The organism is Micromonospora reichwaldensis (assembly GCF_031845925.1).
In the GTDB taxonomy this organism is placed as follows: Bacteria; Actinomycetota; Actinomycetes; order Mycobacteriales; family Micromonosporaceae; genus Micromonospora; species Micromonospora reichwaldensis.
This window is the reverse complement of sequence record NZ_JAVRFL010000027.1, coordinates 1-57,238: the sequence shown is the minus strand read 5'-3', so window position 1 is coordinate 57,238 and position 57,238 is coordinate 1. Positions and strand designations below refer to the sequence as shown.

The 57,238-nt window shown below is 74.8% G+C and carries 51 protein-coding genes (1 of these 51 cut by a window edge); 31 read left to right on the top strand and 20 right to left on the bottom strand.

The features are described from left to right. Positions 1–845: the 5' portion of an RNA polymerase sigma factor gene (locus RM555_RS21630; protein WP_311413451.1), read on the bottom strand. It extends 763 nt beyond the left edge of the window; the window shows 845 of its 1,608 coding nt (coding positions 1–845); the start codon lies at positions 843–845; its stop codon lies off the left edge, out of view. Between the two features lie 540 nt (positions 846–1,385). Continuing rightward, positions 1,386–1,817, bottom strand: coding sequence for a hypothetical protein (locus RM555_RS21625; RefSeq protein WP_311413450.1), 432 nt, complete (start codon positions 1,815–1,817; stop codon positions 1,386–1,388). 315 nt (positions 1,818–2,132) lie between these two features. Here RM555_RS21625 and RM555_RS21620 point away from each other — a divergent pair, with 315 nt between their 5' ends. Further along, positions 2,133–2,951, top strand: coding sequence for an inositol monophosphatase family protein (locus tag RM555_RS21620; protein ID WP_311413449.1), 819 nt, complete (start codon positions 2,133–2,135; stop codon positions 2,949–2,951). Positions 2,952–3,063: 112 nt separating this feature from the next. Here RM555_RS21620 and RM555_RS21615 read toward each other — a convergent pair whose 3' ends face one another. After that, positions 3,064–3,576, bottom strand: coding sequence for a LytR C-terminal domain-containing protein (locus RM555_RS21615; protein ID WP_311413448.1), 513 nt, complete (start codon positions 3,574–3,576; stop codon positions 3,064–3,066). A gap of 434 nt (positions 3,577–4,010) precedes the next feature. Between RM555_RS21615 and RM555_RS21610 the strand changes: the two genes are divergently transcribed. Together RM555_RS21610 and RM555_RS21605 are read left to right on the top strand one after the other, a co-directional pair. Further along, on the top strand, positions 4,011–4,307 hold the full coding sequence (locus RM555_RS21610; protein ID WP_013284790.1) for a DUF4193 domain-containing protein: 297 nt from the start codon (positions 4,011–4,013) through the stop codon (positions 4,305–4,307). A 139-nt stretch (positions 4,308–4,446) separates the two neighbouring features. Next, complete coding sequence (locus RM555_RS21605) at positions 4,447–5,316, top strand: hypothetical protein (protein ID WP_311413447.1); 870 nt, start codon at positions 4,447–4,449, stop codon at positions 5,314–5,316. A 148-nt stretch (positions 5,317–5,464) separates the two neighbouring features. Here RM555_RS21605 and RM555_RS21600 read toward each other — a convergent pair whose 3' ends face one another. Then, on the bottom strand, positions 5,465–5,965 hold the full coding sequence (locus tag RM555_RS21600) for a DUF3093 domain-containing protein (RefSeq protein ID WP_311413478.1): 501 nt from the start codon (positions 5,963–5,965) through the stop codon (positions 5,465–5,467). 90 nt (positions 5,966–6,055) lie between these two features. Here RM555_RS21600 and dut point away from each other — a divergent pair, with 90 nt between their 5' ends. The 4 genes from dut to RM555_RS21580 all read left to right on the top strand — a co-directional run bounded on the left by dut (position 6,056) and on the right by RM555_RS21580 (position 8,551). Beyond that, the gene (gene dut, locus RM555_RS21595) at positions 6,056–6,634 is read left to right on the top strand and encodes a dUTP diphosphatase (RefSeq protein WP_311413446.1); all 579 of its coding nucleotides are present in this window, start codon (positions 6,056–6,058) and stop codon (positions 6,632–6,634) included. Positions 6,635–6,659: 25 nt separating this feature from the next. After that, positions 6,660–7,328 (top strand): DUF3710 domain-containing protein, encoded by a 669-nt coding sequence (locus RM555_RS21590; protein ID WP_311413445.1) that lies wholly within the window; start codon positions 6,660–6,662, stop codon positions 7,326–7,328. 127 nt (positions 7,329–7,455) lie between these two features. After that, on the top strand, positions 7,456–7,836 hold the full coding sequence (locus RM555_RS21585) for an OB-fold nucleic acid binding domain-containing protein (protein WP_311413444.1): 381 nt from the start codon (positions 7,456–7,458) through the stop codon (positions 7,834–7,836). 31 nt (positions 7,837–7,867) lie between these two features. Beyond that, positions 7,868–8,551 carry a DUF3159 domain-containing protein gene (locus RM555_RS21580; protein ID WP_311413443.1) on the top strand — a complete coding sequence of 228 codons (684 nt, stop codon included), beginning with the start codon at positions 7,868–7,870 and terminating at the stop codon, positions 8,549–8,551. 10 nt (positions 8,552–8,561) lie between these two features. Here RM555_RS21580 and RM555_RS21575 read toward each other — a convergent pair whose 3' ends face one another. Then, positions 8,562–9,251, bottom strand: coding sequence for a potassium channel family protein (locus tag RM555_RS21575; protein ID WP_311413477.1), 690 nt, complete (start codon positions 9,249–9,251; stop codon positions 8,562–8,564). 2 nt (positions 9,252–9,253) lie between these two features. Beyond that, positions 9,254–9,919 (bottom strand): potassium channel family protein, encoded by a 666-nt coding sequence (locus RM555_RS21570; protein ID WP_151452454.1) that lies wholly within the window; start codon positions 9,917–9,919, stop codon positions 9,254–9,256. 162 nt (positions 9,920–10,081) lie between these two features. On the opposite strand from RM555_RS21570, the gene RM555_RS21565 reads away from it, so the two are divergent. The 4 genes from RM555_RS21565 to dxs all read left to right on the top strand — a co-directional run bounded on the left by RM555_RS21565 (position 10,082) and on the right by dxs (position 16,735). Further along, entirely contained in the window at positions 10,082–12,193 is a 2,112-nt protein-coding gene (locus RM555_RS21565) for an APC family permease (RefSeq protein WP_311413442.1), read from the top strand. After that, positions 12,190–13,488, top strand: coding sequence for a class I SAM-dependent RNA methyltransferase (locus RM555_RS21560; protein ID WP_311413441.1), 1,299 nt, complete (start codon positions 12,190–12,192; stop codon positions 13,486–13,488). Before RM555_RS21565 ends, RM555_RS21560 begins: the two co-directional genes overlap by 4 nt. After that, positions 13,485–14,654, top strand: coding sequence for an anhydro-N-acetylmuramic acid kinase (locus tag RM555_RS21555; protein ID WP_311413440.1), 1,170 nt, complete (start codon positions 13,485–13,487; stop codon positions 14,652–14,654). The genes RM555_RS21560 and RM555_RS21555 overlap by 4 nt, the downstream gene beginning before the upstream one ends. A gap of 128 nt (positions 14,655–14,782) precedes the next feature. Next, positions 14,783–16,735 (top strand): 1-deoxy-D-xylulose-5-phosphate synthase, encoded by a 1,953-nt coding sequence (gene dxs / locus RM555_RS21550; protein ID WP_311413439.1) that lies wholly within the window; start codon positions 14,783–14,785, stop codon positions 16,733–16,735. An 88-nt stretch (positions 16,736–16,823) separates the two neighbouring features. Here dxs and RM555_RS21545 read toward each other — a convergent pair whose 3' ends face one another. Beyond that, on the bottom strand, positions 16,824–18,017 hold the full coding sequence (locus RM555_RS21545; protein WP_311413438.1) for a hypothetical protein: 1,194 nt from the start codon (positions 18,015–18,017) through the stop codon (positions 16,824–16,826). A gap of 189 nt (positions 18,018–18,206) precedes the next feature. Here RM555_RS21545 and RM555_RS21540 point away from each other — a divergent pair, with 189 nt between their 5' ends. Both RM555_RS21540 and RM555_RS21535 read left to right on the top strand, forming a co-directional pair. Further along, positions 18,207–20,174, top strand: coding sequence for a hypothetical protein (locus RM555_RS21540; protein WP_396888822.1), 1,968 nt, complete (start codon positions 18,207–18,209; stop codon positions 20,172–20,174). Beyond that, the gene (locus tag RM555_RS21535) at positions 20,174–22,006 is read left to right on the top strand and encodes a hypothetical protein (protein WP_311413436.1); all 1,833 of its coding nucleotides are present in this window, start codon (positions 20,174–20,176) and stop codon (positions 22,004–22,006) included. The genes RM555_RS21540 and RM555_RS21535 overlap by 1 nt, the downstream gene beginning before the upstream one ends. Before the next feature lie 124 nt (positions 22,007–22,130). On the opposite strand, the gene RM555_RS21530 is transcribed toward RM555_RS21535, so the two are convergent. Next, entirely contained in the window at positions 22,131–24,002 is a 1,872-nt protein-coding gene (locus tag RM555_RS21530; RefSeq protein WP_311413435.1) for a hypothetical protein, read from the bottom strand. A 106-nt stretch (positions 24,003–24,108) separates the two neighbouring features. Between RM555_RS21530 and RM555_RS21525 the strand changes: the two genes are divergently transcribed. Beyond that, complete coding sequence (locus tag RM555_RS21525) at positions 24,109–25,395, top strand: outer membrane protein assembly factor BamB family protein (protein ID WP_311413434.1); 1,287 nt, start codon at positions 24,109–24,111, stop codon at positions 25,393–25,395. Positions 25,396–25,431: 36 nt separating this feature from the next. Here the strand turns inward: RM555_RS21525 and RM555_RS21520 are convergent, their stop codons facing one another. Further along, entirely contained in the window at positions 25,432–26,727 is a 1,296-nt protein-coding gene (locus tag RM555_RS21520; protein WP_311413433.1) for a peptidase C39 family protein, read from the bottom strand. Positions 26,728–26,876: 149 nt separating this feature from the next. On the opposite strand from RM555_RS21520, the gene RM555_RS21515 reads away from it, so the two are divergent. From RM555_RS21515 to RM555_RS21500, 4 genes are all read left to right on the top strand, one after another. Then, positions 26,877–27,548: a response regulator transcription factor gene (locus tag RM555_RS21515; RefSeq protein ID WP_311413432.1), complete on the top strand. Its 672-nt coding sequence runs from the start codon at positions 26,877–26,879 to the stop codon at positions 27,546–27,548. A 133-nt stretch (positions 27,549–27,681) separates the two neighbouring features. Further along, complete coding sequence (locus RM555_RS21510) at positions 27,682–28,851, top strand: sensor histidine kinase (protein WP_311413476.1); 1,170 nt, start codon at positions 27,682–27,684, stop codon at positions 28,849–28,851. Positions 28,852–29,018: 167 nt separating this feature from the next. Next, entirely contained in the window at positions 29,019–29,333 is a 315-nt protein-coding gene (locus RM555_RS21505; RefSeq protein WP_311413431.1) for a VOC family protein, read from the top strand. Then, a complete protein-coding gene (locus tag RM555_RS21500) occupies positions 29,330–29,716 on the top strand; it encodes a VOC family protein (protein ID WP_311413430.1) in 387 nt (128 codons plus the stop codon). Before RM555_RS21505 ends, RM555_RS21500 begins: the two co-directional genes overlap by 4 nt. Before the next feature lie 53 nt (positions 29,717–29,769). Here the strand turns inward: RM555_RS21500 and RM555_RS21495 are convergent, their stop codons facing one another. The 5 genes from RM555_RS21495 to RM555_RS21475 all read right to left on the bottom strand — a co-directional run bounded on the left by RM555_RS21495 (position 29,770) and on the right by RM555_RS21475 (position 36,809). Beyond that, a complete protein-coding gene (locus RM555_RS21495; RefSeq protein WP_311413429.1) occupies positions 29,770–30,330 on the bottom strand; it encodes a hypothetical protein in 561 nt (186 codons plus the stop codon). 413 nt (positions 30,331–30,743) lie between these two features. After that, positions 30,744–31,847, bottom strand: a complete 1,104-nt coding sequence (locus RM555_RS21490) for a hypothetical protein (RefSeq protein WP_311413428.1) — start codon at positions 31,845–31,847, stop codon at positions 30,744–30,746. 215 nt (positions 31,848–32,062) lie between these two features. Then, entirely contained in the window at positions 32,063–34,132 is a 2,070-nt protein-coding gene (locus RM555_RS21485; protein ID WP_311413427.1) for a 3-hydroxyacyl-CoA dehydrogenase NAD-binding domain-containing protein, read from the bottom strand. Further along, entirely contained in the window at positions 34,129–35,325 is a 1,197-nt protein-coding gene (locus tag RM555_RS21480) for a thiolase family protein (protein WP_311413426.1), read from the bottom strand. The genes RM555_RS21485 and RM555_RS21480 overlap by 4 nt, the downstream gene beginning before the upstream one ends. 155 nt (positions 35,326–35,480) lie before the next feature. Continuing rightward, the gene (locus tag RM555_RS21475) at positions 35,481–36,809 is read right to left on the bottom strand and encodes a ribonuclease D (RefSeq protein WP_311413425.1); all 1,329 of its coding nucleotides are present in this window, start codon (positions 36,807–36,809) and stop codon (positions 35,481–35,483) included. A gap of 208 nt (positions 36,810–37,017) precedes the next feature. Between RM555_RS21475 and RM555_RS21470 the strand changes: the two genes are divergently transcribed. Both RM555_RS21470 and RM555_RS21465 read left to right on the top strand, forming a co-directional pair. After that, complete coding sequence (locus RM555_RS21470) at positions 37,018–38,232, top strand: S1C family serine protease (RefSeq protein ID WP_311413424.1); 1,215 nt, start codon at positions 37,018–37,020, stop codon at positions 38,230–38,232. A 74-nt stretch (positions 38,233–38,306) separates the two neighbouring features. Beyond that, on the top strand, positions 38,307–39,146 hold the full coding sequence (locus RM555_RS21465) for a hypothetical protein (RefSeq protein ID WP_311413423.1): 840 nt from the start codon (positions 38,307–38,309) through the stop codon (positions 39,144–39,146). A gap of 17 nt (positions 39,147–39,163) precedes the next feature. Here RM555_RS21465 and RM555_RS21460 read toward each other — a convergent pair whose 3' ends face one another. Further along, positions 39,164–39,736, bottom strand: a complete 573-nt coding sequence (locus RM555_RS21460; protein WP_311413422.1) for a DUF3000 domain-containing protein — start codon at positions 39,734–39,736, stop codon at positions 39,164–39,166. A 148-nt stretch (positions 39,737–39,884) separates the two neighbouring features. Between RM555_RS21460 and hemE the strand changes: the two genes are divergently transcribed. The 3 genes from hemE to hemQ are packed head-to-tail and all read left to right on the top strand — an operon-like array spanning position 39,885 to position 43,095. Then, a complete protein-coding gene (hemE, locus tag RM555_RS21455) occupies positions 39,885–40,982 on the top strand; it encodes a uroporphyrinogen decarboxylase (RefSeq protein ID WP_311413421.1) in 1,098 nt (365 codons plus the stop codon). A gap of 5 nt (positions 40,983–40,987) precedes the next feature. Further along, positions 40,988–42,397 carry a protoporphyrinogen oxidase gene (gene hemG, locus RM555_RS21450; protein ID WP_311413420.1) on the top strand — a complete coding sequence of 470 codons (1,410 nt, stop codon included), beginning with the start codon at positions 40,988–40,990 and terminating at the stop codon, positions 42,395–42,397. Next, on the top strand, positions 42,394–43,095 hold the full coding sequence (gene hemQ, locus RM555_RS21445; RefSeq protein WP_151457526.1) for a hydrogen peroxide-dependent heme synthase: 702 nt from the start codon (positions 42,394–42,396) through the stop codon (positions 43,093–43,095). Before hemG ends, hemQ begins: the two co-directional genes overlap by 4 nt. Positions 43,096–43,228: 133 nt before the next feature. Here hemQ and RM555_RS21440 read toward each other — a convergent pair whose 3' ends face one another. The 3 genes from RM555_RS21440 to RM555_RS21430 form a co-directional block, all read right to left on the bottom strand. Continuing rightward, complete coding sequence (locus RM555_RS21440; RefSeq protein WP_311413419.1) at positions 43,229–44,317, bottom strand: lytic polysaccharide monooxygenase auxiliary activity family 9 protein; 1,089 nt, start codon at positions 44,315–44,317, stop codon at positions 43,229–43,231. A gap of 112 nt (positions 44,318–44,429) precedes the next feature. Next, entirely contained in the window at positions 44,430–44,888 is a 459-nt protein-coding gene (locus RM555_RS21435) for a GNAT family N-acetyltransferase (RefSeq protein WP_311413418.1), read from the bottom strand. Positions 44,889–44,999: 111 nt separating this feature from the next. After that, on the bottom strand, positions 45,000–45,260 hold the full coding sequence (locus tag RM555_RS21430) for a Prokaryotic metallothionein (RefSeq protein WP_151457740.1): 261 nt from the start codon (positions 45,258–45,260) through the stop codon (positions 45,000–45,002). Between the two features lie 161 nt (positions 45,261–45,421). Here RM555_RS21430 and RM555_RS21425 point away from each other — a divergent pair, with 161 nt between their 5' ends. The 3 genes from RM555_RS21425 (at position 45,422) to RM555_RS21415 (ending at position 47,215) form a co-directional block, all read left to right on the top strand. Continuing rightward, on the top strand, positions 45,422–45,697 hold the full coding sequence (locus RM555_RS21425) for an isoamylase early set domain-containing protein (RefSeq protein WP_132233095.1): 276 nt from the start codon (positions 45,422–45,424) through the stop codon (positions 45,695–45,697). A 120-nt stretch (positions 45,698–45,817) separates the two neighbouring features. Further along, complete coding sequence (locus tag RM555_RS21420; protein ID WP_311413417.1) at positions 45,818–46,564, top strand: lytic polysaccharide monooxygenase; 747 nt, start codon at positions 45,818–45,820, stop codon at positions 46,562–46,564. A gap of 66 nt (positions 46,565–46,630) precedes the next feature. Beyond that, a complete protein-coding gene (locus tag RM555_RS21415; protein WP_311413416.1) occupies positions 46,631–47,215 on the top strand; it encodes a DUF305 domain-containing protein in 585 nt (194 codons plus the stop codon). Between the two features lie 15 nt (positions 47,216–47,230). On the opposite strand, the gene msrB is transcribed toward RM555_RS21415, so the two are convergent. Next, entirely contained in the window at positions 47,231–47,644 is a 414-nt protein-coding gene (gene msrB / locus RM555_RS21410) for a peptide-methionine (R)-S-oxide reductase MsrB (protein ID WP_311413415.1), read from the bottom strand. Between the two features lie 47 nt (positions 47,645–47,691). Here msrB and ligD point away from each other — a divergent pair, with 47 nt between their 5' ends. Continuing rightward, complete coding sequence (gene ligD, locus RM555_RS21405; RefSeq protein WP_311413414.1) at positions 47,692–48,717, top strand: non-homologous end-joining DNA ligase; 1,026 nt, start codon at positions 47,692–47,694, stop codon at positions 48,715–48,717. Between the two features lie 159 nt (positions 48,718–48,876). Here ligD and RM555_RS21400 read toward each other — a convergent pair whose 3' ends face one another. Continuing rightward, on the bottom strand, positions 48,877–49,170 hold the full coding sequence (locus tag RM555_RS21400; protein WP_132233105.1) for a hypothetical protein: 294 nt from the start codon (positions 49,168–49,170) through the stop codon (positions 48,877–48,879). A gap of 169 nt (positions 49,171–49,339) precedes the next feature. Between RM555_RS21400 and RM555_RS21395 the strand changes: the two genes are divergently transcribed. From RM555_RS21395 to RM555_RS21380, 4 genes are all read left to right on the top strand, one after another. Beyond that, entirely contained in the window at positions 49,340–52,531 is a 3,192-nt protein-coding gene (locus RM555_RS21395; RefSeq protein WP_311413413.1) for an FtsX-like permease family protein, read from the top strand. Between the two features lie 40 nt (positions 52,532–52,571). Continuing rightward, on the top strand, positions 52,572–55,277 hold the full coding sequence (locus RM555_RS21390; RefSeq protein ID WP_311413412.1) for an FtsX-like permease family protein: 2,706 nt from the start codon (positions 52,572–52,574) through the stop codon (positions 55,275–55,277). 2 nt (positions 55,278–55,279) lie between these two features. Continuing rightward, positions 55,280–56,278 (top strand): ABC transporter ATP-binding protein, encoded by a 999-nt coding sequence (locus tag RM555_RS21385; RefSeq protein WP_311413411.1) that lies wholly within the window; start codon positions 55,280–55,282, stop codon positions 56,276–56,278. A 190-nt stretch (positions 56,279–56,468) separates the two neighbouring features. After that, positions 56,469–57,209: an ABC transporter ATP-binding protein gene (locus tag RM555_RS21380; RefSeq protein WP_311413410.1), complete on the top strand. Its 741-nt coding sequence runs from the start codon at positions 56,469–56,471 to the stop codon at positions 57,207–57,209. Positions 57,210–57,238 lie beyond the last annotated feature (29 nt).

The following is a 57,238-nucleotide window of genomic DNA, read 5'->3' as shown; positions in this document are numbered from 1 at the left end:
CGGGTGAGCTTCTCCTCGCCCTCGTCGGCAGCGCGCAGCCGCTCGGCGGCGTAGAGCCCGGCCTCGATCCGCTTGGCCAGCTCCACCTCCTGCTCGGCGTTGAGCAGCGGGACCTTGCCGATCTGCTTGAGGTAGGCCCGGACCGAGTCTGCGGAGGCGGTCAGCTCCGCGTCGCGACGCGCCTGCTTGAGCGCCTCGGACTCCTCGTCGTCCCACTCGAAGTCGTTGTCGCTGGCCGAGTTGGCGGCGTCGGTCTCGGCGGCACGGGTCAGCTCCGCCGGCTCCTCGACGACCACGTCCTCGATCGTGGCGGCGAGCTCCTCCGGGTCGATGTCGCCCTCGCCCTCGCCCTTGGCCTTGCCGCCGGCCTTGGCCGGCTTGACGCCGGCCGCCGCGACCGTCGCCTTGGTGGCCCGGGTCGACTTGGTCGCCTTCGCGGGAGCGGCGGCCTTGGCGGCCACCTCGGCGGTGGTGCCGGTGGCCTTGCGCGGGGCGGCCTTGCGCGGGGCGGGCGCCGGGGCCTCGTCCGCGGCAGGCGCCTGCTTCGGGGCGGGCGCGACGGCCTTCTTGGTGGTCTTGGCGGTGGTGGCCCGGGACGCGGGGGTGGCCGATCGGGCGGCGGCGACGCGGCGGCGGGTGCTCGCCGAGCCGTCGACCACCACGGTCACTCCCGCCTCGGAGAGCGCCCGCAGGATCTTCTTGGCCTGGGCCGGAGTCACCTCGGCGGACTCGACGGTGCGCGCGAGCTGGGCCGACGTGAGCTGGCCGCCGGCGCTCTGCGCGTGGGCGATCAGAGTGTCGGTGAGCGAGCGAACGTCGGCGCCGGTCTGGCGGGGTTCTGTCACGAATGACCTTCCGGAGGCGAAGAGCGAGCACGGCCGGGTCGTCCGACGCAGAGCGGGGCACGTTGCCGGGCGATGTGGTTGAGGGACCCCCGTGTCCCGGGCCGGCCGGGTCGCTGGCGGTCCGTGGCGCGTGGGCAGGGTGAATTGTAACGCCGTCCGGCGCGATCATCCTGCGGCGCACGGCGTACCGGCGACGGGGACCGCCGATTTGGCACAGAGGTGGACTTTTTGGCGATCGTACCCTGCGCGCCGAGCACGGACCGTCGGGTCGCGGCAGTCGGCGGTGCACCCGCTGAGATCTGCTCTTCGCGGTCGCCCGGGGCTCCGCGAGCCGGTGGGGGCGGCCGCCGAGGTCCGGGTTCGCCCGGGGTTCGCAGTTCGGACGGTGGCACGTGACCTCACCTGCCGCCGGTCGAACGTTGCCGCGGCCGGGGCCGCGGCGCCGGTAGGAAATGCGGCGACGCGGTCGACGCTTTCACATGGAAAACGGCGACCGCGTCGACACATAAATGCGTTACAACGCTTTCGGAGCGGGGCGACTCAGTCGATGTAGTCGTTCATCAGGGGGTTGCACCATTCGACGCCACCACTTACCAGCGTGCAGACCTTCCAGTGGATAACGGCGCGCGATACGTTGCTGGTCTCGATGCTGAAGGTCCGTTCCTGTCCCGCCCCTTCCACCGGAAGGGTGTAGTTGCCGGTCCGGGCGCCGGACCAGTAGACCTTGATCCGGGTGCCGTCCGAGGAAGAGTCCTTGACCGTGAAGGCGTTGCGCTCCGGGATGCAGCAGGCGCCGCTGTTGAACCACGCCTCGCCGTAGATCTTGGTCTGGTTGCCGTAGCGCGCGTACTGGTGGGTGGTCGCGGCGTGCGCGGCCGTGCCCGTCGCCACGATTGCGGTAAGCGCCACCCCGGTGGTGACGATGGCCCTCTTTCCCCATCGGCGTGCGTCTTCGAGCAGCTTTTCAGCCACTGCGTCCCCCGTTCTTTCAGTTGTGTGTGGCCAGCTGGTTGGAATGAACCAACTGCATTGATCAGCACCTTATCGAGCCGATTGCGGCGATGTCAATACGGAGCGAATGCGCGCCGTCACGCACTGTCCGGCGATGGATGTCGGTGCCCGCCGTGACCTGTCTGCGGCACCCCATCGACCTCGCCGGACCGGCGTCCGGTCGCCCGGTACGGGTAGGCGATGATGAGGCGTGGGCACGGCGCTGCGGAGAGACGTCGACGACGCCGGTGAGGTCGTGCCGGTACCCACCCACCACCCGCACAGAGGGGGCGACCCATGACCAGTCCGGCGCCGACGCCACAGGAACTGCTCAAGATCGCGATCGAGGTGGCCCGGGACGCGGCGGGGACCGCCCACCGGATGCGCACCGAAGGGGTCTCGGTGGCCGCGACCAAGTCCACCGTCACCGATGTGGTCACCGCCGCCGACCGGGCGGTCGAGCGGCAGGTCCTCGACGCGCTGGCGACCCTCCGTCCCGACGACTCGGTGCTCGGCGAGGAGTACGGCGGGGCCGCGGCGGGCGGGCCCGGCAGCGGGGTCCGCTGGATCGTCGACCCGATCGACGGCACCGTGAACTACCTGTACGGCCTGCCGCACTCCGCGGTCTCGCTGGCCGCCGAGGTGGACGGCACCGTGGTCGCCGGGGTGGTGCGCAACATCAGCACGGGCGACGAGTGGACGGCCACCGCGGGCGGCGGCGCCTGGCGCGGCGGTACGCGGCTGCGCTGCTCCACCGAGACGGACCTCGGCCAGGCGCTGGTGGCCACCGGCTTCGGGTACGACCCGCGGCGTCGGGCGCACCAGGCCCGCGTGGTGGCCGACCTGATCCCGCACGTGCGGGACATCCGGCGGCTCGGTGCCGCCGCGATCGACCTCTGCTACGCCGCGGAGGGCCGGGTGGACGCGTACTACGAGAAGGGCCTCGCGGCCTGGGACCTCGCGGCGGGCGGCCTGGTGGCCCATGAGGCCGGCCTGCGGGTCGACGGGCTGCGCGGGGTGCCGGCCGGACCGGACATGGTGGTCGCCGCCCCACCGGCGCTGTTCGAGCCGCTGCACGCCCGCCTCGCCGACCTCGACGCGTCCGGCGGTCCCTGACCGGCCGGACGGCGGTCCGGTCCCGCCGGCGGCGACGCGGAGGCGCCCCCACGCGGCCTCGGGAGAGCTTCCCCACGAGGCGTCCGGTCCGGTCGGCGCGCCGCGGTGGCGGTCACTCCTTCGGTGCCGGGCAGGAGCCGGGTGGCGCTACCGGCGAGCCCAGGTCGCCGAGGGACTGGTTGACCTCGGTGGTGGTGGCGAGCTGCTGGAAGGACCCGCCCAGCACCACGTCGACCGTGTCGTCCGTGCGCTTCGCGTCGTACACCGTGTCGGCGTCGTCGAGGAAGTAGGCTCGCAGCACGTGCGCCGAGCCCACGCCCTTCGGGCCGTACCGCAACACCGCTATGTCGTCGATCTTCTTCTTCTCCTCGCCGATCTTCTTGACCTGGAACTGCCGGTTGCGGAACTCGTCGCCGATCTGGCGGGCGAGGCCCGGCTGCTCGCTGGCGTTGAGAACGTTGATCTTGACATCCTTGCGCTCAGGTAGTGCGGTGTTCGCCAGCGGCCACCCCTCCGGGCAGCCCGCGGCGACGCCCGCCCCGCTCTGTGTGTCGCGGACCAGGGCCACGACCACGAAGACCAGGGCCACCAGCGCCAGTAGTCCGACGACAACGAGTGCTCGCACTCGCGCAAAGCTCATCAGGGCGCTCCCCAGACAGACGTGGTGGTGGCGACCGTCGGCGGTCGGGCCGCCCCGCCGGCCGCCGGAGTACGCCGCTGAGGTTAACGGGTGTCCGGCGGTCGCGTGGAAACAGCCGGACATGCCGGCGCGCCATCCAGGAACCGGGTACTACTACCCCTATCTTCGTGTCGCCTGAGTCACATTGGGAACAACTTCGCGTGCGGGGGCGTACATCTCAGCCACGAGGGCGGTATACATGCCTCGCCTGTTGGGGGGTAAGGTTCCGCGCTCGCCAGGGGTGTTCGTCTGGATGCCTCCGTCCGTGCTGTCTTCGGGTCGGGTGACCGACACAAGTGGTGGCGGGCCAGCGGAACCGAAACAGCGTCGTCCGGCGTTACAACCGGAAGCGACAACATCGATATGGGAGAGTGAAACCGATGGCCACCGACTACGACGCCCCGCGTCGCGACGAGGTCGACCTCGGCGAGGACAGCCTGGAAGAGCTCAAGGCCCGACGCGTCGACTCACAGTCGGGCGCCGTGGACGTCGACGAGGCCGAGGTGGCCGAGAGCTTCGAGCTGCCCGGCGCCGACCTGGCGGACGAGGAACTCACGGTCAAGGTGCTGCCGATGCAGCAGGACGAGTTCCGGTGTGCCCGCTGCTTCCTGGTGCACCACCGCAGCCAGTTGGCGGTCGAGCGCAACGGCGACCTGATCTGCCGCGAGTGCGTCTGACACCGTGCGTCCGCACCAGCGGCGGCTCCCTCGTCGGGGCCGCCGCTGCCCGAGTCGCCGTGCGGCATTCCCGGGGACCTGCTTGACTCCTTGACGGGTGACCGTCATGACGACGTCGGTCCATTCGGGAGGTCGGACCATGAGCGAGCGGAGCGAGTCCGGCGGCACGCGTGGCGCGGACCAGGGCCGGGCCGACGGCGCGGACGCCCCCGTCGCGCGGGACGACCACGCCGACGCGGTGCCCGCGCGCGGTGCGGACGAGCTGGGTGCCACCGTCGCGGCCCTGACCGCCGACGACGTCGAGCCGGCGCGCCGGCGGCAACTGCTCGGCCGGCTCGTCGGGCAGGCGCGGGCGCGTGGGCTGACCGACCTGTTCAAGCCGAAGAGCGCGGTGCGCTGGATGGTCGACACGGTCGCCGAGGTCGCCCCGCACGTGCCCGTACGCGACCTGGCCACCCTGCGCCGGCACTTCGACGGCCTGGACGGCGAGGCGTTGGCCGAGCGGCTGGTCCGCAACGCCGCGCGGACGACGGCCGGCATCGGCGCCGCCGGCGGGGGAGTGGCGGCGGTCGAGTGGGCGGTCGCCCCGACCCTGCTTTCCGCGCCGGTCCTGCTGGCCGCCGAGACGGTCGCCGTGGTGGCGGTCGAACTCAAGCTGATCGGCGAACTGCACGAGGTCTACGGGGTTCCGGTGCCGAGCGGCGGCACCCAGCGGGCGGTCGCGCTGGTGCAGTCCTGGGCCGGCCAGCGGGGGATCAACCCGATGATGCCCGGTGTCGGGGTGAGCGCCGTGCTGGGCACCGCCGCGCGCAAGGAGCTGCGGGACACGCTGCTCAAGCGCTTCGGCCGCAACCTGACCACTCTCGGGCCCTTCCTCACCGGGGCGGCGGTGGCCAGCTACCTCAACCGCCGGGCCACCCGGACCATGGCGGACCAGCTCCGCAGCGACCTGCGTCGCCAGGCCAAGGCCCTGCCGGACGCCCCGCCGGCCCTCCCCGGCGCCCGCTGAGCGGGCAACCGGCAGCGACCACGGGCCGGGTCCCGAACGTCGCCGGACAGCGCCGGAGCGAACGGGCAGCGGCCGAACGGGCAGCCGGGGCCCGAGCGGAGGGACCGGCGTCGGGCAGGGGGACGGCGCGACCGGGCGCCGGACGAACTCAGGCCCGGGCGGCGTCGCGGGCGGCGAGGACCGCCTCGGCCAGCTCGACCGGGTGCCGGGTGCTGACCACCCAGAACGGGGTGGGGTCGGCCGGGTCGTCGAGGACCACCTGCACGGCGCCGGGGATCCACGGCCGCTGCACCACGAACGCCAGCGGGTCGGCGCCGACCCCGAGCACCTCACGCCGGCCGGCGGCGTCCAACGGGACGACGTCGGCGACGAACCGGACCGGCAGCCGGGCGTCGTCCACCCGCAGCTCGTCGTCGCGTACGGCGATCCGGATCCGGCCCAGCCAGGCCAGGCCGGCGACGGTCGCCGGGAGCAGCACGACGAAGGGCAGCCAGGCGCGGACGCCGGGGGCGCCCATCCAGACCTCGAGGGCCAGCAGCGTGGCCGCGGCCAGGCCACCCAACCACAGCCACCAGGGCAGACCGAGCCGCTCGGCGTGCTGCGGGGGCACCGCGGCGGGCGGCGCCGGGGACGGCGAGGATGGTGACAGGCTCACTCCTGCGAGGGTACGGCGCACGACGGGCGACGGAACCGGCAGGATGGCAGGGTCACCCCAGGAAACGGACGGAAGAGGAGAACCGTGACCGACGTCGTACCCGTGCCCGTACGGCAGCTCGACCCCGAGCTGCCGCTGCCGGCGTACGCCCATCCCGGCGATGCCGGCGCGGACCTGGTGGCCGCGGCGGACGTCGAGCTGCCACCCGGCGGCCGGGCCCTGGTCCCGACCGGCGTGGCGATCGCGTTGCCCGAGGGGTACGTGGGCCTGGTCCATCCCCGTTCGGGGCTCGCGGCCAGACTCGGCGTGACGGTGCTCAACGCGCCCGGTACGGTCGACGCCGGCTACCGGGGTGAGATCCTGGTCAACCTGATCAACCATGATCGGGAGACACCGGCGAAGATCTCCCGTGGTGACCGCATCGCGCAGCTCGTCGTGCAGCGGGTGGCGCGGGCGGACTTCCGGCCGGTGGCCGAGCTGCCCGCGTCCCGGCGCGGGACCGGCGGCCACGGCTCCACTGGCGGCCACGCCGGCCTGGTGCCGTCCCCGGCGGACGGCGGGCAGGACGCGGCCCCGGAGGCACCGGACGGACGGCGGGCGCCGGACGTGCGACGGGAAGAGCGGGACCGGGCAGGCGGCCGGACGGAAGAGGTGGCAGGGTGAGAACGAACAGCGGAGGGTTGGCGCAGTGATCTTCTCCCGGAAGCGGGACAGTGCCGGACGGCACGCCCGTGACGAGCGGACGACCGAGGTCCTCGACTCGCACGAGGAGTCGACCCCGGCCCGTGGCCCGTACGACATCTCCGAGGCCCCCGAGGGGGTGCAGCGGCTCGACCTGGGCAGCCTGCACATCCCGGCGGTGCGCGACGTCGAGGTGCGGGTGCAGGCCGACCCGGAGGGCGTGATCCAGCAGGTCGTGCTCGTGCACGGTCCGAACGCGCTCCAGCTCGGTGTCTTCGCCGCGCCGCGCTCCGAGGGCATCTGGGACGAGGTGCGCGAGGAGATCCGCCAGTCGCTGTTCAACGACGGCGCGGCGGCCCAGGAGGTCCAGGGCGAGTACGGCATCGAGTTGCACGCCCGCGTGCGTACCCAGGACGGGCTGACCGACCTGCGGTTCGTCGGCATCGACGGGCCGCGCTGGATGGTCCGCGGCGTCTACCAGGGCGAGGTGGCCACCGACCCGGCCGCCGCCGGCCCGCTGGCCGAGTGCCTCGACGGCCTGGTGGTCGACCGGGGCCAGGAGGCCAAGCCGGTGCGCGAGCCGCTGCCGCTGCGGCTGCCCCGTGAGGTGGCCGACCAGGCGGGCCAGGGGGCGCCGGCCGACGGCAACCCCGCGCCCGCGCCCCGCGAGGCCTGAGCGTCCGTCACGACGCGCCGGGACCGGCCCCGTCGGCGTACGCTGGCGGGACGGTTCCGGCGTTGCCGGGGTCGTCCCGGGTGCCGGCGACGCGTCGGCCCAGCGTGGAGAGGGTGACGCGGAGGTCATGACGACCGACGAGGGCCGGGGTCCGCTGCGCCGCATGCTGCGACGGCTCACGGCGAGCGAGGCGGAGATCGAGGCGCAGGAGCTGCGCCGGGAGAGCGCCGAGCACGGCGGTGTTCCGGCCGGGCAGTGCACGCGGGGCCAGGTGGTCTCGGTGGCCGGTCGGCTGCGTACGGTCGTCTACACCCCGCGGACCAACCTACCCACGCTGGAGGCGGACCTCTACGACGGCAGCGACGTGGTCACCCTGGTCTGGCTGGGCCGGCGGCACATCGCCGGGATCGAGCCCGGCCGGCACCTGACCGCGCGCGGCCGGGTGGCGGTGCGCGACGACCGCAAGGTGATCTACAACCCGTACTACGAGCTGGAACCGCCGAAGTGACCCGGTGGCCGCGGCGGACGGAAGGCGTGCGATGACGACGGGACAGCACCGGGCGGCACAGTCGGAGAGCGACCCGCAGGGCGAGGAGCCGCTGCCCACCCTCGCCGAGCAGATGGCCGACCAGCTCGGCGGCTGGCGGGGCCTGGTCGAGTCCAGCATCCCGGTGGTCGTCTTCGTGCTGGCCAACATCATCGGCGAGCTGCGACCCGCCGTGATCGCCTCCGTGGCGGTGGCCCTCGCGATCGCCGGGCTGCGGCTGGCGCAGCGCCGGCCGGTGCGGCACGCCGTCAACGGGCTCTTCGGCGTCGCGGTCGGCGCCGCGATCGCCTGGCGTACCGGCGACGAGCGGGACTTCTACCTCCCCGGCATCCTCTACGGCATCGGCTACGGACTGGCCCTGCTGCTCTCGGCGGCGCTCCGGCAGCCCCTCGTGGGGTGGATCTGGTCGGTGCTGGTGGCCAAGGGCCGCTCGGAGTGGCGCGACGACCCGCGCCTGGTCCGGACCTTCACCGGGCTCACCGTGCTGTGGGGCGTGGTGTGGCTGGCCAAGGTGGGCGTGCAGGCGGGGCTCTACCTCGCCCACCAGGACACGGCGCTCGGCGTGGCGCGGCTGGTGCTGGGTTACCCGCCGTACGTGCTGCTGCTGCTGATCACGGTCTGGACGGTCCGCCGGGTGACCCGGGAGTCGGAGTCCGAGGCGCTGCCCGGCGGCTGAGGCCGCCGCCTCAGCGCTGCTCGCGGGTGCGCTCGACGCTGTCCGCCCCGAGCACCACCGCGCGGACCGCGTCCTCGACCTCCGCGGTGCACACGAAGATCAGCTCGTCGCCGGCCTCCAACGGGTCGTCCGGCGTGGGCACCAGCACCCGCTTGCCGCGCAGGATCGCCACCAGCGCCGAGTCGCGGGGCAGCGGGACCGCGCGCAACGGCTCCCCGACGTACGGAGCCGTCGGCGGCAGGGTGATCTCCACCAGGTTCGCCTCGCCCTGCCGGAACGTCATCAGCCGGACCAGGTCGCCGACGGTGACCGCCTCCTCGACCAGGGCGGCCATCACCCGCGGCTTGCTCACCGCGACGTCGACGCCCCACTGCTCGGTGAAGAGCCACTCGTTCTCGGCCCGGTTGACCCGGGCTACCACCCGGGCCACCGCGAACTCGGTCTTGGCCAGCAGCGAGACCACCAGGTTGACCTTGTCGTCCCCGGTGGCCGCGACCACCACGTCGCAGCCGGCGATGTCGGCCTCCTCCAGGCTGGCCAGCTCGCAGGCGTCGGCCAGCACCCAGTCGGCGGCCGGCACCCGGTCGGGGCGGAGCATCCTGGGCTGGCGCTCGATGAGCATCACCTGGTGGCCGTTGTCGATCAGCTCCTGGGCGATCGAGCGGCCCACGTTGCCCGCGCCGGCGATGGCGATGCGCATGCTCACAGCCCTCCTTCCGGCGGCGCCGCCGCCACCGACGTGACCGTCTCCGCGATGTCGTCGGTGACCAGCATGAAGAGCTGGTCGCCCTCCTGGACGACGCTGGAGCGGGTCGGCAGCGTGCCGATGCCGAAGCGGATCAGGTACGCCACCCGGGCCCCGGTCGCCCCCTCCAGGGCGCGTACCGGGCGGCTGACCCAGTCCTTGTGCACCGGCACCTCGATGATCGACACCGTGCTCGTCGGGTCGCGGAAGATCTCCACGTTCCCCTCCGGCACCAGGTGCCGCAGCATCCGTTCGGCGGTCCACCGGACGGTGGCCACGGTGGGGATGCCGAGCCGCTCGTAGACCTGCGCGCGGCGCTGGTCGTAGATCCGCGCCGCCACCCGGGACACGCCGAACGTCTCCCGGGCGAGCCGGGCCGAGATGATGTTGGAGTTGTCGCCGCTGGAGACGGCCGCGAAGGCGTCCGCCCGCTCGATGCCGGCCTGCCGCAGCACCTCCCCGTCGAAGCCGGCGCCGGTGACGGTGATCCCGGCGAAGTCCGGGCCGAGCCGGCGGAAGGCGTCGGCGTCGTGGTCGATGACCGCGACCGAGTGCCCCCGGGACTCCAGGCTGTAGGCGAGGGTCGAGCCGACCCGGCCACAACCCATGATCACGACATGCACCGCGTCCCTCCTCAAGGTGCGCCACACCCGGCCGGTGAGCGTGCCGTCTGCGAGCCTGCCACGTTGCCGGCGCGAGTGCGGACCGACGGTACTCCGCCGCTCCGCCCCGCCGCGATCGACCACCCCGCGACGCCCGCCCGGCTGGTCGTAGGCTTGGCCGTTGTGGCCAGACCCACCTCGCTGCTGAAGCGGCTGCTCCTCGGTCGACCGTTCCGGTCCGACCGGCTCAAGCACACGCTTCTGCCCAAGCGCATCGCGCTGCCCGTGTTCGCGTCCGACGCGCTCTCCAGCGTCGCGTACGCGCCCGACGAGATCCTGCTGACCCTCTCCATCGCCGGCGCCTCGGCGTACTTCTTCTCGCCGTGGATCGCCCTGGCCGTCGTGGTGGTGATGCTCACCGTCGTCGCCAGCTACCGGCAGAACGTGCACGCCTACCCCTCCGGCGGCGGCGACTACGAGGTGGCCACGGTCAACCTCGGGCCCCGGGCGGGGGTCGCGGTGGCCAGCGCGCTGCTGGTGGACTACGTGCTCACGGTCGCGGTCTCGGTCTCCTCCGGGGTGGCCAACCTGGGCTCGGTGGTGCCGTTCGTGGCCACCCACAAGGTGCTGATCGCGGTCACCGCGGTGGTGCTGCTCACGGCGGTGAACCTGCGCGGCCTGCGGGAGTCCGGCACGGCCTTCGCCATCCCCACCTACGGCTTCATCATCGTGATGGTCGGGATGCTGCTCACCGGCCTGGTCCGGGTGTTCGTGCTCGGCCACGACCTGCGCGCGCCCAGCGCCGGCCTGGAGATCCAGGCCGAGCACAGCGTCACCGGCTTCGCCCTGGTCTTCCTGCTGCTGCGCACCTTCTCCTCGGGCTGCGCGGCGCTGACCGGCGTGGAGGCGATCTCCAACGGGGTGCCGGCGTTCAAGGCGCCGAAGAGCCGCAACGCGGCCACCACGCTGCTGCTGCTCGGCACGATCTCGGTGGCCATGCTGGTCGGCATCATCTGGCTGTCCCGCCTCACCGGCCTGCAGTTCGTCGAGGACCCGAGGCTCCAGATCATCTCCGGCCCCGAGGGGTACGTGCAGAAGACCGTCACCACCCAGCTCGGGGAGACGGTCTTCGGCTCCGGCTCCGTGCTGCTCTTCGTGGTCGCCGGGGTCACCGCGCTGATCCTCTTCCTGGCCGCGAACACCGCCTTCAACGGCTTCCCGGTGCTCGGCTCGATCCTCGCCCAGGACCGCTACCTGCCCCGGCAGTTGCACACCCGCGGCGACCGGCTGGCCTTCTCCAACGGCATCGTCTTCCTGGCCGTCGCCGCGATCGTGCTGATCGTCGGCTTCCAGGCCGAGGTGACCAAGCTCATCCAGCTCTACATCGTCGGCGTCTTCGTCTCCTTCACGCTCTCCCAGGCCGGCATGATCCGGCACTGGAACCGGCACCTGAGGACCGCGCGGGACCCGCAGGCGCGCCGGCGGATGCTCCGCTCCCGGGCGATCAACACCTTCGGCATGGCGATGACCGGCGCGGTGCTGGTCGTCGTGCTCGTCACCAAGTTCCTGCTCGGCGCGTGGATCGCCATCGCCGCGATGGCGATGATCTACGTGCTCATGCTGGGCATCCGCCGGCACTACGACCGGGTCGCGGCAGAGCTCACCCCGCCGGACGAGGGCCGCGCCGTGCTGCCCGCCCGCAACCACGCCGTCGTGCTGGTCAGCAAGCTGCACAAGCCGACGCTGCGGGCGATCGCGTACGCCCGGGCCACCCGGCCGGACACGCTGACCGCGGTGACCGTCAACGTCGACGAGAAGGACACCCGGGAGTTGCAGGCGGAGTGGGAGCGGCGGGACCTGCCCGTCCCGCTGACCGTGGTCGACTCGCCGTACCGGGAGATCACCCGCCCGATCCTGAACTACGTGGCCGGCGTCCGCCGGGAGTCGCCGCGCGACGTGGTCACGGTCTTCATCCCGGAGTACGTGGTGGGGCGCTGGTGGGAGCACCTGCTGCACAACCAGAGCGCGCTGCGCCTGAAGGGCCGGCTGCTCTTCGAACCGGGGGTGATGGTGACCAGCGTGCCGTGGCAGCTCGCCTCGACCGCCGGCAAGGACCTGGACCGGCTGGACGCCACACTGAGCCGGGGGCCGGCACGCGGCCCCCGGGTCGCGCCGCGCGGCACCCTGCCGCCGAGCGTCCCGCCCGTCGTGTCCGCGCCGCCGGGCGAGAGCGGCCCGCCCGTCGTGTCCGCGCCGCCCGGCGAGAGCGGCCCGAGTGGTGGAGGTGAACGGTGAGCGCGCACGGGAACGGCCGCGGGCTGGAGGAGGCCGAGCGGGTCGAGCTGACCGTGGGGGCGGTCGCGCCCGGCGGGCACTGCGTCGCGCGGGTGGACGGCCAGGTGGTCTTCGTCCGGCACGCGCTGCCCGGCGAGCGGGTGGTCGCCGAGGTCACCGAGGTGCACAAGGGGTTCGTCCGGGCCGACGCGGTGAGCGTGCTCGAGGCCGCCCCGGACCGGGTCGAGCAGCCCTGCCCGTACGCGAAGCCGGGCCGGTGCGGCGGGTGTGACCTGCAACACGTCGCCCCGGCCGCCCAGCTCGACTGGAAGGCGGCGGTGGTGCGCGAGCAGCTCACCCGCCTCGGCGGGCTCACCGACGCCGAGCTGGACGCCCTCGGCGTCCGGGTCGAGGCGCTGCCCGGCGGGCCGCTCGGCTGGCGCTCCCGGGTCCGCTACGCCGTCGACGGGGCGGGCCGGGCCGGCCTGCTCAAGCACCGCTCGCACGAGGTGGTCCCGATCGACCGCTGCCTGATCGCCCACCCGGCGATCCGCGAGCTGCCCGTGCTGGCCCCGACCGGGGCGCGCTGGCCGGACGCGGACGCGGTCGAGACGGTCGCCTCCACCGGCGGGGACGTGGCCATGACCGCCGTCGCCGACGGGGTGCCCCGCACGGTGCGCGGCCCGGACCTGGTCCGCGAGGTGGCCGCCGGCCGGGAGTGGACGCTGCCGCCGTCGTCGTTCTGGCAGGTTCACCCGGCCGCCGCCGACACCCTGGTCGACGCCGTGCTGGAGCTGCTCGACCCGCGCCCGGGGGAGCGGGCCTGGGACCTCTACGGCGGGGCGGGGCTCTTCGCCGCCGCACTCGCCGGCCGGGTCGGCGACGCGGGCCGCGTCACCCTGGTCGAGTCGGCGGCCCAGGGCGTCGCCGCCGCCCGGGAGAACCTGCGCGACCTGCCCCGGGTGGAGGTCGTGCCGGCCCGGGTGGAGACCGCGCTGGCCCGCCGCCGGATCACCGGGCCGGTCGACGTGGTGGTGCTCGACCCGCCGCGCTCCGGCGCGGGCGCCCGGGTGGTGCGCGACATCGTGGCCGCCGGTCCCCGCGCGGTGGCGTACGTGGCCTGCGACCCGGCCGCCTTCGCCCGCGACGTGCGCACCTTCGCCGGGCTGGGCTGGCGGCTGACCGCGCTGCGCGGCTTCGACCTGTTCCCGATGACCCAGCACGTCGAGCTGGTCGGTCTGCTCCTGCCCGCCGCGGGGTTAGGAGGGGACCCTTCCTCTACCGAATCCGTTAAGAAGGGGCCCTTCCTTACATGAGGATCGTTGGACTGATGTCGGGGACGTCGTACGACGGGGTGGACGTGGCCGCCGCCGAGTTCACCCTCGACGGGGACACGCTGCGGCTGCGCCCGCTGGGGCACCGCGCCGTCGACTACGACGACGGGCTGCGCGAAGCGATCGGCGCGCTGCTGCCGCCCGGGAGCACCACGATCGAGGCGGTCTGCCGGCTGGACAACCGCCTCGGCGAGGTCTTCGCCGAGGCGGCGGCGATCGGTGTCGAGCTGGCCGGCGGCACGGTCGACGCGGTGGTCTCGCCCGGGCAGACGGTCTTCCACTGGGTCGCCGACGGGCGCGCCCTGGGCACCCTGCAACTGGGCGCGGTGGCCCGGGTGGCCGCCCGGGTGGGCGTACCCGTGCTCAGCGACCTGCGCTCGGCGGACGTCGCGGCCGGCGGGCAGGGCGCGCCCCTGGTCCCGGCGTTCGACGCGCTGCTGCTCGACCCGGCCGACGGCGCGGCCCCGCGCGCCGCGCTCAACCTGGGCGGCATCGCCAACCTCACGGTGCTCACGCCGGGCGGGCCGGTGCTCGGATACGACGTGGGGCCCGCCAACGCGCTGCTCGACGCGGCGGCCCGCCGCCTCCTCGGGCGGCCCTGCGATCTCGACGGCGCCCGCGCGGCGGCCGGCCGGGTGCACCCCGGCCTGCTCGACGCGCTGCTCGCCGAGCCGTACTACGCGGCGCCGCCGCCCAAGTCGACAGGCAAGGAACTGTTCCACGCCGGCTACCTGGACGCCCGGCTGGCCGCCCTCGGCGAGGCGGTGCCGGCCGACGACGTGCTCGCCACCCTGACCGAGCTGACCGCCCGGGTGGTGGCCGCCGAGTGCGACCGGCACGGGGTGGCGGAGGTGGTGGCGGCCGGCGGCGGGGTGCGCAACCCCACCCTGACCGCCCGGCTGGCCGCCCTCGGGGCGGGGCGCTGGAGGCTGCGCACCACCGACGAGCTGGGGGTGCCCGCGCAGGCCAAGGAGGCGTACGCGTTCGCCCTGCTGGGCTGGCTCTCCTGGCACGGGCTGCCCGGTGCGCTGCCCTCGGTGACCGGTGCCGCCCGGGCCGCCGTGCTGGGCTCCTGGACCCCGTCCGGGCCGGCGTACCGGGGTGCCCCGGCCGGCCCGGCGCCCCGGCGGCTGCGGATCGCGGCCTGACCACCGGAGGCGGGACCCGGGCGTGCGCGATCCATCCGGGGGCTGACCAGGCGCTCAGCGCCCCCGGTCGGTGGGCGGGCGTCCGGGCCGGCCTGCGGAGTGTCGGACGGCCGATAGACTCTTGCGTCATGAGCGTTGAAGAGGGCACGGTCCACCACACCGGGCTGCTGGCCACCGTCCGGGGTCCGCAGGACGTCAAGCGGATGTCCGCCGAGGAGTTGGACGTCCTCGCCGCCGAGATCCGTGACTTCCTGATCGCCAAGGTCTCGCGCACCGGCGGGCACGTCGGCCCCAACCTGGGTGTGGTCGAGCTGACCCTGGCCATGCACCGGGTCTTCGACTCGCCCCGCGACCGGTTCCTGTTCGACACCGGCCACCAGGCGTACGTGCACAAGATCGTGACCGGGCGGCAGGCCGGCTTCGACAAGCTGCGCCAGCGCGGCGGCCTCTCCGGCTACCCGAGCCAGGCCGAGAGCGAGCACGACCTGATCGAGAACTCGCACGCCTCCACCGCCCTGTCCTACGCCGACGGCCTGGCCAAGGCGTACGCGCTGCGGGGCGAGCAGCGCAGCGTGGTCGCCGTGGTCGGCGACGGCGCGCTCACCGGCGGCATGTGCTGGGAGGCGTTGAACAACATCGCCACCGCCCGCAACCCGCTGGTGATCGTGGTCAACGACAACGGCCGGTCCTACGCGCCGACCATCGGCGGCCTCGCCGACCACCTCTCCTCGCTGCGGCTCAACCCCGGCTACGAGAAGGTGCTCGACACCGTCAAGGAGGCGCTCGGCTCGACGCCGCTGGTCGGCCGGCCGATGTACGAGGTGCTGCACGCGGTCAAGCGGGGCATCAAGGACGCCGTCGCCCCGCAGGCGATGTTCGAGGACCTCGGCATCAAGTACGTCGGCCCGGTCGACGGGCACGACGTGGCCGCGGTCGAGTCGGCGCTGCGCGCGGCGAAGAACTTCGGCGGCCCGGTGATCGTGCACGCCGTCACCCGCAAGGGCTACGGCTACCGCCCGGCCGAGGAGGACGAGGCCGACTGCCTGCACGGCCCCGGCAGCGCCTTCGACATCGAGACCGGCAAGCTGGTCGCCGCCCCGTCGGTGAAGTGGACGCACGTCTTCGCCGACGAGCTGGTCGCGATCGCCGACGAGCGGCCCGACGTGGTGGGCATCACCGCCGCGATGGCCGAGCCCACCGGCATCGCCAAGCTGGCCCGCAAGCACCCCGAGCGGGTCTACGACGTGGGCATCGCCGAGCAGCACGCGGCCACCTCCGCCGCCGGCCTGGCCCTCGGCGGGCTGCACCCCGTGGTGGCGGTCTACGCGACCTTCCTCAACCGCGCCTTCGACCAGGTCCTGCTGGACGTGGCGATGCACCGGCTGCCGGTGACCTTCGTGCTGGACCGGGCCGGCATCACCGGCCCCGACGGGCCCAGCCACTACGGCATGTGGGACATGTCCGTCTTCGGGGTCGTGCCGGGCCTGCGGATCGCCGCGCCCCGCGACGCCGCCACCCTGCGCGAGGAGCTGCGCGAGGCGGTTGCCGTCGACGACGGCCCCACCATCGTCCGCTTCCCGACCGGCACCGTCGCCGCCGACCTGCCGGCCGTGCGCCGGGTCGGCACCGTCGACGTGCTGGCCGAGGCGGCGCGCAAGGACGTGCTGCTGGTGGCGGTCGGCTCCTTCGGCCACCTGGGCATGGAGGTGGCCACCCGGGTCGCCGGGCAGGGCTTCGGGGTGACCGTGGTCGACCCGCGCTGGGTCCGCCCGGTCCCGGCCGAGCTGGTCGAACTGGCCGCCGGGCACCGGCTCGTGGTCACCGTCGAGGACGGCGTCCGGGTCGGTGGCGTCGGTGACGCCCTCGCCCAGGCGATGCGGGACGCCGACGTCCGGGTGCCGCTGAAGGACCTGGGCGTGCCGGCCGACTGGCACCCGCACGGCACCCGCGCGCAGATCCTCGCCGACCTCGGCCTGACCGCGCAGGACGTGGCCCGCGACGTCACCGGCTGGATCTCCCGGCTGGACGTCGAGCCGGTCGAGCCGGTGATCACCGCCGACGACGCGACCGCGCAGAGCTGAGTTCCCGACCGCCGACGGCGGGTGCCCCGGGAGACCGGGCCACCCGCCGTCGGCGTCTCGCGTGCCGGTCAGCGGCGCCGACGCCGGGTCAGCGACCGCCGAGGGAGCGGTAGTGCGTCTTCTCCGCCTCGGCGAGGCTGAACGTCTCCGACCGGGTCGGCGCCGGCACCACGACCAGCCCCGGCCGGTCCACCAGCCGGGGCGTGTCCGGCGGCGTCGACAGCGAACTGTCGGCGGTCGGCCGCCAGCTCAGCACGGCCAGCGGCTGCCCCGGCACCGGCAGCGTGTACGTCTGCAACGGGTTGGCGCGGTCGGCGGGGGAGACCACCGGGGTGCCCCCGTCGGCGGGGCGGTAGACCACGGCGGTCATCGTGCCGTCGGCCGTCTCCCAGCTCAGCTGCTCCAGCTCCGCCGGCTCGCCGCCGCCGAGGGCCACCTCGCCGAGGGTGCGTACGGTCAGCTTGGTCATCGGCCAGGACGACGGCACCGAGCGCGGCGCGTCCCGGTCGCCGATGCGCCGGGGGACGCTGCCGAACGGGCCCTCCTCGCCGGCGAGCGCGCAGGTGTCCAGGCCCGTGAGGGCCCGCTTGCCGGAGCCGCTCTCGTCGCGTACGAGGGGGTAGCGCGGGTCGGTGGTGCCGGTGCCGAGGTCCAGCAGCCGGTCGGCGGCCCGACCCCGGGGCAGCGCCTCGGTGGCCCTGAGCGTGGCGGTCACCGGCACCGCCCGGCAGGCCGGCACGGTCACCGGCTCGGTGAGGCCGTCGGTGTGCCGCAGGGCGCGGCCGTCCGGCCCGAGCAGCCGCTGCACCCGGCCCGACGTGAGGTAGCGCCGCCCGTCGGAGGTGTGCACGGGGAGCACGTCGGAGTAGACGAGGTAGCCGGGGTCGGTGTACTCGGCGGCGCGGGTGACCGCGTACCGGCCGTCCTCGGTGGTGACCTGGAGCAGCCAGGAGGCGCTCTCGCCGGGCACGTCCGCGGCGACCAGGGCCAGCGGCGCGCCGCCGACCTCGCCGGACCAGAGGATCCCGGACGTGGGCAGGTGCACCCGGTCGTCGGCCGGTGACCGCCAGTCGCGTACCGCCTCCGTCACCGCCGACCTGACGGCGGCGTCGCCCGCCAGGGTGCCGCGTGGCGGCCAGACCGTCAGGTCGCCGTCCAGGCTGTCGTAGCCGACCCGCAGGTCGCCCGGCTGCCGGTCGGCCACCGGCCCGCAGGCGGTCGCGGTGAGCAGCAGGGTCAGCAGTGCGGTGGCCGTGATGCCGCGCCGGCGGACTGGAGCCACCTGTACGCCCCCTCGATCGCCTCAGCCGTCGTTCAACGGAAAGCGCCATAGTACGAGATGTCGGATCACCGGGACGCGCCACCTCGCCCGCCGTCCGTGCCCAGGTGGCGGGTGGTGGCCGACGCCGACCACAGAGGACACTGCCGTGGTTTCAGGGTGAATGTCCCGCTCGGGTAGACTCCGCCGACTGTGACGCCTGCCGAGACCCGCGCCGAATCCTGGTCGGAATCCGAGGCCGCCGCGGCCCCCGCGTCCGAACCCGTGGCGCCGCCCGTGGGCGGCGGCGCCGGTGACCGTACGCCGGGCGGGGCCGCCCGCGCCGACGAGGCCGACGCCCCCGGCGCGGCCGTGGCCACCGCGGCGACCGAGGCCGCCCCCTCCGGCGAGCCCGGCGGGGCGGACGGCGCGGCCCGGCCCCGGCGGTGGACCCGGCGACGGCAGGACCTCACGGTCTTCGGCCTGTTCCTGCTCGCCGCAGTGTGGGTCACCAGCCAGATCTGGGTGGACCCGGCCGGCCGGGTGGCCTCGCTCTACAGCAGCGACCCGGCCCAGGTGCAGTTCTTCCTCGCCCACTCGGTACGCGTGGTGCTGCACGGCGAGTTCCCGTTCTTCACCGAGCAGTTCAACTACCCCGACGGGGTCAATTTGATGGCCAACACGGCCATCCTCGCGCTGGGCATCCCGATGGTGCCGGTGACGCTGCTCTTCGGGCCGGCCGTGACCTTCGTGGTGCTGGTCACGCTCGCGCTCGCCGGCACCGCCTCGGCCTGGTACTTCGTGCTCTCCCGGCACGTCGTGCGCAGCCCGCTGGCGGCGGCCGTCGGCGCCTGGTTCTGCGGGTTCTCGCCGGCGATGCTGTCGCACGCCAACTGGCACCCCAACATCATCTCGCAGTTCCTGCTGCCGTTCATCGTCTGGCGGGTGCTGGTCATCACCCGGTCCCGACGGCCGTGGCGCGACGGCGTGCTGCTCGCCCTGATGGTCACCGCCCAGGCGTTCATCAACGAGGAGATCCTGCTCTTCACGGCGCTCGCCTGCGGGGTGTTCCTGCTCGCCGTGCTCGCCCAGCGGCCCGCGCTCTGGTCGGCGGCGTGGCGACCGCTGGCCAAGGCCCTCGCGATCTGCACCGTGCTCGCCGGGTCGCTGCTGGCGTACCCGCTCTACGTCCAGTTCGCCGGGCCGATGGCGTACCACGGCCTGAGCGACGCGGTCCGCGACTACGGCAACGACATCGCGGCCTTCTTCGCGCCCGGCTCGCCGACGATCGGCGGCGACGAGCGCGCCAACGTCAACCTCGCGCCGAACTACTCGGAGGAGAACGCCTTCTTCGGTTGGAGCCTCGCCCTGATGGCCGTCGGCATCGTGGCCTGGCTGCGCCGGGAGATGCTGGTCCGGGCGCTCGCCGCGACCGGGGCGTTCTTCGCGGTGCTCTCCCTCGGTGAGCGGGTGTCCTGGTGGCACCGGGAGCTGTTCACCGGGCCCTGGGAGTGGCTGGTCCGGCTGCCGCTGCTCGACGCGGTGGTGCCCACCCGCTTCGGCCTGATCACCAGCGTGGTGGTGGGCATCCTGCTGGCGCTCGCCGTCGAGCGCTCCCGGACGCTGCCGGTCGAGCGGCGGACGCTGCGTACGCTCACCGTGGCCGGGCTCGTCCTCGCGCTGCTGCCGATCGCGCCGATGCCGCTGAAGGTGACCTCCCGCCCGCCGGTACCGGACTTCATCACCGCCGACCGGTGGCGCGGCTACGTCGGTGAGGACCAGACGCTGGTGCCGATCCCGGTGCCGAACATGGGGCACACCCACGGGATGCGCTGGGCCGCCTCCACCAACCTCGACTTCAAGATCCCCGGCGGCTACTTCCTGGCGCCGCGCAACGGCAACACCGGCGATCCCGGTCGCTTCGGCGGCCGGCCCAGCGGCGTCGGGCGGCTGCTGGAGGAGGTCGCCTCGACCGGCCGCATCCCGAAGCTGGACGACCGGCAGCGCCGCCGCTCGCTCGACGAGCTGCGGCACTGGCGGGCGGCCATCCTGGTGCTCCCGGTCGGCCAGCACCACTCCGAGCCGCTGCGGCGCACCGTCGAGCAGTTGGTCGGTCCCGGCCGCCGGGAGCTGGACGTCTGGGTCTGGGACGTCCGGGCGCTGACCGACCAGCCGACCTGATGACCGCCCCGGCGGTGACCGGCACCGCCGGGGCGGCACCCGCCCGGCGGTCCCGTCGGCTGCCGGTGCGCGCGCTGGACGCGCTGGTCGTCGCCGGCTACCTCGCCCTGGCGGTGCTGCTGACCCTCGGTCAGTGGGGTCGCCCGGGGCGACTGTTCCACCAGGCGGGGGACCAGGTCCTCTTCGAGTGGATGCTGGCCCGCGCGGCCCGGGCGGTGACGGGCCTGGAGAACCCGCTGTACAGCGGGGAGCTGAACGCCCCGGACGGGGTGAACCTGATGGCCAACACCTCGGTGCTGGGCCTGGGCGTGCCGCTGACACCGGTCACCCTGCTCTTCGGCTCGCAGGTCGCGTTCCTGGTGGCCGTGGTCTGCTGCCTCGCCGGCACCGCGACCGCCTGGTACGCGCTGCTGCGCCGCCGGCTCGTCGACTCCCGGGCGGCGGCGGCCGTCGGTGGGCTCTTCTGCGGCTTCGCCCCCGGCATGGTCGCGCAGGCCGGGGCGCACCTGCACATGGCGGCGCAGTTCCTGGTGCCGGTGATCCTGGCGCTCGTGTTCCACCCGGACCCGCGCCGGGTGTGGCGGCACGGGACGCTGCTCGGGCTGGTGGTGGCGTACCAGCTCTTCCTCGGCGAGGAGGTGCTGGCCTTCCTGGTCCTCGCCGCCGGGACGTTCGCGCTCGCGTACGCGGTGGCAGACCGGGAGAGCGCGCGTCGACGGGCACCCGCGCTGCTCGGCCGCCTCGCGGTCGGGGTGGTGGTGGCGCTGCCGCTGCTGGCGTACCCGCTGTGGTTCCAGTTCTTCGGCCCGGGCCACTACCGGGGGATGCCCTTCCACGCGTACGGCTACCAGCTCGACGCCGCGTCCTTCACCGCCTCGGCGCGGCAGACGGTGCTCGGCGACGACCACCTGCCCGGCCTGCTCGCGCCGAACCCCACCGAGGAGAACTCCTTCTTCGGCCCGGGGCTGCTGGTGCTCGCCGTGGTGATCGTGATCTGGCTGTGGCGCCGGCCGCTGGTCCGCGCGCTGGCCGCCTGCGGGCTGCTCTTCGCGCTGCTCTCGCTGGGCGAGCAGGTCCGCCTGGACGGCACGTCCACCGGCATCCCCGGGCCGTACCGGCTGGTGGCCGAGCTGCCGCTGCTCGACCACGCGGTGCCGGCGCGCTTCCCGCTGGTCTGCGTCCCGGTGCTGGGCATCCTGCTCGCCCTCTCCCTGGACCGGCTGCGCCCCGCCGCCGGGGCGGACCGGCTGCGCCCCGAGACCGGGGCCGACCGGCTGGGGGCCGGGGCCCGGGTGGGTGCCGTGCCGGTGCGGCTGCTCTGGGGCGGGGCGGTGGCCGCCGCGCTGCTGCCGCTGATCCCTACCCCGATCCGGACCGTGCCGGCCTGGCCCGTGCCGGCGTTCGTGGCCGAGGGCGGCTGGCGGGCCCACGTCCCGCCGGGCCGGACCCTGGTCCCGGTGCCGCCGGTGACCGGTGCGGGGCTCAGCCCGGCGATGCTCTGGTCGGCCCGCACCGGGCTGGCCTTCCCGGCCCCGGGTGGCTACTTCATCGGCCCCCGGGGCGCCGACGACCCGGCCGCCCGGTGGGGTGCCCCGGACCGCCCCACCGCCGAGCTGCTGCGCCGGGTGGCCGAGACCGGCGAGGTGCCGGTGGTCACCGACGAGCACCGGCGGCAGGCGGTCGAGGACCTGCGGCACTGGCGCGCCGCCCTGGTGGTGCAGGGCGGACTGCACCACGGCGACCCGGTGCGCCGTACGCTCGACGCGCTGCTCGGGCCCGGCCGGGAGGTGGCCGGCGCCCACGTCTGGGACGTCCGCCCGCTGGTGGGCTGACTGGGCTGACGGCGCGGACCGGCCCGGCCCTCACGTGGGGCGGCGGCCCGTCCGGCGGCGGACGGCGAGCCTTCTCCACCCGCGCTGTCGAGCTGCCCCGGCTGTGGGACCAGCCGGCGACGGCTCAGTCGACGAGCGGCCGGACGTCCCAGAGCCACACGTCGTCGACGCGCTGGGGCGGGCCGATCAGCGCGGTCATCAGCTCGCGCAGGACCGCCTCGCGGGGATGCGCGCCGAGGACGACCACGGACGCCCGCCAGAAGCGCAGGTCCTCGACGGCCTGTCGGCGGTTCTCCTCCGTCAGCGCGGGGACGGCGTTCTTGTCCATCGTGGAGTAGACCAGGGTGCTCGTCGGACGGTTGGGCGCGCCGAAGACGCCCTCACCAAGCTCGTTCGGCCCGATGAAGTAGCCGCCCGGGATCGGGAACGCGTGCTGCGTCAGCGCGCTCCAGCGCAGCGTGGGCAGGCCGTGCACGTTGCTCGGGATCGGCACCGGCACCAGGGTCCGGCCCTCCGGCACGTACGGGCGCCAGCCGCCGGCGGTGATGAAGCGCGGCGGCGGGTCGACGGGCTCCGCGGGCAGCGGACGCGGGAACAGCGGCAGCACGGCGAGCGCGACGGCCGCGTACCCGACCGGCCGGAGCCAGCGGCGGCGCGACCCGGCGGCGTCGGCGCCGGCCGCGCGGTCGTCGTCGTCGGAGCCGGCGCGGGGGGCCGGCACCGGCGGGCGGCCGCTGCCGGCGACGGTGTCCCAGGCCAGGGCGAGCAGCACGCCGAGCGCCGCCGCCACCACCAGGGCCAGCCGGGTCGGCATCATCATCTCGACCAGCGGCAGGTCGTCGGAGATGTAGGCCCACGGGCCGTCGGTCTCCGTCTCCACCCCGTTGAGCCGCACCTTCGGGCCGATCGAGGCCACCGTGAAGACCACCACCAGCACCGCGAGGATGCGGGCGGCGAGCGAGCGGCGGACCAGCAGCACCAGCGCCACCAGCGACAGCAGCACCAGCGGCCAGCCGAACCAGGTGTTCTGCTCGGTCAGGCCGATGGTCTTCTCCACCGCCTCGTCGCCGGCCACGGTGTCGCGGGCGAAGGTGACGAAGGCGGCCAGGTCCTCGCCCCAGCTGTGGAACACCCCGCCCTGCAACCCCCGGTAGGACTGCGGGCCGTTGAACTGGAACCAGATCGGGTAGGCCGTCACCAACAGCGCCAGAGCGCCACCCACGCCGAGCGCGGCGGCGAAGGTGCCGGCCACCGCCCGCGTCCGCGCCGGCCGCATGATCGCGTACGCGACCACGACGACCAGGCAGGCCAGCGCGGTGAGCAGCAGCATCTCCTCGTTGATGAAGATCTGGTACGCCACCAGCAGGCCGAGCACGATCCCGTTGCGTCGCCACCGGCCGGGCTCGCCGAGCCGGAGCACCCGCACCACGATCAACGGCAGCAGGAAGTTCGAGACGAAGTTGGGCTGGCCGTTGGCGTGGTGCACGATGCCCGGCGCGAAGCCGAGGAACGCGCCGCCGACGAAGGCCGCCGCGCGGGAGCGCACCAGGTGCCGCGACAGCATCCAGTACGACGTGCCGGCGGTCGCGGCCAGCGCGCCGCCCAGGTAGAGGGCGTACATGACCTGCGGGCCGAGGAGCATGGTCAGCGGCGCCAGCGGCAGCGTCACCCCGAGCAGCGAGGTGTTCGCCATCATGTTCACCCCGTCCGGGGCGTTCTGCCGCTCGGTGAACAGCGGGTTCTCCAGGTGCCGCACCGAGTACGCGCCGTGCGAGAAGAGCCACTCGAACCAGCTGTGGTCGGTGGGCAGGTGCGACGACACCCGGTTCTGCACGTCCACCCAGTAGTTCAGGCACACGAAAACGCCGAGCAGCACATAGGCTCCGATGGCCAGTACGTCGGCGCGGGAGGGCCTGCGCCGGGGCCGGCGCGTCGGCTCGGCCGCGACGGGCTCGGAGACGGGGTTCAGCGAGGGGTCTACCACCGGCACAGCCACGACGCGCCATCGTACAGGCGCTCCGGCGTCGCTTTTGCCGGGCCGGTGTCCCCACGGCCGATTTGCCGGTCCGCCGGAGGCCACGGTGTGACGGGGAGGACGCCACGTGACGGTCATCGACCTCGGCGAGGTGCGCGACGAGCCGGACCGCGAGGCGCCGCCGCCCCGCCCGCCGCGCGCCGTCGGTCGCCCGTTGCGGGTCGCGCTGGTGCTCGCGTTCCTCGTGGCCACCGTGGCGGCGGCCGTGCCGGTGCCGGCCCGGGTCGGGCTCGTCGTGCCGGCCCGGCTCGGGTCGGAGGCGTTCGTGCACGGTGACCGGCTCTACGTCGTCGAGCCGGCCGAGGGGGAGACCGAGGGGACCGTCGAGGTGCGGGCGTACGCCCTGCCCGCGCGGGCGCCGGCCGACGCCGCCCCGCCCAGCCCGGTGTGGCGCTCCCGGGTCGCGGGGGCGGGCCGGTTCTGGCAGGTCCAGACCGGGCCGGGGGCGGTGCTCTTCTCGGTCACCGGGGACCAGGACGACGGGCAGACGATCGCCCTGGACGCCGCGACCGGCCGCGGGCTCTGGCGGCAGCCCGGCTATCCCTGGTGGGACCCGGCCGGGATCCTGCTGATGCAGACCGGCGGGGAGGAGGGCGGCGCCGTGCGGTCGGTGGATCCGGCCTCCGGGCGGGCCCTCTGGTCGGTGCCGACGACGCGCGGGGGCGCGACGTACAGTCTCCGCCACGGGCGGGTCGAGCGGATCGTCCTGGTCCCCGCCGAGGGGCGGGTCGAGGTGCGCGACCCCCGCTCCGGCGCCTTGACGCACGCGGCGGACCTGGGCCTCGACGAGGCGTCCGGGCACGTGGTGGTGGCGTACGACCTGCTGCTGGTCGTTCGGCCGAGTGCGGGCATGGTGACCGCCTACGGGCTGGACGGGCTGCGGCGGCGCTGGGAGGCGCGCGTCCCGATGGTGGAGCACGTCACCGAGTGCGGCGAGCTGTTGTGCGTGCCCGGGGGGAACAGGTTCGTCGCGCTCGACCCGGCGACGGGCGCGCTCCGGTGGGTCGGCGACCGGTGGTTCGGGGTGCTGTCGGCACAGGACGGCCGGCTCCTGGCGGTCGCGCCCGGGCCCCTCGGTGACCGGCTGGGCGTGCTCGACGCGGCCACCGGTCGGGAAGTGGCCGACCTGGGCACCTGGCAGCTGATGACCTGGCACGCCGACGAACGGCTCCTCGCCGTGCGGCCGGCCGCCGCCGGTGGCGGGGTGGTGGTCGCCGAGCTGGACGTCGCCGCGGGCCGGGCCCGGGTGCTGGACGTGCTCCGCGGCGCGAGCGGGGACTGCCGCAGCCGGGCCGACACGCTGGTGTGCCGGCTGCAGACCGGCGAGCTCGGCGTCTGGCGCTATCCCGGTTGAGCCGCCGCGCGTCCGGTGCCGTGGACGCCGCCGGGGTCACCAGTTGGGCTGCTCCGGCGCCGGGGGGAGCGGCACGCCGGGCGGCCGGAGCACGTACGCCACCCCGCCGCTGCCACCCTGCCAGGCGGCCTCGAACCGGTCCCGGTCGACGGTCCGGCGCACCGCGTCGTCGTCCGGGGCGTACGGGTCGTTGAGCACCGGCGCGCCCGTGGCGGTGAAGCCCACCAGCACCATCAGGTGCCCGGCGGTGTCGTAGTCCAACCCGGGCACCTCGCCCGACTTGAACGCGGCGGAGACGATCAGCGGGATGCCGGTGGCCACGAACGCCTCCGCCTCGGCGAGCGACCGCAGCCGGGTGACGAAGGCGTCCACCCCGTGCAGGCCCGCGTACGCGGTGTTGAACGGCCAGTTCCCGGCCCCGGCGAAGGCGTGGTCGTAGCAGTGTCGCGCGGCGTGCACCACCACCGGGCGAGGGCCGGCGGGAGCCACCCAGGCGTACCGGGCCGGGGCCGGGGCGGCGCCCCAGAAGGCCAGCACCATCGAGGTGCAGGTGGGGCTGCACCAGGCGTCCCCGCCGCCACCCCACTGCGGGTGGGCGCCGGCGTGCAGCCGCTGCGAGTAGCGCGGCACGTCCAGCACCGTGCCCCAGGCGGCCGGGGCCGTCGCGGCGGACCCACCGGCAGGAGCCGGACCCGGGGCGCGGCACTCGGGCCCGGCGACCGGGGCGGGCCCGGCCGCCACCGGCGGGGAGCCCGCTGCGGTGGGCCGGGACGGCCCGGCCGCAGCCGTCGGGCGCGGGCCCGCGGCGACCGCCCCGACCGCGCGCAGCACCGGGGTCGCGTCGGCGTCCTCGGGCCGGAGCAGGGTCACCCGGACCTGCCAGCCGGTGACGGTCGCGCCCGTCACCACCAGCGTGTCCGTGTCCACCCGGGCGTCGTCGTCGCGCTGCCCGGGCACGGACGTCCGGCGGATCGCGTGGTCGTCGGCCGCCCAGTCGGCGAGGACGTACCACCCGGTGGCCGGCGCGTCGTCGTGCCAGCCCCGCAGCTCCACCCGCAGCCAGCAGTCGCCGGGGGTGTCCCCGGTCCACGAGGGCACCACGTCGCGCACGGCGAAGCCGACCGGCACGGGCGGGGACGTCCAGCTGCCGGCCGCGTACCGGCGGGTGCGGCCGTCGGCGTCGGTGTGGTCGAGCCGGTCGGCCGGGTCGGCCAGTTCGAGGCCCCGTCCGCCCGCGCGCAGCCCGGACAGGCTGCCCAGGCCGGCGTCGCCGGGAAGGCGGAAGCCCCGGTAGGTGACGTCCCGTCGGATCGTCGGCGCCGCGTCGGTCATGCGTCTTCCCGTCCGTCGTGAAGATTGCCGCCAAGAGCATCGCGTACGACGAAGGTTTTCTGCAACGGGGCCGGGCCGGGACGGCGGGTGCGGCCCCGTTTGGCTGCCGGCACTAGGTTGTGGGTGGTCAGGGGCGCGAGGAGGCCGGGATGCGGGTACTGGTGGTCGAGGACGAGCGCAACCTCGCCGACGCGATCGCGCGGGGGCTGCGCAAGCGGGGGATGGCGGTGGACGTCGCCTACGACGGCGACAGCGGCCACGAGATGGCGTTCGTCACGCGGTACGACGTGGTGGTGCTCGACCGGGACCTGCCCGGCGTGCACGGTGACCAGATCTGCGCCGAGCTGGCCGCCTCCGGCACGCTCACCCGGGTGCTGATGCTGACCGCCAGCGGCACCGTCGCCGACCGGGTGGAGGGGCTCCAGCTCGGCGCGGACGACTACCTGCCGAAGCCGTTCGCCTTCGACGAGCTGGTCGCCCGGGTGCAGGCGCTCGGCCGCCGGGCCACCCCGGCCGCGCCGCCGGTGCTCGAACTCGCCGACCTGGTCCTCGACCCGGCCCGTCGGGTGGCCACCCGCAGCGGCCAGCCGGTCGACCTGACCAACAAGGAGTTCGGCGTGCTCTGCGAGCTGCTCAAGGCGCGCGGCGCGGTGGTTTCCAGCGAGGAACTGCTGGAGCGGGTCTGGGACGCCAACACCGATCCGTTCACCACGATCGTCCGGGTCACCGTGATGACGCTGCGCAAAAAGCTCGGCGATCCGCCGCTGATCGAGACGGTGGTCGGTGCGGGCTACCGCACGGCGGAGGCGGTGGCCCTGTGAGCGCGAGGAGTGAGCCGGGTTTGCGAGCCCCGCAGTCGCGAACGAAGGTGGCCCTGTGAGCGCGAGGAGTGAGCCGGTCCTGCGGGCCCCGCAGGCGCGGACGAAGGCCGGTGCCGCGACCCGGCGGGCCCGGCTGCGGCCCACGCTGCGGCTGCGGCTGACCCTGCTCAACGGGGTGCTGCTGGTCGGCGCGGGCGCGATCCTGGTGCTGCTGGCCTGGCTGCTGGTCCGCGACGCGCTGCGCCCGACCGACGAGCTGCTGCCCGGCACCGTGGTGGTGCTGGCGGACGGCCGGTCGCTGGACGCCGCGCAGTGGCAGCGCCAACTCGTCGACGCCGCCAGCGCGGAGCTGCTGGTCAAGGGCCTGGTGGCGCTGCTGGCGATCAGCGTCGTCGGGGTGGCCGGCGCGTACGCGGTCGCGGGCCGGGCGCTGCGCCCGCTGCACCAGGTCACCGCCACCGCCCGCCGGTTGGGCGAGACCACCCTGGACCAGCGGATCGGCTATTCGGGCGCCGACGACGAGGTGGCCGAGCTGGCGGAGACCTTCGACGAGATGCTGGACCGCATCACCGCCGCCTTCGAGGCGCAGAAGCGTTTCGTGGCCAACGCCTCGCACGAGCTGCGGACCCCCCTCGCGGTGATGCGTACCGAGATCGACGTGACGCTCAGCGACGACGAGGCGGACGCCGCCGAGTACCGCCGGATGGCCACCGTGGTCCGGGACGCCTCCGAGCGGGCCAACGGGCTGGTCGAGGCCCTGCTGGTGCTCGCCCGCAGCGAGGCCCAGGCGGGTCGCCGGCTGGGCCGCCGCACCGAGTGCGACCTCGCCGCCGGCACCGCCAACGCCCTGTCGGCGGTACGCCGGGAGGTCGAGCGGATCAAGCTGCGGGTGCAGACCTCGCTGGAGTCCGCGCCGGTCGTCGGCGATCCCGGGCTGCTGGACCGGCTGGCCGGCAACCTGATCGAGAACGCGATCCGCTACAACCACCTGCACGGCCGGGTCTGGGTGCGTACCGGGTCGGACGGGTGCCGGTCGTGGCTGGTGGTGGGCAACACCGGTTTCGAGGTGGACCAGGCCGACGTCCCCGGCCTGTTCGAGCCGTTCCGGCGCGGCGGCCGGGAGCGTACCGGCGCGCGCGGCTCGGGCCTCGGGCTCTCGATCGTGCGGGCGGTCTGCGACGCGCACGGCGGCACCGTGAAGGTGGTCGCCCAGACCGGTGGCGGGCTGGAGGTCACGGTGACCCTGCCGGCGGCGGAGGCGGCCCCGGCGGTCACCACCCAGGAGCCGGCCGCCCGGCGGTGACGGCCCACCCCGGGGTTGCGGGGAGTACGGGCCCGATGGAAGGATCACGGCGTCAGCTTGAGGACCGGAGGGGGGTGCGTCGATGTTCACCGTCATGATCTCCGCGCCCCGTCTCGCCGGCTGACCCTCACGCACGCGGGGCGCCTCATCCCCAGCGGAGGAACTCCGTGTATCCACGGATCCACAACAGCAGTTTCGACTGTCACGACACCTACGCCCTCTCCGGCTCCTGGCCGGCGGTGCCCGGGTACGCCCGGCGCGCCGACGACGGCCCCGGCGGTCCGGAGGTGGCGCTGCCGGCGCCGGACGGCACCACCCTGGCCGTCTTCTTCCCACAGGTCCCCGGGGCCGGGACGGTGCAGAACCGGGCGCACGTCGGTTTAGAACCGGCCGGCCGGACCCGGGCGCGGGACGCCGAGCGGGTGCCCGGCGCCGGCGCGACGGAGCGGGCGGGTACGACCATCGAGGAGGAACACCCGTGAGCGCACGGATCCACAACGTCTGCATCGACTGCCGCGACACGTACGCGCTGTCCGGCTTCTGGGCGCAGGTCTTCGACTGCCCCCGCCAGCCGGACGACTTCCCCGGCGACCCGGAGGCCATGCTGCTGCCCCCGGGAGGACCGGAGGTGCTCTTCGTGGCGGTGCCGGACGGCAAGGAGGTGAAGAACCGCCTCCACCTCGACGTGGAGCCCACGGACCGGACCCGGGACGAGGAGGTCGCGCGCCTGGTGGGCATCGGTGCCACCCAGGTCGCCGACCAGCGCCGCCCCGACGGTTCGGGCTGGGTGGTGCTCGCCGACCCGGAGGGCAACGAGTTCTGCGTGCTGCGCAGCGCCGCCGAGCGGGCCGCCACGGCGGGCTGACGCGAAAGGGGCCCGTCCACCGTCGTGGGCGGGCCCCCGCGCTGCCGTACGGATCAGGACTTCTGCTCGACCTGTCCCCGGATGGTGGCGAACTCGGCGTGGGCCTGCTGGCCCGTCTTGAAGTAGATGATGACCATGCCGACGCTGCCCTTGTCGCTCCACACACAGACGCCGAGCGCCACGTCCTGCGCCTTGGCGTCGCCGCACTTGGCCTCGCCGCCGAGCGGTCCCGGGTCCACGGTCTTCATCTCGCCCAGCCGTACGTCGCTGGTGCGCGCGCCCCTGATGGTGTCCTCGAGCGTCTTGGCCGGGTCCGGGTTCAGGCCGGACGCGGCGGCGATCATCACGAGGTTCCTGCCGGTGAGGGTGCCGTAGAACTCGCCGACGGTGCTGCTGGCTCCGGGGATCGTCTTGTTGAGTTCCGCCTCGAGCTCCCGGGCGCCGGCCTGGAGCGTCGGGTCCGTCGCCCTGGGCCGCCCGGCGAGGGTCGCCGGCGCGACGACCCGGGTCCGGGTGGCGTCGACGGTCTCCGTGACGTCGTCCTTGACGGCGAAGGCGACGATCGCCGCGCCGCCCAGGCAGAGCACCAGCACCACGGCGAGCGAGATCAGCACGACCTTGCCGGCGTTCGACTTCCGCGGCGCCGGCGGGCCGCCGTACGCCCCTGACCCGCCCCCGTACGGTGGCGGACCGGACCCGCCGGCCTGCGAGGGCGGCGTCCCGTACCCGCCGGGCTGCGGCCCGTACCCGCCGGCGTGGGGCGACGGCCCGTATCCGCCGGGCTGTGCCGGCGGTGGCCCGTATCCGCCGGGCTGTGCCGGCGGCGGTCCGTATCCGCCGGGGTGTGGCGGCGGGTACGAGCCGTACGGACCGCCTCCGCCGTCCGGCGGCGGGTAGGAGTTGGCGGGTGGGTAGGACATCGGTCAGCTCCGGGTCTGCGCGAGGGAGATCGTGGTCCGTGCGGCCCCGGCCACGCCCGACGCCCCGCGTCGGTCGTGGACGGCGGCGCGCACCGGGCGGGTGCCGGTCAGTACTTCTGCTCGATCTGGCTGCGGAAGGCGACGAACTCCGCCGCCGTGGCTGCCGAGGAGGAGAAGAACATCACGATGAGCCCGACGCTGCCGTGGTCGGCCCACGCGCAGACGCCCAGCGGCACGCCGGCCGACTCGCCGTCGCCGCACTTGGCCAGGCCGCCGAGCGGCCCGGGCGCGATGGTGGTCAACCGCTTGACGGCCAGGTCCTTCGAGATGCCCTTGACCGCGTCGTCGAGCTCCCGTTCCGGGTTGAGCACGAAGGTGCTGGCGGCGATCACCATGACCATGTTCCGCTCGTCGGCGCTGCCGTAGAAGGCGCCCGCGACGCCGGTCTCGCCGCGTACCGAGGACCGCAGCTCGCGGACCATGTCGTCGGCGGCCTTCCGCAGGGTCGGCTCGGTGCTCTTCGGGCGGCCCCCGAGGGTCTCCGGCGTGACGACCCTGATCTGCGGGGCGTCGCTGGACTCCGGCGACGGGGCGGCCTCGGACGAGGTGACGGCGCTCGGCGTGGCGCTCGGCGCCGCCGTGGTGGGGGACGCGCTCGGCGTGGGCCTGGGGTCGGCGCCCTGATCGCCGTCGTAGGCGAGGTAGGCGATGCCACCTCCGCCGAGGCAGAGCACCAGCAGCCCGACGATGCCGAGGGTCAGCACCAGCTGGTGGGGCCTCGCCGGCTGGCCCGCGCCGGGAGGCGGCGGGTAGCCGGCGTACGGGCTGGCCGGGAATCCGCCCTGCGGCGTCACCGGATAGCCGCCGTAAGGCTGGGTGGGGTGCGGCTGGCCTGACGTGGGCCCGGGGTACGGCTGGGCGGAGGTGGGCCCCGGGTAGGGCTGGGCGGACGTGGGCCCCGGGTACGGCTGGGCGGAGGTGGGCCCGGGGTACGGCTGGGCGGAGGTGGGTCCGGGGTGCGGCTGGGCCTGCGGGGGGTGGGGGTGCGGCGTGGTGGGCCAGCCGCCACCCGCCGGCGGCTGCCCGCCCGGCGGGGAGGCCCAACCATCGGCGGGCGGTGCCGGGTAACCGTCCGGTCGCGGCGGATGGAAGTCGTAGTGGGCGTCGTGCTCCGGCTGCCCGGACCAGGGATCGACCGGCGGTGAGGACATGATCAGCTCCAGGCGAGGGTGCGAACGGGTGATCGTAGCCAGCCACGGCACGCTACCGCTGTCCCGACCCCGACCGTATCGGCCGCAACGACGAACGCGGTGGCCACCTCCATCCAAGCTGGACGGGGCAACCACCGCGAACGCGGGGGGCGTAGGTGTAAGGAAGGGCCCCTTCCTAACGCTATGCGTTAGGAAGGGGCCCTTCCTTACACCTTTCAGGCGGGCAGGCTGGCCGCACCGTGCGGCAGGAACCGTTGGCCGGTGACCCGTTCCGAGGTGCCGGTCCGGTCCAGGTACGGCGTGATGCCGCCCAGGTGGAACGGCCAACCCGCGCCGAGGATCATGCACAGGTCGATGTCCTGCGCCTCGGCGACGACGCCCTCGTCGAGCATGAGCCGGATCTCCTGGGCCAGCGCGTCGAGCGCGTTCTGGCGCACCTGCTCGGCGGTGAGCGGCTGGTCGCCCACCACGAGCAGCTTGGCCACCTCGTCGTTGATCTGGTCGTCGACGACGATCGGCTGACCGGAGTCGGCGATCCGCTTGAGGTTCTCGCTGACGCCGAAGCGGTCCGGGAACGCGGCGTGCAGGGTGCCGCCCACGTGGTACGCGACGGCCGGCCCGACGAGCTGGAGCAGGGCGAGCGGGCGCATCGGCAGGCCCAGCGGGTCCAGCGCGCTGTTGGCCACGTCCAGCGGGGTGCCCGCGTCCACGGCGGCGAAGACGGTGCCGAGGAAGCGGGTGAGCAGCCGGTTGACCACGAACGCCGGGGCGTCGGAGACCAGCACGGAGGACTTCTTCAGCTGCTTGCCGACCGCGAACGCGGTGGCGAGCGTGGCGTCGTCGGTGCGCTCGCCCCGGACGATCTCCAGCAGCGGCAGCACCGCCACCGGGTTGAAGAAGTGGAAGCCGACCACCCGCTCGGGGTGCTCCAGCTCCTCGGCCATCGCCGTGATCGACAGGGAGGAGGTGTTGGTGGCCAGCACCGCCTCCGGCTTGACGATCTTCTCCAGCTCGGCCCAGACCTGCTTCTTGACGGCCAGGTCCTCGAAGACGGCCTCGATGACGAAGTCGGCGTCCGCGAAGACGCCCTTGTCGACCGAGCCGCTGACCAGGCCGTACAGCTTGGCGGCCGTGCCTTTGTCCATCCGGCCCTTGCTGACGGCCTTCTCGATCTGGGTGTGCACGTAGCCGACGCCCTTGTCCACCCGGGCCTGGTCCAGGTCGGTCATGACGACCGGCACCTGGAGGCGGCGGGCGAAGAGCAGGGCGAGCTGGCTGGCCATCAGGCCGGCGCCGACGATGCCCACCTTGGTGACCGGGCGGGCCAGCCCCTTGTCCGGCGCGCCGGCCGGCCGCTTGGCCCGCCGCTGCGCCAGGTCGAACGCGTAGAGGCCGCTGCGCAGCTCCTCGGAGAAGACCAGGTCCGCGAGGGCCTCGTCCTCGGCGGCGGTGCCGGTGGCGAAGTCGGCGTCCTTCGCCGTCTCCAGCAGGTCCAGCGCCTTGTACGCGGCCGGGACCGCGCCGTGCAGCCGCTGGTCGAGGGTCTGCCGGGCGAAGTAGAGCACGCCCGCCCACATGTCCTTGTCGACCTCGGGCCGGGTCACGGTGACCTCGCCCCGGACGACGCCGGCGGCCCACTCCAGGGACCGCTCCAGGAAGTCCGCCGGCTCCAGCAGCACGTCCGCGATGCCCATCTCGGCGGCCTGCTTCGGCTTGAGCATCTTGTTCTGCATCAGCGGGTTCTGGATGATCACCTGCGTCGCCGCCGGGATGCCGATCAGGTTCGGCAGCAGCTGCGTGCCGCCCCAACCGGGGACCAGGCCGAGGAAGACCTCGGGCAGCGCCAGCGCCGCCACCCCGCCGGAGAGCGTCCGGTAGTGGCAGTGCAGCGCCAGCTCCAGGCCGCCGCCCATCGCCGCGCCGTTGACGAAGGCGAAGGTCGGGACCTCGCTGTCTTTGAGCCGGGCGAAGACCCGGTGGCCGAGCCGCCCGATCTCCAGCGCCTGCTCGCGGTCGGCGAGCTGCGGGAGGCTGGTGATGTCCGCGCCCACGCAGAAGACGTACGGCTTGCCGGTGACCGCGACGAACGCCGGGTTCGCGGCCAGGGCGGCGGTGATCGCCTCGTCCAGGCTGGTCAGGCCGCCCGGGCCGAAGCTGTTGGGCTTGGTGTGGTCGAAGCCGTTGTCCAGGGTGATCAGGGCGGCCGGCCGGTCCAGCCCCGGTACGTTCACCTGGCGCAGCAGCGCCCGGGTGACGACCTCGTTCGGTGCGGCGAGCGCGCTCACTTGTCTCCACCCTCCCAGTGCGGGTTCTCCCAGATGACCGTGCCGCCCATGCCGATGCCGATGCACATGGCGGTGACGCCGTAGCGGACCTCGGGGTGCTCGGCGAACTGCCGGGCGAGCTGGGTCATCAGCCGTACGCCCGAGGAGGCGAGCGGGTGGCCGATGGCGATCGCGCCGCCCCACGGGTTGACCCGCGGGTCGTCGTCGGCGATGCCGAAGTGGTCGAGGAAGGCGAGCACCTGCACGGCGAACGCCTCGTTCAGCTCGAACAGGCCGATGTCGTCGATGGTCAGGCCGGCGAGGCGCAGCGCCTTCTCGGTCGACGGGATCGGGCCGACGCCCATCACCTCGGGCTCGACGCCGACGAAGCCGAACGACACCAGCCGCATGGCGACCGGCAGGCCCAGCTCGCGGGCCACGTCCTCGGAGGCGAGCAGGCTGGCGGTGGCGCCGTCGTTCAGGCCGGCCGCGTTGCCCGCAGTGACCTTGCCGTGCGGGCGGAACGGGGTCTTCAGGGTGGCGAGCTTCTCCAGCGAGGTGTCCCGGGGGGCCTCGTCGACCGTGGCCATGCCCCAGGCGTTCTCCTCGTCGCGGACCGCCACGGACACCAGGTCGTCCTGGAGCTTGCCGTTGGCGTACGCCTTGGCGGTCTTCTGCTGCGAGGCGAGCGCGAACGCGTCGGTGCGCGCCTTGGTGATGTGCGGGACCCGGTCGTGCAGGTTCTCCGCGGTCGCGCCCATGACCAGCGCGGACGGGTCGACCAGCTTCTCGGCGACGATCCGCGGGTTGGGGTCGACGCCCTCGCCCATCGGGTGGCGGCCCATGTGCTCGACGCCGCCGGCGATCGCGATGTCGTAGGCGCCCATGGCGATGCCGCTGGCGACGGTGGTCACCGCGGTCATGGCGCCGGCGCACATCCGGTCGATCGCGAAGCCGGGGACGGTCTTGGGCAGGCCCGCCAGCAGGGCGGCGGTCCGGCCGATGGTCAGGCCCTGGTCGCCGATCTGGGTGGTGGCGGCGATCGCGACCTCCTCGACCCGCTCCGGCGGCAGCTGCGGGTTACGGCGCAGCAGCTCGCGGATGCAGCGGATCACCAGGTCGTCGGCGCGGGTGTTGGCGTACATGCCACCCGCCTTGCCGAACGGGGTACGGACGCCGTCGACGAAGACGACATCCCGAACTTCACGGGGCACTTGAGCCTCCTCTTCGACCTGATCCGGCCTGCGTGCCGGCAGGCGGCACTACGGACCGGACGAAGGTCGCCGGCACGGGCGTGTTCCTCCGGATGCTACTCGCCAGTAACCAACACTGGCACCCGCCCCCGTGTGGCCCACCCCACACCGCCGGCTCAAGGGGCGGGGGGCGGATCGGTGAGGGCCTCCGTGAGGGCGGGAAGGAGCAGGGTGATCTGCCACTCGCGGGCGTTGAAGCCCCGGAGGGTCTCCGCGACGGCCGCCTCCGTGACCTCCTCCGGAGGCACCCACGCCAGCCGGCGGATCGAGTCGGGGGCGATCAGGTTCTCCGGCGGCAGCTGGTGCGCGCCGGCGATCCGGACCACCACCTCCCGGCAGCGGGCCAGCCGGGCCGCCGCCACCGGGTCCCGTTCCGCCCAGCGGTGCGGCGGCGGGGGCCCCTCGACCGTCGGGGCGACCGGCAGCGCGTCCTCGGGCAGCTGCCGCGCGTCGTCGAGCGCGGCGAGCCAGGTGCGGGCCAGCCGGCGCACCGAGCGGCCACCGAAGCCGGGCAGGGTGAGCAGGGTCTTCTCGTCCCTCGGATCCAGCTCCGCCGCCGCGACGATGGCCGAGTCCGGCAGCACCCGCCCCGGGGCGGCGTCCCGCCGCGCGGCGATCTGGTCCCGCGCGTACCAGAGGGAACGGACGCGGGCCTGGGCCCGCGCGCCACGGACCCGGTGGATGCCGGACGTGCGGCGCCACGGCTCGGCCCGCACCTTCGGCGGCCGGGCGCCGGTGCGCACCAGCGCGGCGAACTCCTCCGCCGCCCACGCGGACTTGCCCTGCCGGGTCAGCTCCTCGTCGAGCGCGTCGCGCAGGTCGACCAGCATCTCCACGTCGAGCGCGGCGTAGGTCAGCCAGGACTCCGGCAGCGGGCGGCTCGACCAGTCGGCCGCCGAGTGGTGCTTCTCCAGGCTGTAGCCGAGTAGCTGCTCGGTCAGCGCGGCCAGGCCGACCCGCTCGAATCCGGCCAGCCGGGCGGCCAGTTCGGTGTCGAACAGCCGGCGGGGCCGCAGCCCCAGCTCGGCCAGGCAGGGCAGGTCCTGGCTGGCAGCGTGCAGCACCCACTCGGCCTCGCCGATCACCGTGTCGAGGGCGCTCAGGTCGGGCAGCGGCAGCGGGTCGATCAGCGCCGTGCCGGAACCGGCCCGGCGCAGCTGCACCAGGTAGGCCCGCTGGCTGTAGCGGTAGCCGGAGGCGCGTTCGGCGTCGAGGGCGACGGGGCCGGTGCCTGCGGCGAAGCGGGCCAGGACGTCGTCCAGCTCGCCGGGCGTGGCCGCCGGCTGGGGTGTGCCCTCGCGCGGGGCGGTCAGCGGAACGGGCCCGTCGGCGGTCGGTTCGGTCCCCGCGGCCTCCGGCTCCGGTCGGGCCGACGGCGGGTGGTGCGCATCGTTTCCCGTACGGCTTTCGGCGGGCCGACGGCGCAGGGGTGGTTCGTCGGTCACCTGACAACCCTAGTGCGCGACGCGACGCGGTGGGTGAAGCCGGTCCGGTGTGTGTCGCCGGGCGACCGCCGGATGTCCTTCCGGGGGCCGGACATAGGGGAAGACAAAGCCCGTTGACGCAGGTACGGTCCATCGGGCCGTTGCGCGGGTACGGCATCATCAGGTTCCCGCGTGCGGAGCGGGGCGTCTACGGGAGGGCAAGGCGATCATGACTGGCTACGGGTCGGCGGACAAGGGCCCGACGGGACCGGGTGACGGCGGGTTCCCGCCAGGGACGGCCCGCCCCGGACCACTGCCGCCCCGGATCGAACCGGTCGGCTCCGCGTACCTGCCGCCGGGCGCCCCCGGGCAGCCCTCGGCCCCCCGACCCGCCTGGTCGCCGCCCGCGCAGCCGGGCCAGTGGGGCGCGGCCCCGGCCAACGCGCCCGCCCCCGCCGCCGCACCCGCCGCCAGCGGCTGGGGACACGGCGGCGCGCCGTCCACCACCCCGGGCCCGTCGACGCCACCCGGGGTCACCCCGGGGCCCGGCTGGTCCCCCGCGTCCGGGTCGACGCCGCCGGGTGTCCCCGGCCAGCCGCCCGGCCACGGCCACCCCCAGGGCCCCGGGCCGGGCCAGCCGTACCCCGCCGGGCCGGTGCCGGCGACGAAGGGGCGCGGGCTCACCATCACCGCGCTCGTGCTCGCCGGCCTGCTGGCCGTGGTGACGGGCGTGCAGGCGTACCAGATCAACCGGCTCTCCAACCGGCTGGGCGACACCGACAGCAGGGTGGCGGCGGCGCAGGCGGCCGACGGCACCCGGCTCGACGGCCTGGAGTCCCGGGCGGGGGCGCTGGAGAAGCAGGCCGGCGCCGCGTTCAACCCGGAGGCCGTGGCCAGCGCCGTGCTGCCCAGCGTGTTCCGCGTCCGGGCCGGCAACTCCACCGGCACCGCCTTCGCGATCGGCAAGCCGGCCGCGGGCGGGGGCACCAACCTGTTCACCAACTACCACGTGGTGGACGCGCTCTGGCAGACCGGCGAGCGCGAGGTCTTCCTGGAGCGCACCGACCAGCGCTTCCCGGCGACCATCGTGCGCGTCGACGAGGCCAACGACGTCGCCCACCTGCGGACCAACGGCAAGTTCACCGGCCTGGTCGCGGCGCCCGCCGCGGTGAAGTCCGGGCAGCAGATCGTGGTCGTCGGCGCGCCGCTCGGCCTGGAGGACAGCGTCACCACCGGTGTGGTGAGCGCCTTCCGCGAGGCCGGCGGCGGCGAGGGCCCGGTCATCCAGTTCGACGCCCCGATCAACCCCGGCAACTCGGGCGGCCCGGTCATCAACGGCAGCAAGCAGGTCGTCGGCATCGCCACCGCCAAGGCCCGCAACGCCGAGGGGATCGGTCTCGCCGTACCGATCAAGGTCGCCTGCGACGGTTTCAAGATCTGCTGACCTCGTCAGCGCCCAACCACCCCCTCGGCCCGGCGGCTCACGCGCCGGACCAGCACACGTGGAGGAAGAACGACATGTCCCAGCCACCGACCGGGCCGGAGGGCTACCCGCCGTACCCGCCGGCCGCGCCCGGTCAGCCGCCGTCGGGCGGCGCCCCGCACGGCACCACCTACGGCAGCCCGCGCCCGTACTCGCCCGAACAGCAGGACGCCGGCCAGCAGTACGCCCCGGCGCCGCAGCAGTACAACCCGGCCCCGTCCGCCGGCTACCCGCAGTCCGCGCCGCCGGCCGGGCCCTCCGGCTACCCGCAGTCGGCCCCGCCGGCGTCGCCCGGCTACGGCCCCGGCAGCGCGTCGCCCCACGCCGGTCAGGCCTCCGGCGGGCCGGCCTTCGGGCAGCCGATGTCGGTCCCCCCGGCCTCCGGTCCGGCCTTCGGACAGCCGTTGTCCGCCCCGCCCGGCTCCGCCCCGCCCTTCGGCGCCCCCGCGCCCGGCGGCCCACGCAAGAGCCACAAGGTGCTCGTCCTGGCGGTCGTGGCCGGGCTGCTCTTCGTCCTCGGCGGGGTGATGACCGGCCTGTTCGTGTCGACCACCAACGAGCTGGACCGGACCGAGAAGAAGATGGCCAGCGAGGTCAGCCAGCGCGACGGCACCATCACGGCGAACGGCAAGGAGATCGAGAAGCTCAAGACCGACCTCCAGGCGGTCCGGGACAAGCTCGGCGACACCGAGCAGGACCTCACCGGCACCCGCAACGACCGGGACGAGCAGGCCCGGCAGAAGAAGGTCATCGCCAACTGCCTGGACAAGCTCACCACCGCGCTCGCCGCGGCGGCGAACGGCAACAAGGCGGCCTACGACAGGGCCATCCAGGGCATGGACAAGGTCTGCAACGAGGCCGAGAAGTATCTGTGAGGTGACCCGTCGCGGGGTCAGGCCGCGCCGGCGGGGCGACGCTCCGACAGCGCGGTCACCCCGGGCGGGGGAAGCCCGGCGGTCGAGGCCAGCAGCGCGCACCAGGCCAGCAGGTGCGGGGCGAGATCGTCGTCGACCGGCGTCCAGGAGGCGCGGATCTCGATGTCGCCGGCGGCGGGCGGCCCGGCCAGGTCACCGAAGCGCGTCGACATGGTCTGGGTGATGGTGCCGCCGATCGCCCGGTGCTCCGCGTCCTGCGCCTCCAGGGCGTCGGTCAGCCACGTCCAGCCCACCCCGGGCAGCAGCGGGTCGGCGGCCAGGTCGACCTCCAGCTCCGCCGTCACGTAGGTGACCAGCCGCAGGGTGCCCTGCCACGCCTCGTGGCCGGCCGGGTCGTGCAGCAGGATGAGCCGCCCGGAGGCCACCTCCTCGCCGTCGCGCAGGACGGTGGCGGAGAGCGCGAAGGCGTACGGGGCGAGTCGCTGCGGCGCGCCGACCTCCTCCAGCACGATCTCCGACCGGGGCGCCGCGGACCGCAGCCCGGTGACCGCGCGGGCGAAGGTCTCCGGGAGCGCGATCGGGGGGGCCATGCCGGCAGCCTATGCCGCCGGCCGCCCGCCCGCCCGAGAGGCGCGCCGACGCCGTCTGACGCCGGGGCCGCCGCCAGCGGGCTGACCGGGGTCACAAAAGGCGGCGCTGCCCGCTGCCGGTCCCGTCCCCCGTGGCACGATGGCCGCGATGAGCACCACGACGACGGGCGCCGACGCCCGAGACGAAGAACCCCGCCCCGGCGGACCGGCCGACTCGCCCTTCGTCCGGGCCTGCCGGCGTCAGTCCGGCCCGCACACCCCCGTCTGGTTCATGCGCCAGGCCGGCCGGTCGCTGCCGGAGTACCGCGCGATCAGGGCCAACGTGGCGATGCTGGAGTCCTGCCGCCGCCCCGACCTGGTCACCGAGATCACCCTCCAGCCGGTACGCCGGCACGGCGTGGACGCCGCGATCCTGTTCAGCGACATCGTGGTGCCGGTCGCCGCCGCCGGGGTGGACCTGGACATCGTGCCCGGCACCGGCCCGGTGGTCGCCGAGCCCGTGCGCACCCTGACCGACGTGGAGCGGATCCGGCCGATCACCCGCGACGACGTGTCGTACGTGGACGAGGCGGTCCGGATGCTCGTCGCCGAGCTGGGCGCCACCCCGCTGATCGGCTTCGCCGGCGCGCCGTTCACCCTGGCCAGCTACCTGGTCGAGGGCGGCCCGTCGCGGACCCACGCGAAGACCAAGGCGATGATGTACGGCCAGCCGGAGCTGTGGCACGCGCTCTGCGGCCGGCTGGCCGAGGTGACGCTGGAGTTCCTGCGGGTGCAGGTGGCCGCGGGGGTGTCCGCGGTGCAGCTCTTCGACTCGTGGGCCGGCGCGCTGTCGGAGGCCGACTACCGTCGCTTCGTGCTGCCGCACTCGGCGGGCGTGCTGGCCGGGCTGGCCGACGCGGGCGTGCCCCGGATCCACTTCGGCGTGGGCACCGGCGAGCTGCTCGGCGCGATGGGCGAGGCCGGTGCCGACGTGGTGGGCGTCGACTGGCGTACGCCGCTGGACGCGGCGACCCGGCGGATCGGGCCGGAGCGGGCCGTGCAGGGCAACCTCGACCCGTGCGTGCTGTTCGCGCCGTGGCCGGTGGTCGAGGCCGAGGTGCGGCGGATCCTGGAGCAGGGCCGGGCCGCCCCCGGACACGTGTTCAACCTGGGGCACGGGGTGCTGCCGGAGACCGACCCCGACGTGCTGACCCGGGTGGTCGCCCTGGTGCACGAGCTGTCCGCCGAGTCGGGCGACCGGGGCTGAGCGGCATGCGGGCGCCGTGGCGGGTGGCGGTGGTCGGCGGCGGGATCGCCGGGCTGGCCGCCGCGGTCCGGTTGCGCGACCGCGCTCCCGCCGGCACCGAGATCACGGTGTACGAGCAGTCCGGCGCGCTCGGCGGCAAGCTGCGCACCGGCGAACTGGCCGGCTCGCCGGTGGAGTTCGGCGCCGAGTCGTTCCTGATGCGCGACCCGGCCGGGGGCGAGTCCGCCGCCGTGGCCCTGGTCCGCCGGCTCGGCCTCGGCGAGGGGATCGTGCACCCCACCGTCGGGCAGGCCGCGCTCGTGGTCGACGGGGGGCTGCGCCCGATCCCGGGCGGCACGCTGGTCGGCGTACCCGGGGACCTGGAGCGGGTGGCCACGGTCGCGCGGCCGGCGGCGGACGCCGACGTCGACGCCGGCCGTCCGCTGCTCGGCGCGGACGAGGACGTCTCCGTCGGCGCGCTGGTCCGGGCCCGGTTCGGCGACGAGGTGGTCGACCGGCTGGTGGACCCGATGCTCGGCGGCGTCTACGCCGGCCGGGCCGACGGCCTCTCCCTGACCACCACCATGCCCGCGCTGGCCCGCACTGCCCGGGTGGAGCACACCCTGGTGGGCGCGGTGCGCGCCGCGCAGGCCGCGGCCCCCCGCGCGCCGGGGGCGCCGGTCTTCGGCACCCTGGCCGGCGGGCTCAGCACGCTGGTCGAGGCCGCGGCGGCGGCCAGCGGGGCGACGATCCGGCGGGGCGCGGCGGTACGCGAGCTGGCCCCGGCCGGGGCCGGGTGGCGGCTGACCGTCGGCCCCACCCGCGAGGCGGAGTCGGTCGACGTCGACGCCGTGGTGCTGGCCGTGCCGGCCCGCCCGGCGGCCCGGCTGCTCGGCGGCCCGGCCCCGCAGGTGGCCGAGGGCGTCGGCGGGCTGGACTACGCCAGCGTCGCGCTGGTCACCCTGGCGCTGCCCGAGCCGGAGCTGCCGGAGCTGTCAGGCTTCCTGGTGCCGAGCACCGAGGGTCTGCTGATCAAGGCGTCGACCTTCTTCACCACCAAGTGGGGCCACCTGCGCCGCACCGACGGGCTGGCGCTCGTCCGCGCCTCCGTGGGCCGCTACGGCGAGGAACGGCAGGTGCAGCGCACCGACGAGGACCTGGCCGCCACCGTGCACCGGGAACTGTCGGCGGTGCTCGGCGTGCCGCTGCCCGCGCCGGTCGCCGGCCACGTGCAGCGCTGGGGCGGGTCGCTGCCGCAGTACACCCCGGGGCACGCCGACCGGGTGGCCGCCGCGCGGGCGGCCCTGCGGGCGAGCCACCCGACCCTGGCCCTGGCCGGCGCCGGGTACGACGGGGTGGGCATCCCGATCTGCGTCCGCTCCGGCGAGACGGCGGCCGAGGAGATCATCACAGCACTGGGAGGACCGGGGACATGACCGAGCAGACCAACGCGGCCCGGCTGCGGGAGCTCAACGACAGCATCCGCTACACGATGTGGTCGGTGTACCGGGCCACCAGCCCGCTGCCGTCGCTGCGCGACAACGTCACCGGCGAGGTCGAGGCGCTCTTCGCGGAGCTGGCCGGCAAGGACGTGGTCGTCCGCGGCACGTACGACGTCTCGGGGCTGCGCGCCGACGCCGACCTGATGATCTGGTGGCACTCCGCCTCCAGCGACGACCTCCAGGACGCGTACCTGCGGTTCCGCCGCACGACGCTGGGTCGGGCGCTCACCCCGGTCTGGTCGCAGATGGCGCTGCACCGGCCGGCGGAGTTCAACAAGAGCCACATCCCGGCGTTCCTGGCCGGCGAGGAGGCGCGCTCCTACGTCTGCGTCTACCCGTTCGTCCGCTCCTACGAGTGGTACCTGCTGCCGGACGCCGAGCGGCGCGAGCTGCTCGCCGAGCACGGCAAGATGGCCCGCGGCTACCCGGACGTGCGGGCCAACACGGTCGCCTCGTTCGCGCTCGGCGACTACGAGTGGATGCTCGCGTTCGAGGCCGACGAGCTGCACCGGATCGTCGACCTGATGCGCGACCTGCGGGCCTCCGGTGCCCGCCGGCACGTCCGGGAGGAGATCCCGTTCTACACCGGTCGTCGCCGCTCGGTCGCCGACATCGTCAACTGCCTCGTCTGACGCCCGGCCGCCCGCCCGGTGGTGGTCCCACCGGTGGGGCAGCTCGACAGCGGCCTGAGGGTGCCGACGCGGGCCGGCCGGGGTCGCGCCCGGAGGGAGTGGGCTGCGACCCCGGCCGGGGTTCCGGTGCGGATCAGACCACGGTCGTGCAGGTGGGTGTCGGCGTGCTGTTGGTGCCGGACCACGAGCCGAGGAAGCCGAACGTGGTGCTCGCCCCGGGGGCCAGCGACCCGTTGTGCTCCGCGTTGCGGGCGACGACCCGCGTGCCGCTGGTGGTCACGGTCGCGTTCCACGCCGAGGTGACCTGCTGGCCGTTGGCGTAGGTCCAGGTCACGGACCAGCCCTTGACGGCCCCACCACCGGCGGTCACCGTCACCTCACCCTGGAAGCCTCCGCCCCACTGCCCGGTCACCCGGTACGTCGCCGTGCAGGCCCCGGCCGGCGGCGGGGTCGTGGGCGGCGGGGTGGTCGGCGGCGGGGTGGTCGGCGGGGGAGTGGTGGGCGGCGGCGTCGTCGGCGGCGGGTTGGTCGGCCCGCCGGAGAAGTCGACGTCGCTGCACAGGTAGTACGACTGGTCGAGGTGGCTGGCCTGCCAGATGGTGTAGACGACGTGCCGCCCGGTGCGTCCCGGCGCGTTCGCCGGGATCTCGATGGACACGCCGGTGGGCTCCGGCTTCCACCCCGACGCCGGGGTGTTGCCGATCTGGCCGACCAGTTCCAGGTCGTCCCAGCCCAGCGGCTCGGTGAGCGCGTTGAAGCCCTGCCTGGTCACGTACACCCGGATGTAGTCCGCGCCGTGGCTGGCCTGGTCGTAGAGGCGGACCCGGAAGTTGCTGGAGACCGGGGAGGTCTTCCAGGCGCCGACCGTGTCGAGGGCGTTGTAGCGACCGCCCTCGGTCCGGCCGCCGGAGCAGAGCTGGCCGTTGGGGATGGCGGCCTGGTGGTTGCCGGCGACGCCCTCGCGGAACAGGCCGTTCCAGTTCCACATGGCGTTCGGGTTGGCCTGCCAGGCCTGCCAGCACATCGGGTCCTCGGTGGCCATCCGGGGATTCTGGAAGTCGCTGCCCCAGCGCTGCCAGCAGCCGTAGTTGCGTGACGCCGGGTCCACCACGGAGCCGTGCGCCGACACGGGGTTGGCCAGGGCCGTGGTCAGCAGCAGCACGGCGATCGCCGCGACGGCGAGCAGCCACGCCAGGCGGGAGGTGCGAAGTTGAGTGGACATGGGGAGCCCCCGGGAGGAGAGGTCGGACGACGACGCCCGGACGGCCCGGGAGTTGCCCCTCCCGTGCGCGCTGCGTGGCTTCCGCGACGGCTCTGCCCGGAGGCTGCCATATTTATCGGCCCTGGTCAATGCCTTCCCGGCGCATCGAGGTGTGCGGGATGCCGTCCTCGACGTACTCGGGGCCGGCGACGGCGAAGCCGTGGCGGGCGTAGAGGCCGACCAGGTGGGACTGGGCCTCCAGCACGCAGGGGCGGTCGCCGACCAGCTCCAGCGCCGCGGCCATCAGCCGGCCCGCGTGCCCGCCGCCGCGCGCCTTCGGTGCCACCACCACCCGCCCGATCCGCGCCACGCCGCCCGGGTCGGCGAGGATCCGCAGGTACGCCAGGGGCTCGCCGCCGTCGTCGAGCCAGAGGTGGCGGGTGCCCGGCTCGACGTCGCGCCCGTCGAGTTCCGGGTACGGGCACGCCTGCTCCACCACGAACACGTCGATCCGGAGCCGGAGCAGGTCGTGGAAGGTGCGGGCGTCGAGGTCGGCGAACGAGGCGGTCCTCGGCACGGGGAGCTGTGGCACCCCCCGATGGTAGGCCGGGCCCGTGGGCCAGCCGCCCCGCTGCCCCGCGTGCCGCCGGTGCGCCCGGCCGACCGGGCGGCCATTGCGGCGACGGCCGGCCGACCGTCGGCCTCAGGCGGGGCGGGCGCCGACCGCGTCGCGGATCTCGGCGCCCCGGGCGCCCTCCTCCGCGCGGGCGCAGTGCGCGCAGCAGAAGAACCGGCCGGACACCTCCACCCCGTGCCCGACGATCTTGACCTGGCAGTGCTCGCAGATCGGCGCCAGCTTGTGCGCGGCGCACTCGAAGCAGTCGAAGGTGTGCACGTCGCCGCTGACGGTCCGCACCTCGAACGCCATCCAGTAGTCGTTACCGCAGACCTCGCACGTCGCCACGACAGAACCCCCCGAAGGCCGACACATTTCCTCGAGCGTGCGGCAACCGGACCATGCCGTGCGGGCGGATCGGCCCAGGTCACTCCGGGGTGGCGGCGTGTCGCCCCCGGCGTGTCGGGCGTTGTACCGGGTGACCGCGCGCGACCCCGGAGGAACACGACATGATCAAGCGGAACAAGCTCTTCGGCAACCAGGTACGGGTCACCTTCAGCCTGCCCCGCGACACCCCGCCCGGCCCGGTCAGCGTGGTCGGCTCCTTCAACGGCTGGGAGCCGGGACGGCACGAACTCCTCCCGCGGCGGGACGGCACCCGGACGGTCACCGTACGACTCGGCCCGGGGGAGTACCGCTTCCGCTACCTCGCCACCGGTGGCGTCTGGCTGGACGACGAGTCCGCCGACCGGGTGGACGAGCGGGGCAGCCTGTTGCTGCTCTGACGGTCACCCTGCGTGTGCAGAAGGCGCGATGTTTCTATCGACAGGAGTCTTTACTGTTAACAAGCTTTAATTTATGTTGAGTGGCACCTCACCAGGCTTAAGTCCGAAGGAGCTGCCACCATGCGTCGAAGAATCACCATCCCGCTCGTGGCGACGGGCGCCGTCGTCTCCGCACTCGCCGTCGCGGCGCCCGCCCAGGCCCACGGCTACGTGTCCGGCCCGCCGAGCCGCCAGGCGCTCTGCGCTCAGGGGCGGGTCCCCGACTGCGGGCAGATCAAGTACGAGCCGCAGAGCGTCGAGGGGCCGAAGGGGCTGCGCAGCTGCCACGCGGGGATCGCCCAGTTCGCCGTCCTCAACGACGACAGCCGGGGCTGGCCCGCCACCTCGGTCGGCAGCTCCGTCACCTTCACCTGGACCAACACCGCCCGGCACGCCACCAGCAACTGGGAGTACTTCATCGGCGGCACCCGGGTGGCCGTCTTCAACGGCGGCGGGCAGCAGCCCGGCGCCACCGTCTCGCACACCGTCAACCTGGGCGGCTACCCGGGACGGCAGAAGGTCCTCGCTGTGTGGAACATCGCGGACACCGCCAACGCGTTCTACTCCTGCGTCGACCTCCAGGTCGGCGGGGGCGGCAACCCGTCGCCCACCCCGAGCCCGACCCCGCCGGCCCCGTCGCCCACCCCGACCCCCACCGCCGCCCCGACCACCCCGCCCGCGCCGGGCGGCAGCTGGACGGCGGGCCGGGCCTACCAGGTCGGCGACCAGGTCACCTACGGCGGGCTGACGTACCGCTGCCGGCAGGCGCACACCGCGATCCCCGGTTGGGAACCGCCGCACGTGCCGGCGCTCTGGACGCAGGTCTGACCGGACGGGTGCGGCCCGTCCCCCCGGCACCCGCACCCGTCACCCCTTCCCGGATCGGAGTACGCCATGCGACGGCTGCCCACGGTCGCCCTGCTCGCCGTCCTGCTGACCGTCCCCGGCTGCGCCGCGCGGACCGCCCCGGCGTCGTCCGTCCCCGCGCCACCGGGGCCGGCCGCGGCCAGCGCGACCGGGATGAACGGCCTGGACGTGGTCTTCCTGGCCATGTTGGCGGCACACACCGAGCAGACGCTCGAGATGGTGCGGCTCAGCCGCGACCGGGTGACCGACCGGAAGCTGCACACCCTCGTCGCCGCCATCGAGGTGACCGAGACCGACGAACTCGCCACGATGCGCGGCTGGCTGCGCGACGCCGGACCGGCCGCCGCCGAGGCCGCCCGCGGGCACGACCACGGACAGCACGGGACCGCCGCCGAGGACATGGCACGCCTGCGGGCCGCCCCGGACGGCGAGGTCGACCGCGTCCTGCTCGGCCTGCTCGTCCCGCACCAGGAGGCGGCGGCCGACCTGGCCCGGGCGCACCAGACGGTCGGCGCCGACCCGCGCGTACGCGACTTCGCCGGCCGCGTCGAGCGGTCGCGTACGGCCGAGGTCTCGCTGATGGCCGGGCTGACGCCGGCCCGGGCGGCCTGAACCCCGGGTGCCGGATCAGGCGTCGGCGCGCGGCTCCAGCCGGATGGAGACGGAGTTGACGCAGTGCCGGGTGTCCTTCGGGGTGAAACCCTCGCCCCGGAAGACGTGACCCAGGTGGCTGTCGCACCGGGCGCAGCGGATCTCGGTGCGGCTCATCCCCAGGCTGCGGTCCTCGATCTCCTTGACCGAGCCGGGGATCGCGTCGTCGAAGCTGGGCCACCCGCAGTGCGAGTCGAACTTCGTGTCGCTGGGGTAGAGCTGCGCGCCGCAGGCCCGGCAGTGGTAGGTCCCGGGCGTCTTCGTGTCGACGTACTCGCCGGTCCACGGGCGCTCGGTGCCGGCCTCCCGCAGCACCCGGAACTCCTCCGGGCTGAGCCGGACCCGCCACTCTTCCTCGGTACGGGGCAGTTCACTCTCGTCAAGACTCACCCGCCAACGGTACGTCGGACGTCGGAGGTGTGGCATATGGTCGCGCAATGGGTGGCACGAAGGCTGCGGCCGAACTGATCGAGGTGGCCGGGCACGAGGTCCGGCTGACCAGCCCCGACCGGGTCATCTTCCCGCAGCGCGGCTTCACCAAGGCCGACGTCTTCCACTACTACCTCGCGGTGGGTGACGGCATCATGCGCGCCCTGCGCGAGCGTCCCACCACGTTGCAGCGCTTCCCGGAGGGCGTCGAGGGGGAGGCGTTCTTCCAGAAGCGGGTGCCCGCGCGGGGCGTGCCGCCCTGGGTGCGGACGACCACGATCAGCTTCCCGAGCGGTCGCAGCGCGGCCGAGCTCTGCCCGGCCGACCTGGCCCACGTGGCCTGGGCCGCCCAGATGGGCACCATCGTGTTCCACCCGTGGCCGGTGCGTGCCGCCGACGTCGACCGCCCCGACGAGTTGCGCATCGACTTCGACCCGCAGCCCGGCACCGACTTCGCCGACGCGGTCTCCGCCGCCGGGGAGCTGCGCGGGCTCCTCGGCGAGTTGGGCGTCACCGGCTGGCCGAAGACCTCCGGCGGCCGTGGCGTGCACGTCTACCTGCGGATCGCGCCGCGCTGGACGTTCACCGAGGTGCGCCGGGCCACCATCGCGCTGGCCCGCGAGCTGGAGCGGCGCCGGCCGGAGCTGGTGACCACCGCCTGGTGGAAGGAGCAGCGGGGCGAGCGCGTCTTCGTCGACTACAACCAGATGGCCCGCGACCGCACGATCGCCTGCGCCTACTCGCTGCGGGCCAACGCCCGGGCCACCGTGTCCACCCCGGTCGCCTGGGACGAGCTGCCCGACGTCGACCCCGACGACTTCGACCTGCGCACCGTCCCGGCCCGGCTGGCCGAGCGCGGCGATCCGCACGCCGGCATCGACGACACCGCGTGGGACATCAGCCCGCTGCTGGAGTGGGCCGACCGGGACGACACCGCCGGCCAGGGCGACATGCCCTACCCGCCGGACCACCCGAAGATGCCCGGCGAGCCGAAGCGCGTGCAGCCCTCCAAGGACCGCGACCGCCCCCGCTGACCGACCCGCCCGACGTCGCCGACCCGCCTGACGTCGCCGACCCGCCTGACGTCGCCGACCCGCCTGACGTCGCCGGCCCGCCTGACGTCGCCGGCCCGCCTGACGTCGCCGGCCCGCCCGATGCCGCCGACCCGGCGCCGGCGGGACGCGTGCCCGCCGTCACCGGCGGTCGCCGTACGCCTCCACCGCCTCCTTGGCCGAGCGCAGGTCCGCGCCGGTCGCCTTCCGGTACGCGGCGATCGCCTTGATCTTGTCGCCCCGGGCCAGGTGCTGTCCCACCTCCGGCGGCACGGGCGAGGCGTCCACCACGCCCAGGTGGTCCATCACCAGCCGGAGCCGGCGCTCGATCTCGGCGAGCCGGTACGCGGTCCGCGCCTGCTCGGTCCTGCCCGGCAACTGGGCGGCGAGCAGCGCGACGACGGCCACCATCAGGGCGGTGAGAGCGATCTCCATCCGGTGATCGAAGCACATCCGCGTACCACGCCACCCTCGCCGGGGCGCCGGCCCCACCCACCGGTCTGGCGCCTCCGGATAACGATCAAGTAACGGGCGCGAACCTTTCCCGGCATGTCACCGCTCTCCCTGGTCGTCGGCCCGACAGCGGGCCAGGGGAGGGCATCGGATGAAGCTGGTGTGGAGGCGGGCCCGCGAGGCGCGTGGGCTGCTGCTCGCCGCGGTGGTCGCGGCCCTGGTGGCGGTCGCGTTGGTCACCGGGCTTTCTGACTACAACCGGCGGGCCGTCGAGGCGGGCCAGCGTGCCCTGCTCAGCGGGGCGTCGTTCGAGGAGCGCAGCCTCCTGGTCAGCGGCACGGCCGGCCGGGACGCGGCCGAGTTCGTCGCCCGGGACCGGGCCGTCCGGGACGGGTTCGCCGCCGGCCTCGGCGGCGCGCCGGTCACCGTCGACGCCGCCCGCTACGGCGGTGGCCGCGAGCTGACCGGCGACCTCGGCCCCGTGGCCCGCGACGACGACCCGGTCTTCGCCACCCTGGCGGCCCTCGACGACCTGCCCCGCCACGCCGAGCTGACCGACGGCGCCTGGCCCGCCCCGGGAGCCTCGCCGCTACAGGTCACGCTGCCGGAGAAGGTCGCCGGCGTGCTCGGGATGAGCGTCGGCGACCGGGTGCCGATGCTGGACCGCCGGTCCGACGAGGCCAGCACCGTGGTGCTCGTCGGGACCTGGCGGCCCCGCGACGCGGCCGACCCGTACTGGCGGCTGGCACCCGGGGTCGGGGCGGGCAGCGCCGCGGACGCCGGCACCTCGTACGGGCCGTTCGTGCTGGACCCGGCGGACTTCGTCGCCACGTACCCGGGCTCGGTGTCGGCGTCCTGGGTCGTCGAGCCGGACCTCGCGGCGGCGGCCGGCGCGGGGCGGCTGTCCGACGTGCGGCAGGCGCTCACCGCGGCCCTCGCCGAGGTGCCCGAGGCGGCCGGGCTGGGCTCCTCCGGCCAGACCGTCACGGCGATCGACCGGCTCCTCGACCGCGTCACCCGGGCCGACCTGGTGGGCCGTTCCTCGCTGGCCACCCCGCTGCTGCTGATCATCGTCCTCGGCGGGTACGCGCTGGTGCTCGTCGCCGCCCTGCTGCACGAGGACCGGCGCGGCCAGACCGCCCTGCTGAGGGCCCGGGGCGCCGCGCGGCGGCAACTGGCCGGCCTGGCGGCCCGGGAGGCGGCCCTGGTCGTCCTGCCCGCCGGCGTGCTGGGGCCCCTCATCGCCGGCGAGGCGCTGCGGCACGTGGGCACCGGCGGCGCCACCCCGCTGACGCTCGCCGCCGGCAACACCACGCTGATCTGGGCCGCCGCGGCCGCCACCGCCGCCGGCTGCCTGGTCGCGATGGTCGTCCCGACGTTGCGGGGGGCCGGCACCTACGTCGCCGACATGGCGGCCCGGTCCCGGCCCACCCGCGCCGCGAGCGTCCAACGGGCCAGCCTCGACCTGGTGCTGGTCGGCTTCGCGGTGCTGGCCTGGACCCAGCTGCGCCAGTACTCGTCGCCGGTCGCCGGGGCGGCCGGCCGGCTCGGGGTGGACCCGCTGCTGGTCGCGGCGCCGACGCTGGGCGTGCTGGCCGGCGCGGTCGTGGCGTTGCGGCTGCTGCCGCCCGCGACCCGGTTCGCCGAGCGGTTCGTCGACCGCAGACCGTGGACCGCGACCATGTTCGGCATGTGGCAGGCGGGGCGGCGCCCGCACGCCGGCCCGGTGCTGCTGCTCGCCCTCGCCGTCGGCGGCAGCACCCTGGCGTGGTCGCTGGTGACCACGGGCGAGCTGTCGCAGGCCGACCAGGCCGACCACACCGTCGGCGCCGACCTGCGGGTCGTCGAGCGCACCGGCTCGGCACCCGACGGTCGGGGCGGTCAGCTCGCCGCCCTGCCCGGCGTCCGCGAGGCGCTGCCGGCCTGGCGGGACGAGATCCGCCTCGGCCGCGCCGACCTGCCGACGACGGTGGTGAGCCTCGACGCCGCGGCCGCGGCCGGCGTGCTGCGACTCAACGAGAGGCTGACCGACGAGCCCGCGCCGGCACTGCTCGACCGGCTGACCCGGGCCCGCGGCGCGCCGGCCGGGCTGGAACTGCCCGCCGGCACCCGGTCGCTTACCGGCACGGTACGCACCCCCGTGCGCGACGCCGTCACGCCGCACCAGATCGGCCTCTGGGTGCTCCTGACCCGGGCGGACGGGCTGGCCTTCCGGCTTCCGGCCGGCAGCAGCGGCAGCGACGGCCGGCCGGCGCCGTTCACCGTCGCCGTCCCCGCCGGGGAGGGCGCCCTACGACTGTCCGGCTTCGAGGCCGACGGCGGGAGCGCGCGCGGGCGGGCGTACCGCCTGGAGGTGTCGGACCTGCGGCTCGTCGGCGCCGACGGCGCGGCCCGGCCGGCGTCGCTGGACGGCGGGTGGGTGGCCGTCGACGGCCAGGGCAAACCGGTCGGTGCATCGGCCACGGCCGCCGGGCTGAAGGCCGACTGGGAGGTCGAGTACCGCGAGGGCGGCCGGTTCGCGTTCCAGCCGCCGAGCCGCTTCGCCGTGGTGCCGGCCGGCGAGAACCGGCCGGTACCCGCACTGATGACCCCGGCCGTACGCGACGCGTTGAGTTTGCGCGTCGGCGACACGGTCAACCTCGTGTTGTCCGGCGCGACGCTGCCGGTCACGCTGGTCGGCGAGTTGGACGCGGTGCCGTCCGCGGCCGGCGAGGGCGTGCTGCTGGACCTGCCGGCGGCGGCGGACTGGCTGATCCGGGACCGGGGCGGGGTCCGGCCGGTGCCGGAGTGGTGGCTGGGCACCGAGGGCGCCGGCCACGCCGAGGCGGCCCGCGCGGCGGCCGACCTGACCGGCGCCACGCTGCTCGACCGGCGGGAGGTGGCCGAGCGGGCCGCCGGCGACCCGTACTGGCAGGGGGCCCGCACGGGGCTGCTCGCCGCGGCGCTCGGCTCGGTGCTGCTGGCCCTGGTCGGCCTGATCGTCGACGTCTGGGCGACCGCCCGGCACCGGCTCGGGGAGTTCGCCGTGCTGCACACGCTCGGCGCGAGCCCTCGGCTGCTGGCCCGGGCGCTGCTGGCCGAGCAGACCTTCCTGGCCGGGATCGGCGTCGGCGTCGGCCTGCTGCTGGGCGCCGCGGTCGGCGCGACCATGGCCCCGCTGGTCATCCTCACGCCGTCCGCCGGCCGGCCGGTGCCGGAGGCCGCCTTCGTGCTGCCCTGGCTGCCCATCGGCCTGACCGCGCTCGGCCTGCTGCTGGCGGCACTCGCCTTCAGCGCGTTCATCGCCCTCGGCATCCGGCAGCGGGTGGCCGTGGCGCAGCTGCGGATCGGGGGAGACCGGTGACCGGGTGGAGCGTAGGGACGAGAAGGAGCGGAGACGGGGCGTGGTGAGCATCGGGGCGGTGGTCCGCCGGATTCGGGCGTACAGCGGGCAGTTCCTGCTCCTCGCGGCGTTGACGCTGGTCGCCACGCTGGTCATCAGCGGCGTGCCCCGGATCGTCAACGCGCACGCCGAGCAGGGCCTGCGGGCCCACCTGGGCGCCGCGCCGGCGCAGCAGCGGGACGTGACGTACTCGACGGGGCCGCTCCTCGCGAAGAGCGACGGCTATTCCCCGGTGGCCGCGCGCCAGCGCGACCTGGCGACGCTGGAGGCCGGGATGCCACCGGTCGTGCGGGGGCTGGTCGAACAGCGGTGGTTCACCGCGGAGACCGCGGCCAGCCGGCTGAGCGGCCCGGACCTGGCGGCGAAGAACCTCCTGGTCCACCTGGGCCTGCGCACCGTGTCCGGGATCGAGACGGCCGGCACGCTGGTCGAGGGACGCTGGCCGGCCGATGCGTCGGAGGACCAGCCGGTGCAGGTGGCGCTGGCCGTGGACGTCGCCCGCAAGCTGAATCTGCGGCTCGGCAGCCGGCTCACCGTCGCCCCACCGGAGACGCCCGAACCCCTGCCCCCGCTCCGGGTCGCCGTGGTCGGTCTCTTCCAGCCCCGCGACGCCGCCGACGGATTCTGGGACGGACTGCCGCCGCTGCTGCGGGCCGTCGAGCCGGTGGGCGACGGCGAACCCTTCATCGCCGTCGGGGTCGTCGACGGCGCCGTGCTGAACCGTCAGGCCGCCGACGGCTGGACGATGTCGTTCAGCTGGCGCTACCGGATGGGCGCCGACGGGATCGACGTCCGCGAGCTGGACCAGGTGATCGACGGAGTCCAGCAGCTGACCCGGGAGGCGGAGGGCCGCAACATCGTGCAGGGGCTGGACATCCCGCTGGGGGAGTTCGCCGCCGAGGTGGACAGCGCCCGGACGGTGCTCGGGGTCATCGCCGCGGGCGTACTGGCCACCCTGGCCGGCCTCGTCGTGCTGGCCGCCGGGCTGCTGGTGCGCCGCCGCCGGTCGGAGTTCACCCTGCTGCGGGCCCGGGGCGGGGCGGCCACCACGAGCGCGGGCCGCAGCCTGACCGAGGCGCTGCTGGTGGTGCCGCCCGCCGGAGCGCTCGGCTGGCTGGTCGGTGGCCTCGCCCCGGGGGCGCCGGGTGGGACCCTGTGGTTCGCCGTCGCCGCGACCGTCCTGGTGGCCCTCGCGCTGCCGGTCGCCACCCTCGTCGCGTCCAGGGGCGGTGCCGGTCGGCGCGACCTGATCCGGTCGCGCCCCTCCGCGCGTCGCCTCACGGTGGAGGCGGGGCTGCTGGTCCTCGCGGGTCTCGCCGTCGTACTGCTGCGCCGCCGCGGCCTCACCCCCGGCGAGGTCGACCCGCTGCTGGTCTCGGTGCCGGTGCTGCTGGCCGTCGCCGCGGCAGTGGTCGCGATGCGGTTGTACCCGTGGCCGCTGCGGCTGGTCAGCCGGCTCGCGGCCCGGGCCCGGGGCAGCGTCGCCTTCCTGGGCACCGCCCGGGCCGGCCGGTCCGTGGTCGCCGTGCCGCTGGTGGTCGTGGTGCTGGCCATCGCGACCGCGGCGTTCTGCGCGGTGACGGCCGCCGGGATCGAGGCGAGCCGGGACCGGGCCGCCAGCCGGGTGGTCCCCGCCGACGCCCTGATCCTGGGGGACCGGATCGCCCCGGACACGGGCGCCGAGCTGGAGCGGCTGCCGGGGGTCCGCGCCGCGAGTCCGGTGCTGTACGAGGCGGGCCAACGCCTGGCGAAGGACGCCATCGGCACCGAGACCCGGCTCGGCGGGGTGACCGTGCTCATGGTCGACGGTCCGGCCCTGGCCCGGATCGTCCGCGAGTCCGGCGTCGACGTGACCGTGCCGGCGGCCCTGCTCGCCCCCGCCGGGGGCGGCGGCCCGCTGCCCGCGGTGGTCTCCCCGGCGGTCGCCGCCGAGCTGGCCGACGCCGGCCTCGACGGCTCCGCCTTCGTCAGCGCCCAGGGCCAGCGGTACGAGTTCCGGGTCGCCGGGCAGGCGGAGAGCTTCCCGCTGCTGCGCGCGGAGAGCAGCCGGTTCGTCGTCCTGCCCTGGCAGTCCCTGCCCCGGCGGGACTACGCCGCCGTGCCGACCGGCTTCCTGGTGGCCGGCGACGACCTGGACGGCGAGGCGCTGCGCCGGGCCGGCGACGCGGGACAGTCCCGCTTCCAGACCGGCGGGGCCGTCACCGGCCGGGAGCGCCCGCGCGGCGTGGAGTTGCTGACCTTCGCGGACACCCGCCGGCAGGTGGGTGAGGGCGGCGCCAACGGGGTGCTCGCCTTCGGCTTCACCGCCGGCGCCGCCGGTGGGATGGCGCTCGGGCTGCTCGCGATCGCCTTCACGGTGCTCGCCGGTGCCCGCGAGCGTGGGCAGGTGCTCTCCCGGCTGCGCACCCTCGGCCTGTCCCGACGCCAGTGGCGCGGGCTGCTGCTGGTGGAGTTGGTCCCGCTGGTGGGCGTCTCGGTGGTGACCGGTGCGCTGGTCGGCACGGTCCTGCCGCTGTTGCTCACCCCGGTGCTCGGCCTGTCCGCCTTCACCGACGGGGTCGAGGTCCGGGTGGCGTTCGAGCCCGGCCTGGCGGCCGCGGTCGTCGCGCTCGGTGCGCTCGCCCTCGGCTTCGCGGTCGCCGTCGAGGCCCTGAACAACCGCCGGATGCGCCTCGGTGAGGTGCTCCGGCTCGGAGAGGAGAACTGACAATGACCGCTACCGCGGAGACCACCGCCGTGCCGGACCTGGCCGCCCTGCAACAGCGGGCCGCCCAGCGTGCGGCCGAGCGGGCCGGCGGCCGGGACCGGTTGCGCGGGCACATCGTCTGCGACGGGCTGGTCCGGATCTTCAAGACCGAGGGGGTGGAGGTCGTCGCGTTGCAAGGGCTCGACCTGGTCATCGACCGGGGCGAGCTGGTGGCGATCGTGGGCGCCTCCGGGTCCGGCAAGTCGACGCTGCTGAACATCCTCTCCGGGCTCGACACGCCCACCGCCGGCATCGCCCGCGTGGGCGACTACGACCTGCTCAACCTCTCCACCCGACGGCGGCTGAGCTACCGGCGGAGCATGGTCGGCTTCGTCTGGCAGCAGACCGGCCGCAACCTGCTGCCGTACCTGACCGCGCTGGAGAACGTCGAGCTGCCGATGCGGCTCGCCGGGCGACGCGGCGGTCGGCGCGCCCACCGCGAGCGGGCCCGGGAGCTGCTCGACCTGGTCGGGGTCGGTCACTGCGCCGACCGGCGGCCCGGGCAGCTCAGCGGCGGCGAGCAGCAGCGCTGCGCGGTCGCGGTGGCGGTGGCCAACGACCCCGAGGTGCTGTTCGCCGACGAGCCGACCGGTGAGCTGGACGAGGCGACCGGCGCCGACGTCTTCGGGGCGCTGCGCACCATCAACGCCGAGCTCGGCGTCACCATCGTGGTGGTCACCCACGACCACGCCGTGGCCACCCAGGTCCGCCGGACCGTCGCGATCCGCGACGGCCGGACCGCCTCCGAGGTACGCCGGACCGCGCGGATCGGCGCGGACGGCAGCACCGAACTGGTCAGCGAGGAGTACGCCGTGCTCGACCGCAGCGGCCGGATGCAGCTGCCGGCGCCGTTCGTGGACGCGTTGTCGCTGCGCGACCGGGTGCGGCTCAACCTGGAGCCGGACCACGTGGAGGTACGCCCGGGCGGCCGGCCGCAGGACGAGCGGGAGACACCACGGTGAGCGGGCGGGGCATCGTCGCTGACAGCGGGCGGGGAGTTGACGCGGTGAGCGGGCGCGGCATGGTCGCGGACAGCGGTCGGGCAGTCGGCGCGGTGGGCGGGCTGAAGGCCGTCGCCGTGGGCGGACGGGGCATCAGTCGGTACCGCGTGGTCGATCCGGTCGACCGCGCCGAGCACAGCGGGGCGGGATCATGAGCGAGCACGACGTGACGTCGGACGGACGGTCGGCCGGGGCGGTGGCGGGCGCCACGGTCACCGACGAGGTGGTCCGGGTGGAGGGGGTCAGCCGCACGTTCGGCCGCGGCGAGCACGCGGTGCACGCCGTACGGGACGTGTCGTTCTCGGCCGGGCGGGGCGAACTGGTGGCCGTGCGGGGTCGCTCCGGGGCGGGCAAGACGACCCTGCTGAACCTCGTGGGCGGGCTGGACCGGCCCGACTCGGGCCGGGTGGTGGTCGCCGGGCACGACGTCACCGGCGCCGGTGAGAAGGAGCTGCTGGAGCTGCGCCGCGGCACGGTCGGCTTCGTGTTCCAGACCTTCGGGCTGGTGCCGATCCTGTCCGCCGCCGAGAACGTCGGCGTACCGCTGCGGTTGGCGCGGGTCCCGGCGGCCGAGCGGGAGGAGCGGGTCGCGGTGCTGCTCGAGCTGGTGGGCCTCGGCGGGCACGCGGGCCAGCGCCCGTACGAGCTCTCCGGCGGGCAGCAGCAGCGGGTGGCGGTGGCGCGGGCCCTGGCCAACGAGCCGGACCTGCTGATCGCCGACGAGCCCACCGGCCAACTCGACTCCGAGACCGGCCGGTCGATCATGGACCTGCTCCGGGCGGTCGTGCACGCCCGGGGCATGACCGCGCTGGTCGCCACCCACGATCCGGCCCTGATCGACCTCGCCGACCGCGTCCTCACCCTCCGCGACGGCCACCTCCTCCCCACCTGACCCCGCTCTCCTCCCGCCGCCCCGCCGCC

Excerpts from the sequence above, each read along its gene's own strand:
- RM555_RS21620 (WP_311413449.1), top strand. The coding sequence starts at position 2,133 with ATGACCAGTCCGGCGCCGACGCCACAGGAACTGCTCAAGATCGCGATC.
- RM555_RS21610 (WP_013284790.1), top strand. The coding sequence starts at position 4,011 with ATGGCCACCGACTACGACGCCCCGCGTCGCGACGAGGTCGACCTCGGC.
- RM555_RS21605 (WP_311413447.1), top strand. The coding sequence starts at position 4,447 with ATGAGCGAGCGGAGCGAGTCCGGCGGCACGCGTGGCGCGGACCAGGGC.
- RM555_RS21585 (WP_311413444.1), top strand. The coding sequence starts at position 7,456 with ATGACGACCGACGAGGGCCGGGGTCCGCTGCGCCGCATGCTGCGACGG.
- RM555_RS21580 (WP_311413443.1), top strand. The coding sequence starts at position 7,868 with ATGACGACGGGACAGCACCGGGCGGCACAGTCGGAGAGCGACCCGCAG.
- RM555_RS21575 (WP_311413477.1), bottom strand. The coding sequence starts at position 9,251 with ATGCGCATCGCCATCGCCGGCGCGGGCAACGTGGGCCGCTCGATCGCC.
- RM555_RS21555 (WP_311413440.1), top strand. The coding sequence starts at position 13,485 with ATGAGGATCGTTGGACTGATGTCGGGGACGTCGTACGACGGGGTGGAC.
- dxs (WP_311413439.1), top strand. The coding sequence starts at position 14,783 with ATGAGCGTTGAAGAGGGCACGGTCCACCACACCGGGCTGCTGGCCACC.
- RM555_RS21535 (WP_311413436.1), top strand. The coding sequence starts at position 20,174 with ATGACCGCCCCGGCGGTGACCGGCACCGCCGGGGCGGCACCCGCCCGG.
- RM555_RS21520 (WP_311413433.1), bottom strand. The coding sequence starts at position 26,727 with ATGACCGACGCGGCGCCGACGATCCGACGGGACGTCACCTACCGGGGC.
- RM555_RS21515 (WP_311413432.1), top strand. The coding sequence starts at position 26,877 with ATGCGGGTACTGGTGGTCGAGGACGAGCGCAACCTCGCCGACGCGATC.
- RM555_RS21490 (WP_311413428.1), bottom strand. The coding sequence starts at position 31,847 with ATGTCCTCACCGCCGGTCGATCCCTGGTCCGGGCAGCCGGAGCACGAC.
- RM555_RS21470 (WP_311413424.1), top strand. The coding sequence starts at position 37,018 with ATGACTGGCTACGGGTCGGCGGACAAGGGCCCGACGGGACCGGGTGAC.
- RM555_RS21465 (WP_311413423.1), top strand. The coding sequence starts at position 38,307 with ATGTCCCAGCCACCGACCGGGCCGGAGGGCTACCCGCCGTACCCGCCG.
- RM555_RS21460 (WP_311413422.1), bottom strand. The coding sequence starts at position 39,736 with ATGGCCCCCCCGATCGCGCTCCCGGAGACCTTCGCCCGCGCGGTCACC.
- hemE (WP_311413421.1), top strand. The coding sequence starts at position 39,885 with ATGAGCACCACGACGACGGGCGCCGACGCCCGAGACGAAGAACCCCGC.
- hemG (WP_311413420.1), top strand. The coding sequence starts at position 40,988 with ATGCGGGCGCCGTGGCGGGTGGCGGTGGTCGGCGGCGGGATCGCCGGG.
- hemQ (WP_151457526.1), top strand. The coding sequence starts at position 42,394 with ATGACCGAGCAGACCAACGCGGCCCGGCTGCGGGAGCTCAACGACAGC.
- RM555_RS21440 (WP_311413419.1), bottom strand. The coding sequence starts at position 44,317 with ATGTCCACTCAACTTCGCACCTCCCGCCTGGCGTGGCTGCTCGCCGTC.
- RM555_RS21425 (WP_132233095.1), top strand. The coding sequence starts at position 45,422 with ATGATCAAGCGGAACAAGCTCTTCGGCAACCAGGTACGGGTCACCTTC.
- RM555_RS21420 (WP_311413417.1), top strand. The coding sequence starts at position 45,818 with ATGCGTCGAAGAATCACCATCCCGCTCGTGGCGACGGGCGCCGTCGTC.
- RM555_RS21415 (WP_311413416.1), top strand. The coding sequence starts at position 46,631 with ATGCGACGGCTGCCCACGGTCGCCCTGCTCGCCGTCCTGCTGACCGTC.
- ligD (WP_311413414.1), top strand. The coding sequence starts at position 47,692 with ATGGGTGGCACGAAGGCTGCGGCCGAACTGATCGAGGTGGCCGGGCAC.
- RM555_RS21400 (WP_132233105.1), bottom strand. The coding sequence starts at position 49,170 with ATGGAGATCGCTCTCACCGCCCTGATGGTGGCCGTCGTCGCGCTGCTC.
- RM555_RS21395 (WP_311413413.1), top strand. The coding sequence starts at position 49,340 with ATGAAGCTGGTGTGGAGGCGGGCCCGCGAGGCGCGTGGGCTGCTGCTC.
- RM555_RS21385 (WP_311413411.1), top strand. The coding sequence starts at position 55,280 with ATGACCGCTACCGCGGAGACCACCGCCGTGCCGGACCTGGCCGCCCTG.
- RM555_RS21380 (WP_311413410.1), top strand. The coding sequence starts at position 56,469 with ATGAGCGAGCACGACGTGACGTCGGACGGACGGTCGGCCGGGGCGGTG.